The 53780-nt window shown below is 61.4% G+C and carries 62 protein-coding genes (1 of these 62 running past the window's edge); 15 read left to right on the top strand and 47 right to left on the bottom strand.

The features are described from left to right. The 9 genes from ACFRFQ_RS16335 to eccCa all read right to left on the bottom strand — a co-directional run. On the bottom strand, positions 1-935 hold the 5' portion of the coding sequence (locus tag ACFRFQ_RS16335; RefSeq protein ID WP_378659498.1) for a hypothetical protein. 334 nt of this gene lie to the left of the window's left edge; the window shows 935 of its 1269 coding nt (coding positions 1-935); the start codon lies at positions 933-935; its stop codon lies beyond the left edge, outside the window. Further along, positions 935-1252, bottom strand: a complete 318-nt coding sequence (locus ACFRFQ_RS16340; RefSeq protein ID WP_378659501.1) for a hypothetical protein — start codon at positions 1250-1252, stop codon at positions 935-937. The genes ACFRFQ_RS16335 and ACFRFQ_RS16340 overlap by 1 nt, the downstream gene beginning before the upstream one ends. 128 nt (positions 1253-1380) lie before the next feature. Next, on the bottom strand, positions 1381-2724 hold the full coding sequence (gene glmM / locus ACFRFQ_RS16345; RefSeq protein ID WP_378659504.1) for a phosphoglucosamine mutase: 1344 nt from the start codon (positions 2722-2724) through the stop codon (positions 1381-1383). 144 nt (positions 2725-2868) lie between these two features. Further along, positions 2869-3378 carry a 30S ribosomal protein S9 gene (rpsI, locus tag ACFRFQ_RS16350; protein WP_378659507.1) on the bottom strand — a complete coding sequence of 170 codons (510 nt, stop codon included), beginning with the start codon at positions 3376-3378 and terminating at the stop codon, positions 2869-2871. Continuing rightward, positions 3375-3818, bottom strand: coding sequence for a 50S ribosomal protein L13 (rplM, locus tag ACFRFQ_RS16355; protein ID WP_378659510.1), 444 nt, complete (start codon positions 3816-3818; stop codon positions 3375-3377). The genes rpsI and rplM overlap by 4 nt, the downstream gene beginning before the upstream one ends. A gap of 312 nt (positions 3819-4130) precedes the next feature. Beyond that, positions 4131-4427, bottom strand: coding sequence for a WXG100 family type VII secretion target (locus tag ACFRFQ_RS16360; protein WP_033231348.1), 297 nt, complete (start codon positions 4425-4427; stop codon positions 4131-4133). Between the two features lie 117 nt (positions 4428-4544). Next, positions 4545-4850: a WXG100 family type VII secretion target gene (locus ACFRFQ_RS16365; protein ID WP_378659514.1), complete on the bottom strand. Its 306-nt coding sequence runs from the start codon at positions 4848-4850 to the stop codon at positions 4545-4547. A gap of 159 nt (positions 4851-5009) precedes the next feature. Continuing rightward, entirely contained in the window at positions 5010-6491 is a 1482-nt protein-coding gene (locus ACFRFQ_RS16370) for a type VII secretion-associated protein (RefSeq protein ID WP_378659517.1), read from the bottom strand. After that, entirely contained in the window at positions 6473-10483 is a 4011-nt protein-coding gene (gene eccCa, locus ACFRFQ_RS16375; protein ID WP_378659520.1) for a type VII secretion protein EccCa, read from the bottom strand. Before eccCa ends, ACFRFQ_RS16370 begins: the two co-directional genes overlap by 19 nt. Before the next feature lie 241 nt (positions 10484-10724). On the opposite strand from eccCa, the gene eccD reads away from it, so the two are divergent. Then, positions 10725-12191, top strand: a complete 1467-nt coding sequence (gene eccD / locus ACFRFQ_RS16380) for a type VII secretion integral membrane protein EccD (protein ID WP_378659523.1) — start codon at positions 10725-10727, stop codon at positions 12189-12191. A gap of 17 nt (positions 12192-12208) precedes the next feature. Beyond that, entirely contained in the window at positions 12209-13627 is a 1419-nt protein-coding gene (gene mycP, locus ACFRFQ_RS16385) for a type VII secretion-associated serine protease mycosin (RefSeq protein WP_378659525.1), read from the top strand. Here mycP and ACFRFQ_RS16390 read toward each other — a convergent pair. After that, entirely contained in the window at positions 13606-15732 is a 2127-nt protein-coding gene (locus ACFRFQ_RS16390) for an ABC transporter permease (protein ID WP_378659528.1), read from the bottom strand. The genes mycP and ACFRFQ_RS16390 overlap by 22 nt on opposite strands. Positions 15733-15884: 152 nt before the next feature. Here ACFRFQ_RS16390 and ACFRFQ_RS16395 point away from each other — a divergent pair, with 152 nt between their 5' ends. Then, entirely contained in the window at positions 15885-16535 is a 651-nt protein-coding gene (locus ACFRFQ_RS16395; protein WP_378659530.1) for a TetR/AcrR family transcriptional regulator, read from the top strand. On the opposite strand, the gene eccB is transcribed toward ACFRFQ_RS16395, so the two are convergent. Next, positions 16528-17991: a type VII secretion protein EccB gene (gene eccB, locus ACFRFQ_RS16400; protein ID WP_378659532.1), complete on the bottom strand. Its 1464-nt coding sequence runs from the start codon at positions 17989-17991 to the stop codon at positions 16528-16530. The two genes, ACFRFQ_RS16395 and eccB, sit on opposite strands and share 8 nt — an antisense overlap. Before the next feature lie 62 nt (positions 17992-18053). Here eccB and eccE point away from each other — a divergent pair, with 62 nt between their 5' ends. After that, positions 18054-19697: a type VII secretion protein EccE gene (eccE, locus tag ACFRFQ_RS16405; RefSeq protein ID WP_378659534.1), complete on the top strand. Its 1644-nt coding sequence runs from the start codon at positions 18054-18056 to the stop codon at positions 19695-19697. Between the two features lie 7 nt (positions 19698-19704). Here the strand turns inward: eccE and ACFRFQ_RS16410 are convergent, their stop codons facing one another. Together ACFRFQ_RS16410 and ACFRFQ_RS16415 are read right to left on the bottom strand one after the other, a co-directional pair. Next, entirely contained in the window at positions 19705-20262 is a 558-nt protein-coding gene (locus tag ACFRFQ_RS16410) for an NADPH-dependent FMN reductase (protein ID WP_378659536.1), read from the bottom strand. After that, positions 20259-20852, bottom strand: a complete 594-nt coding sequence (locus ACFRFQ_RS16415; protein ID WP_378659539.1) for a TetR/AcrR family transcriptional regulator — start codon at positions 20850-20852, stop codon at positions 20259-20261. Before ACFRFQ_RS16415 ends, ACFRFQ_RS16410 begins: the two co-directional genes overlap by 4 nt. Positions 20853-20909: 57 nt before the next feature. Between ACFRFQ_RS16415 and ACFRFQ_RS16420 the strand changes: the two genes are divergently transcribed. Then, positions 20910-22052, top strand: coding sequence for an acyl-CoA dehydrogenase family protein (locus tag ACFRFQ_RS16420; RefSeq protein WP_378659541.1), 1143 nt, complete (start codon positions 20910-20912; stop codon positions 22050-22052). A gap of 59 nt (positions 22053-22111) precedes the next feature. Here ACFRFQ_RS16420 and truA read toward each other — a convergent pair whose 3' ends face one another. From truA to rpsJ, 32 genes are all read right to left on the bottom strand, one after another. Further along, the gene (truA, locus tag ACFRFQ_RS16425; protein WP_378659543.1) at positions 22112-22996 is read right to left on the bottom strand and encodes a tRNA pseudouridine(38-40) synthase TruA; all 885 of its coding nucleotides are present in this window, start codon (positions 22994-22996) and stop codon (positions 22112-22114) included. 5 nt (positions 22997-23001) lie between these two features. Continuing rightward, complete coding sequence (gene rplQ / locus ACFRFQ_RS16430; RefSeq protein ID WP_138869527.1) at positions 23002-23550, bottom strand: 50S ribosomal protein L17; 549 nt, start codon at positions 23548-23550, stop codon at positions 23002-23004. Positions 23551-23579: 29 nt separating this feature from the next. Continuing rightward, the gene (locus ACFRFQ_RS16435) at positions 23580-24641 is read right to left on the bottom strand and encodes a DNA-directed RNA polymerase subunit alpha (RefSeq protein ID WP_033231361.1); all 1062 of its coding nucleotides are present in this window, start codon (positions 24639-24641) and stop codon (positions 23580-23582) included. Between the two features lie 119 nt (positions 24642-24760). Further along, positions 24761-25366: a 30S ribosomal protein S4 gene (rpsD, locus tag ACFRFQ_RS16440; protein WP_033231362.1), complete on the bottom strand. Its 606-nt coding sequence runs from the start codon at positions 25364-25366 to the stop codon at positions 24761-24763. 24 nt (positions 25367-25390) lie between these two features. After that, entirely contained in the window at positions 25391-25804 is a 414-nt protein-coding gene (gene rpsK / locus ACFRFQ_RS16445) for a 30S ribosomal protein S11 (RefSeq protein ID WP_094271924.1), read from the bottom strand. Next, positions 25804-26178 (bottom strand): 30S ribosomal protein S13, encoded by a 375-nt coding sequence (gene rpsM / locus ACFRFQ_RS16450; RefSeq protein WP_003940834.1) that lies wholly within the window; start codon positions 26176-26178, stop codon positions 25804-25806. The genes rpsK and rpsM overlap by 1 nt, the downstream gene beginning before the upstream one ends. Positions 26179-26427: 249 nt before the next feature. Then, positions 26428-26541 (bottom strand): 50S ribosomal protein L36, encoded by a 114-nt coding sequence (rpmJ, locus tag ACFRFQ_RS16455; RefSeq protein WP_003938068.1) that lies wholly within the window; start codon positions 26539-26541, stop codon positions 26428-26430. 91 nt (positions 26542-26632) lie between these two features. Beyond that, entirely contained in the window at positions 26633-26854 is a 222-nt protein-coding gene (infA, locus tag ACFRFQ_RS16460; protein ID WP_003418601.1) for a translation initiation factor IF-1, read from the bottom strand. A gap of 355 nt (positions 26855-27209) precedes the next feature. After that, entirely contained in the window at positions 27210-28007 is a 798-nt protein-coding gene (gene map, locus ACFRFQ_RS16465; RefSeq protein WP_378659548.1) for a type I methionyl aminopeptidase, read from the bottom strand. Further along, positions 28007-28552 (bottom strand): adenylate kinase, encoded by a 546-nt coding sequence (locus ACFRFQ_RS16470; RefSeq protein ID WP_138869529.1) that lies wholly within the window; start codon positions 28550-28552, stop codon positions 28007-28009. Before ACFRFQ_RS16470 ends, map begins: the two co-directional genes overlap by 1 nt. Then, the gene (secY, locus tag ACFRFQ_RS16475) at positions 28549-29868 is read right to left on the bottom strand and encodes a preprotein translocase subunit SecY (RefSeq protein ID WP_378659552.1); all 1320 of its coding nucleotides are present in this window, start codon (positions 29866-29868) and stop codon (positions 28549-28551) included. The genes ACFRFQ_RS16470 and secY overlap by 4 nt, the downstream gene beginning before the upstream one ends. Positions 29869-30107: 239 nt before the next feature. Next, positions 30108-30551 carry a 50S ribosomal protein L15 gene (gene rplO / locus ACFRFQ_RS16480; RefSeq protein WP_378659555.1) on the bottom strand — a complete coding sequence of 148 codons (444 nt, stop codon included), beginning with the start codon at positions 30549-30551 and terminating at the stop codon, positions 30108-30110. Positions 30552-30553: 2 nt separating this feature from the next. Then, positions 30554-30733 carry a 50S ribosomal protein L30 gene (gene rpmD, locus ACFRFQ_RS16485; protein WP_003940751.1) on the bottom strand — a complete coding sequence of 60 codons (180 nt, stop codon included), beginning with the start codon at positions 30731-30733 and terminating at the stop codon, positions 30554-30556. Continuing rightward, positions 30733-31404, bottom strand: coding sequence for a 30S ribosomal protein S5 (gene rpsE, locus ACFRFQ_RS16490; protein WP_378659558.1), 672 nt, complete (start codon positions 31402-31404; stop codon positions 30733-30735). Before rpsE ends, rpmD begins: the two co-directional genes overlap by 1 nt. A 31-nt stretch (positions 31405-31435) precedes the next feature. After that, positions 31436-31843 (bottom strand): 50S ribosomal protein L18, encoded by a 408-nt coding sequence (gene rplR, locus ACFRFQ_RS16495; protein ID WP_033231369.1) that lies wholly within the window; start codon positions 31841-31843, stop codon positions 31436-31438. A 1-nt stretch (position 31844) separates the two neighbouring features. Further along, on the bottom strand, positions 31845-32384 hold the full coding sequence (gene rplF, locus ACFRFQ_RS16500) for a 50S ribosomal protein L6 (RefSeq protein WP_033231370.1): 540 nt from the start codon (positions 32382-32384) through the stop codon (positions 31845-31847). A gap of 15 nt (positions 32385-32399) precedes the next feature. Then, the gene (gene rpsH / locus ACFRFQ_RS16505) at positions 32400-32798 is read right to left on the bottom strand and encodes a 30S ribosomal protein S8 (RefSeq protein ID WP_033231371.1); all 399 of its coding nucleotides are present in this window, start codon (positions 32796-32798) and stop codon (positions 32400-32402) included. 303 nt (positions 32799-33101) lie between these two features. After that, complete coding sequence (locus ACFRFQ_RS16510; protein ID WP_033231372.1) at positions 33102-33287, bottom strand: type Z 30S ribosomal protein S14; 186 nt, start codon at positions 33285-33287, stop codon at positions 33102-33104. A gap of 4 nt (positions 33288-33291) precedes the next feature. Then, on the bottom strand, positions 33292-33858 hold the full coding sequence (gene rplE, locus ACFRFQ_RS16515) for a 50S ribosomal protein L5 (RefSeq protein WP_033231373.1): 567 nt from the start codon (positions 33856-33858) through the stop codon (positions 33292-33294). A 1-nt stretch (position 33859) separates the two neighbouring features. Further along, positions 33860-34177, bottom strand: a complete 318-nt coding sequence (rplX, locus tag ACFRFQ_RS16520) for a 50S ribosomal protein L24 (protein ID WP_033231374.1) — start codon at positions 34175-34177, stop codon at positions 33860-33862. Beyond that, complete coding sequence (gene rplN / locus ACFRFQ_RS16525) at positions 34177-34545, bottom strand: 50S ribosomal protein L14 (protein WP_003940951.1); 369 nt, start codon at positions 34543-34545, stop codon at positions 34177-34179. The genes rplX and rplN overlap by 1 nt, the downstream gene beginning before the upstream one ends. 327 nt (positions 34546-34872) lie before the next feature. After that, positions 34873-35154, bottom strand: coding sequence for a 30S ribosomal protein S17 (gene rpsQ, locus ACFRFQ_RS16530; protein ID WP_003941020.1), 282 nt, complete (start codon positions 35152-35154; stop codon positions 34873-34875). Next, positions 35151-35387, bottom strand: coding sequence for a 50S ribosomal protein L29 (gene rpmC, locus ACFRFQ_RS16535; protein WP_033231375.1), 237 nt, complete (start codon positions 35385-35387; stop codon positions 35151-35153). The genes rpsQ and rpmC overlap by 4 nt, the downstream gene beginning before the upstream one ends. Next, entirely contained in the window at positions 35387-35803 is a 417-nt protein-coding gene (rplP, locus tag ACFRFQ_RS16540) for a 50S ribosomal protein L16 (RefSeq protein ID WP_131576554.1), read from the bottom strand. Before rplP ends, rpmC begins: the two co-directional genes overlap by 1 nt. Before the next feature lie 3 nt (positions 35804-35806). Next, complete coding sequence (gene rpsC, locus ACFRFQ_RS16545) at positions 35807-36613, bottom strand: 30S ribosomal protein S3 (protein WP_378659568.1); 807 nt, start codon at positions 36611-36613, stop codon at positions 35807-35809. Continuing rightward, complete coding sequence (gene rplV, locus ACFRFQ_RS16550; RefSeq protein WP_033231377.1) at positions 36613-37017, bottom strand: 50S ribosomal protein L22; 405 nt, start codon at positions 37015-37017, stop codon at positions 36613-36615. Before rplV ends, rpsC begins: the two co-directional genes overlap by 1 nt. Next, complete coding sequence (gene rpsS / locus ACFRFQ_RS16555) at positions 37014-37295, bottom strand: 30S ribosomal protein S19 (protein WP_003940820.1); 282 nt, start codon at positions 37293-37295, stop codon at positions 37014-37016. Before rpsS ends, rplV begins: the two co-directional genes overlap by 4 nt. A 13-nt stretch (positions 37296-37308) precedes the next feature. Next, positions 37309-38145, bottom strand: coding sequence for a 50S ribosomal protein L2 (gene rplB, locus ACFRFQ_RS16560; protein WP_378659571.1), 837 nt, complete (start codon positions 38143-38145; stop codon positions 37309-37311). Between the two features lie 39 nt (positions 38146-38184). Continuing rightward, positions 38185-38490 carry a 50S ribosomal protein L23 gene (gene rplW, locus ACFRFQ_RS16565; RefSeq protein ID WP_033231379.1) on the bottom strand — a complete coding sequence of 102 codons (306 nt, stop codon included), beginning with the start codon at positions 38488-38490 and terminating at the stop codon, positions 38185-38187. Further along, positions 38487-39167, bottom strand: a complete 681-nt coding sequence (rplD, locus tag ACFRFQ_RS16570; RefSeq protein ID WP_378659575.1) for a 50S ribosomal protein L4 — start codon at positions 39165-39167, stop codon at positions 38487-38489. Before rplD ends, rplW begins: the two co-directional genes overlap by 4 nt. Continuing rightward, positions 39164-39820 (bottom strand): 50S ribosomal protein L3, encoded by a 657-nt coding sequence (gene rplC / locus ACFRFQ_RS16575; RefSeq protein ID WP_033231381.1) that lies wholly within the window; start codon positions 39818-39820, stop codon positions 39164-39166. Before rplC ends, rplD begins: the two co-directional genes overlap by 4 nt. A gap of 17 nt (positions 39821-39837) precedes the next feature. Further along, positions 39838-40143 carry a 30S ribosomal protein S10 gene (gene rpsJ, locus ACFRFQ_RS16580; RefSeq protein WP_003938093.1) on the bottom strand — a complete coding sequence of 102 codons (306 nt, stop codon included), beginning with the start codon at positions 40141-40143 and terminating at the stop codon, positions 39838-39840. A 502-nt stretch (positions 40144-40645) separates the two neighbouring features. Here rpsJ and ACFRFQ_RS16585 point away from each other — a divergent pair. From ACFRFQ_RS16585 to ACFRFQ_RS16605, 5 genes are all read left to right on the top strand, one after another. After that, on the top strand, positions 40646-41134 hold the full coding sequence (locus tag ACFRFQ_RS16585; protein WP_378659578.1) for a hotdog fold domain-containing protein: 489 nt from the start codon (positions 40646-40648) through the stop codon (positions 41132-41134). 230 nt (positions 41135-41364) lie between these two features. Then, positions 41365-41778, top strand: a complete 414-nt coding sequence (locus ACFRFQ_RS16590) for a chorismate mutase family protein (RefSeq protein ID WP_378659581.1) — start codon at positions 41365-41367, stop codon at positions 41776-41778. Continuing rightward, positions 41775-43874, top strand: coding sequence for an aminodeoxychorismate synthase component I (pabB, locus tag ACFRFQ_RS16595; protein ID WP_378659584.1), 2100 nt, complete (start codon positions 41775-41777; stop codon positions 43872-43874). Before ACFRFQ_RS16590 ends, pabB begins: the two co-directional genes overlap by 4 nt. Positions 43875-43880: 6 nt before the next feature. Continuing rightward, positions 43881-44762, top strand: a complete 882-nt coding sequence (locus ACFRFQ_RS16600) for a prephenate dehydrogenase/arogenate dehydrogenase family protein (protein ID WP_378659587.1) — start codon at positions 43881-43883, stop codon at positions 44760-44762. Positions 44763-44771: 9 nt separating this feature from the next. After that, positions 44772-45737, top strand: a complete 966-nt coding sequence (locus tag ACFRFQ_RS16605) for a diiron oxygenase (RefSeq protein WP_378659590.1) — start codon at positions 44772-44774, stop codon at positions 45735-45737. Here the strand turns inward: ACFRFQ_RS16605 and ACFRFQ_RS16610 are convergent. Further along, the gene (locus ACFRFQ_RS16610; protein ID WP_378659593.1) at positions 45726-46586 is read right to left on the bottom strand and encodes a glycosyltransferase; all 861 of its coding nucleotides are present in this window, start codon (positions 46584-46586) and stop codon (positions 45726-45728) included. The genes ACFRFQ_RS16605 and ACFRFQ_RS16610 overlap by 12 nt on opposite strands. Positions 46587-46921: 335 nt before the next feature. Between ACFRFQ_RS16610 and ACFRFQ_RS16615 the strand changes: the two genes are divergently transcribed. The 5 genes from ACFRFQ_RS16615 to ACFRFQ_RS16635 all read left to right on the top strand — a co-directional run bounded on the left by ACFRFQ_RS16615 (position 46922) and on the right by ACFRFQ_RS16635 (position 52632). Continuing rightward, on the top strand, positions 46922-47911 hold the full coding sequence (locus ACFRFQ_RS16615; protein ID WP_138869540.1) for an ATP-binding cassette domain-containing protein: 990 nt from the start codon (positions 46922-46924) through the stop codon (positions 47909-47911). Then, complete coding sequence (locus tag ACFRFQ_RS16620; RefSeq protein ID WP_378659598.1) at positions 47908-48771, top strand: ABC transporter permease; 864 nt, start codon at positions 47908-47910, stop codon at positions 48769-48771. The genes ACFRFQ_RS16615 and ACFRFQ_RS16620 overlap by 4 nt, the downstream gene beginning before the upstream one ends. Continuing rightward, entirely contained in the window at positions 48771-49634 is an 864-nt protein-coding gene (locus ACFRFQ_RS16625; RefSeq protein WP_185993272.1) for an ABC transporter permease, read from the top strand. Before ACFRFQ_RS16620 ends, ACFRFQ_RS16625 begins: the two co-directional genes overlap by 1 nt. Positions 49635-49768: 134 nt before the next feature. Further along, on the top strand, positions 49769-50821 hold the full coding sequence (locus ACFRFQ_RS16630; RefSeq protein WP_378659602.1) for an alpha/beta hydrolase: 1053 nt from the start codon (positions 49769-49771) through the stop codon (positions 50819-50821). A gap of 113 nt (positions 50822-50934) precedes the next feature. Then, positions 50935-52632 (top strand): amidase, encoded by a 1698-nt coding sequence (locus tag ACFRFQ_RS16635; protein WP_378659605.1) that lies wholly within the window; start codon positions 50935-50937, stop codon positions 52630-52632. Positions 52633-52640: 8 nt separating this feature from the next. On the opposite strand, the gene ACFRFQ_RS16640 is transcribed toward ACFRFQ_RS16635, so the two are convergent. Continuing rightward, positions 52641-53780: thioesterase domain-containing protein (locus ACFRFQ_RS16640; RefSeq protein ID WP_378659608.1), on the bottom strand; the 1140-nt coding region annotated here is incomplete at its 5' end.

A 53780-nucleotide genomic window follows, 5' to 3' on the forward strand; every position in this document is an offset into this window, starting at 1 on the left:
ACCGTCAACTCCAGGGAAGGTGAAACACCGTCCACCGCCGACACGGATGCCGGCAATGTGTCCGGCGGAACCGATGGATGTCCAGCGTCGGTCGATGCACTCTCGACCGGAAACAGTTCGGTGACAAGATCGGCGGCAATCTCGAACGCGTCGGTCAGAGCCAGTCTGGCCTGCTCGCAGGCGCCGTCGAACTCGTCACGGGTATCCACGTACACAGGCCTGAAGATCTGATCAATCCAGGTTCCGACGAGATCTGCTGCCAGTCTGCAGGTTTCGATCTGATCGAGTGCCGCGGCGTATCGCACCGCCCTGAATTTCGCATCCGACAACGGCGCAAACCACTGAGACGCCTTCTCGACTGCGTCGACGACCCCTCGCTGCGTGCTCACATCCACCAGCTGATCGATGTGCTGCGCATCGAGACCACCGATCATTTCTCGATCCAGCGACGCAACCTTGAAAGCCTTGTCCACCACAGCAGTTCGCACAGTGCGCGCCAACTCGTCGGCGACGGAAATCAGCAGCGGCACTGATTCGACCTCGACTTCCGCTCTCCGTCGCTCATCGTGTACACGTCCGATGACGTCGTCCACCCCTTCGACATTCCAGATCTCCGCGAAAGTATCGGACAGCACCACGAAGTCCCGCGAGTCGTGCGACGACGCTTCCACCGCCATGGACATCGTCGATACGTCAGCGTTCAGAGCCGGCAGATCGATTCCCGATTCGGCACGATACATCTCGTCGTAGCTATCCAACGGCCGCATTTCGATACCGAGACGACTGGCCGCGTCGTGGAAGCGCTCGAAAAAATCCAATCCGATACTACCGGCGTCGAGAATATCGTCCGGAATGGAAATCGAATTACGTTGCGCAATAATTGTTTCCGCAGCGTCGGCCACAGAGCTCGCGGTAGCGGCAGCGCGAAGCGACATCAGAAGCCCGATTTCGGATACTCGCGGCCGTGCATTCGTAATTGATCTGCCAACCCCAGATCAACATCCGCAATTGCTCTCGACGAACTACCGATACGCGCGCCGAGAGCCTCGACGAACTGGGCACGTTCCACCATCCGCATTCGGAGTACACCCAGTGCGGCAGCAAGCCTATTGCCACACTCGACATAATCCCGGCCGGCACACTCGCCCGAGAACGCGGGAAACTCCAACGTTCGTGCAGTGACGCCCATCTGTTGCGCAAGCGCCGCTGTCCGACGCTCGAGTTCGTCTGTAGCAGTGCGGTCGATATTCATGCGGAACTCCGTTTCGCCCAGCCGCACGAAAGATCCGGCGGTCCATGACTACTTGGACGCACGAACCCCGTCGGCCGTTCCCTCGAAAGTTCAGTTCCCGACAGGATCGATGAGCACGCTACGTGCCACTACACCGCTGCGACGGTTTCGGCCAACTCGTCGGCAAGCTTGCGAGCCACACCAAGATCCGCAGCTTCGACCATGACACGCACCAATTGTTCGGTACCCGATGGCCGAAGCAGAACTCGGCCACCATCACCGAGGACACGCTCTGCATCAGCGACAGCAGCCATCACCGACGTCGCTGCGGCAACTGCTGCCTTGTCGTCTACCCTCACATTCACCAAGACCTGCGGAAGCGACGTCATCGTTGCGGCGAGCTGCGACGACGACTTACCCGTCTGCGCCATCCTGGCCAGCAACCGAAGTCCGGTGAGCACGCCGTCTCCCGTTGTTCCGAATCCGGGGAAGACGACGTGTCCGGACTGTTCGCCGCCCAGGCTGTATCCACCGGTACGTAGTTCTTCCAGTACATAACGGTCACCGACCGCGGCTGTGACAACGTCGATGCCCGCTGCCCGCATCGCGAGGTGCAGTCCCAAGTTGCTCATGACTGTCGCCACGAGCGTGTTGTCGACCAATTCTCCGGATTCGTGCATCGCCACCGCCAGCACGGCCATGATCACGTCACCGTCGATCACTGCCCCGCTCTCGTCGACAGCAAGGCAACGGTCGGCGTCACCGTCGTGGGCAAGACCTAGATCTGCCCCGTGTTCGACCACTGCTTTCTGCAGATTCTCGAGGTGAGTGGATCCGCAACCGTCGTTGATGTTGAGGCCATCGGGTTCGGCGCTGATCGCGATGACGCTCGCGCCCGCAGCACGATAGGCTGCCGGACCGACCTGGGAGGCTGCCCCGTTTGCGCAGTCCACAACGACGGTCAATCCGTCGAGTGGCTGCGTCAGTGCGGTGCCGAGATGCTTCAAGTAGAGCGCGGCGGCATCACCGACTGGGCGCACTCGCCCGATTTCCGCGCCGGTCGGCAGCGTCGGCGTCACACCGCCGTCGATGGCGACCTCGATTGCGGCCTCGACATCGTCGTCGAGTTTGTGTCCACCGGCGGCAAAGATCTTGATGCCGTTGTCCGGCATCGGATTATGAGAGGCGGAGATCATCACGCCAAGACTCGAATCGAACACACCAGTCAGATAGGCAACTGCCGGGGTCGGCAGAACGCCGACATCCAAGACGTCGATGCCGGCCGAAGTCAGCCCCGCAGTGACAGCAGCCTGAAGCATTTCACCGCTCGCGCGAGGATCGCGTCCGACGACGGCAGTTGGGCGGGAACCGCCACCGGTTGTTTCAGCTGCCAGAACATGCGCTGCCGCGATCGACAATCGCAGCGCAAGATCCGCCGTCAGATCGCCATTGGCCAACCCGCGCACACCATCAGTTCCGAACAACCGCCCCATCGAACAACTCCCTGAATATCTTGTGCGAGTTCTGTGAAATATCTTTCCCGAAAAACACAAGAGCAGGCGTCCGGTAACGATGGACGCCTGCTCTCGAGTCGAACAGGTGCCGAAGCAGACCATTCGGTCAACCTCGGCGAAGCATCAACGCTTCGAGTACTGCGATGCCTTACGGGCCTTCTTCAGACCGTACTTCTTACGCTCGACTGCGCGGGCGTCACGGGTCAGGAAGCCGGCCTTCTTGAGTGCCGGACGATCATCGGGGGTGACCTCGATGAGCGCGCGAGCGATAGCCAGACGCAACGCGCCTGCCTGACCGGACGGTCCGCCACCGTGCAGCAGTGCAATGATGTCGAAGGACTCGGGACGCTCAACCGTAACCAGCGGAGCCTTGATCAGCTGCTGGTGCACCTTGTTCGGGAAGTAATCCTCGATGGTGCGACCGTTGAGCTTGAACTGGCCGGTGCCGGGGATCATGCGGACGCGAACGACCGCTTCCTTACGACGACCAACGGTCTGGATCGGGCGATCGATGACGATCGGTGCCAGCGTAGCCGCTGCAACCTCTTCTACGACCTCGACTGCTTCGGCGGCGAATTCTTCCACTGCCTCGATGTTTTCTTCGGTCACGTTCTGCTCTTCCGGCGATGTCACTGTGCGACCTGCTTGATCTCGAACGGCACCGGCTGCTGCGCGGTGTGGGGGTGATTCGGGCCCGCATAGACCTTCAGCTTGCTGCTCATCGCGCGACCAAGCTTGGTCTTCGGGAGCATGCCGACGATGGCCTTCTCCACGAGGCGATCGGGGGTCCGGTCGAGGACCTCTCCGACGGTGCGGGACTTCAGGCCACCCGGGAAACCGGAGTGGTGGTAAACCTTCTTGCCGACAAGCTTGTTGCCGCTGATGGCAACCTTGTCAGCGTTGATGACGACGACGAAGTCGCCACCATCGATGTGCGGAGCGTAGGTGGGCTTGTGCTTACCGCGCAGCAGGGTCGCTGCCTGAACGGCAAGACGGCCCAGCACCACGTCGGTGGCGTCGATGACGTGCCACGTGTGGGTCACATCTCCGGCCTTCGGGGTGTACGTAGACACAGAACTTCCTCGTCTTAATTCATTCCACTGCTGACCATGTGCGTATCGCATAGACAATTCTCGGCGGCCAGTTGAGACCCGAGAACCGCTGGACCCTGCGCATCGAGTTCCGGGAATCGAACGTGCAATCGAACACACGAACAAACATCCGGACATCAACATGCGGAGGCCTACGGCACGCCACCGATAGACGATACCGGTAGCACCTGTCTCCGGTCAAAGAGAGTCCGGACCACCCCACCCCACGAGCTTTCTGCCCCGACGACCGATTGCTCGTCGGGGCAGAAGCGGAACACGATATTCGGCGTGAGGTCAGCGTCCGAAGCCGTTCGCAGCCGCACGATCTGCGTCGCGCATGGAGTCGGAACCACTCGCAGTTGCGTTGGCAATCTGGGCCAGCACGATGTTCAACTCCTCCGACGCCTGCCCCCACCGACGCTGCGCGTCGTTCCACGCCTCCGAACCCGCGCCTTCCCATCCCGCCTGCAGATTGTCGACAACAACCTTGATCTCACCCTGTTTGTCGTTGATTGCCTGCGCCTGACGCTTCATTTCGTCGGACAGCATGGCAAGTCCGCCGAAGTCGTACCTGATCATGTTCTCGCTCATAACCACTCCCATTCCACTTTTGCGTCCATATCGAGCCTGATCTGTAAGGTCGTTCACATTCGGGTCGATCCGAGTTGTCTCACCGAATGTTCTTGCGCGGAGCCTGATTCAGAGCACTCAGGACATGTTGACGGTCGCGCCACGCAAGGAACTCACGTTGTCGGATTCTGCGCTGTCGAATGTTCCTGCCGACTGCTTGATCTGCTCACAGATATCGCTCAGCGCGGTGTCGAGCTTCATCGCAGCGTTGTTGTAGCGCACCATGATGTCTGCGTATTCGGTGTGTGCACTGCCCTTCCACGAACCGCTCGACGCCTCCGCTTCGGATCGAACAGCGTTTACCAGTCCTCTGATGTCACCCAAATGGCCGTTGATGACATTCGACGAACTGACCAATTCAGCGGTTGTTGCGGTAAAGCCCATGTCTTCCCCCTGGTTGTGATGTGCATGCGCGGTGTCGGCGGTGGCTCACATCCGGCGGACCTTCTCTGGCGACAAATACCTGATGTGCGCTACACATACTTGGACGCCGCTCACTCGTCGACGGTTCCGACGGTTCGAAACAAATTTCGCGTAAGCCAGTCAGTTCACGTAGGACAGGGATTCGACGATCTGAATGCACTCCGGCTCGAGCGCATCCCACTCACCGACGATGTACTGGCACCCGATGCTCACCTGCGTGCCCCGTTCGACAAATACCTGCCACCGAACTTCTGAATATCCATCCGGAAATTCGCTGTACAACAGAACCTTTCGTCCGTCCACCGCAACAGCGGACTCGAGCTTCCCGAAGCGGAGCGGATCCTCTATCGCGGCCAGTTGATCACGCAGATCGAGCTCGACTGCATCGAACTCGACGCCTGTGCGGAGTTCTTTCTCCATGATCACGATTTTGCGGTCGTTCCCCGACGGCGGAATCAAGTCCATCCGTCCTGCGGTCGATCGGTTCGGATCGGGCGCCCACCCCGCCGGCACTTCAACGCTCACGTTGCCACCACCGAGCGGGATTGTGGTCGTCGGCGCGGCCGACGTAGTGGAAGGCACCAGGGTGCTCTGCTGAGCACCGCCCAGTGTGGTCGGCAGCATGGTCACCGGCGCCACATCGGCGGACCGACCGTCAGTAGGTCGGGCGTGGACGGCAGTGCCTTCGACGCGCCCCGTCACGACCGCCGCGCCTATCCCGCACAGTCCGACAACAACGACTAACGCCGCCAGCGCCGCCCACCAGCGGCGCGGGTGGACACCCGAATCGTCTTGCGTCACTGGCGTTGACGACAGCACCCACCGATCTCCGAACGCCGAGTTGTCGACGGCCCGCCCCGCCGAGTTTTCTGCCGTGACCGATTCCAGACGCACCCGCGGATCCACGATCGCTCGGACGATCCGGCTCTCGTCGAGAACGCGCACGCTCGCATAGCCGTGAATGCTTCGCGACCCACGCTCCAAGGACGACGCAATCGGATGCGAATGCCGCCCGACAACCACCACGGAGTCTCGAACAGTCAGTTCCTCCAATTCACCGAACAGCTGCGGCAATTCCGACAGTGGTCTGCGCCGAGTACTCATGATCGTGACGTCTCCGTCGAAGTCGCGCGCACACGAAACGACTGCGTCACCACCACGAATCTCCACCACGACGCACCTCGCCCGCCAACTACTGCGGGTCGCACGGGCAATCGCAATCGCGGTCGGGACCAGGACGACGTCATAGCCGACCTGGCGCGCAGCGTCGAGCAAACGCCCCTTGCGGGTATTCCCCCACTCGGTCGGATAGCTCAGATACAACACATCCGCATCGGCCAGACCACAACCTTGCACAGCATGCTGAATCAAGTGCACCAGTTCGAGATCGGTCGGCGCGATTCGCCCACCGATCTCCATGTAGTTGTCATCGATGAAATCGAACGGATTGACAATAGGCAACGCGGCTGCCGGCGACGAATGCTGCTCGGTGTCGACCCTGCAACAGAATTCGCGTTGACCTGTTGCCGACCACGCGTGCAGCGAACCTACGTGCACGGAAACCGACAACGTGTGACCCGGTGTCACAGCGGTGGCATCCACGGTAGCTGCACCAGTTGGGTCCGCGACCGAGAAACGTAGGTGCCCCGCCCCTGCGGCATCGCCGCACCACGCACGGCGCCAACCAGATTTCCCTCGTCGCGGCTGCCGCTCATCACGACACCGGCCGGTGCCATGTCACGGATCCGGGCAATTACCGGCTCGAACAGCGCTCGCCCTGCCCCACCGGATCGTCGTGCGATCACCAGATGCAGCCCCACGTCTTTCGAGTGGGGAATGAACTCGAGCAGTGCCGCGACTGGATTTCCGGTGGATGTTGCCACCAGGTCGTAGTCATCGATGATCACGTAGATTTCCGGTCCCGACCACCACGAGCGTTCTCTCAGTTGTTGTTGCGTCGTATCCGAATTCGGCATTCTACCGCCGACAATCCTAGCCAGGTCCGCCATCAGTTCACCGAATGTCACCGCTGAGGCCGCGTATCCACCGAGGTGATTGCCGTCGACGACACCCAACATCGAATGCCGGTAGTCACCGATGATCAATTTTGCCTGCGCCGGCGTGTTCGATGCCATGATTCCTTCGGCGATGCCGCGGAGCAGCGACGTCTTCCCGCAGGCGGTATCGCCGAATATCAGGAGGTGCGGGTGCTCTACGAAGTCCATGTAGACGGGTTCGAGGTCGGTTTCGCCCAACCCGATAGGTACCTGCAAACACCGACCGTCTCCCGCGCTCGCCTGCGGCCACCTGCCTCCGACGGACGTGAGAAGTTCTGCACGCGTGTATGATTCAGGAAGCATCCGAACCGGCGGAGCAGGTCGGGACGTCGACATAGCCGCAATGCGCCTTACGGCATCGGATACCGCGGCACTGAGTTCCCCGCTACTGGAGATACCGTCCATTCGCGGAAGCCCGGTCAACAGGTGAAGTCCTTCACGCGTGATTCCCCGCCCCGCATGACGTTCCGGAACCAGATTTGCCTTCTGACGCCCCGCGTCGGAGTCTCCCGGGTCACCCAGACGAAGTTCGATTCGCGTGCCGAGTTGATCTTTCAACGCCGGCCGGATATCTGCCCACCTCGGCGCGGTGACCATGACGTGGACCCCGAACGACAATCCCTGCGCGGCAAGAATATTGATCGGGCCTTCCAGAGACTCGAAGTCGGAACGAACGCTTGGCCACCCGTCGATCACCAGGAAGACATCACCGAATCTGTCGCGTTCGAGGCCGGCAGCGGCACCTACTCCGCGAGGATCGGCAGCGCGCAACCGCCGGAATTCGACCATTGAATCGATGCCGAGATCACGGAAGAGTCGCTCCCGTTGTTGCACTACCGTCGCAACCTCCGCGACTGTTCGCCGAACCCTGTCCTCGTCGAGCCGATTTGCCACCGAACCGACGTGCGGAAGATCCCGCAGTCCCAGCAAAGTTCCGCCGCCGAAATCGAGGCAATAGAACTGCACCTGCTCCGAAGTATGTGTCAAAGCAAACGCCATGATCAGAGTCCGCAGTGCCGTCGACTTCCCCGACTGCGGGCCGCCGACGATCGCTACATTTCCGGTCGACCCGTTGAGGTCGACGACAAGTGGGTCGCGTCGCTGGTCGAACGGCCTGTCGACAATTCCGAACGCTGCACTCAGATTGCCGCGGGGCAGATTCGGATCACGTGACACGGCGCGCGGAAGAAGCTGGTCGAGCGTCGGGGACGCAGAGAGTGGAGGAAGCCACACTTCGTGCGCGCGCGGACCGTACTCCTTGATCCTGTCGACGAGAACTCCCATGAGCGTAAGTGATTCGTCACCGGCCTCCCCCATATCGACGAAGTCCGGCTCCACTACATCCGCCGGGACGTGAGCACTGATCACTGTCGCAGCAGTGAACAACACCGGAGCGAGAGCAACAGTTTGTTCCGTCGCAAGTCGCGTCGGCGCAATCCTCGCACCCTCGTAGGGTCCGGAGACGTACGCGCCTTGAAAGCGCACGATCTCAGCTGAATCAGCTTTCACATATCCGGCGCCTGGATTTCCGGGTAGATAGTACGCGTCGGGAACCCCCAATACCGTCCGAGACTCGTTGGCCGAAAACGTCTTCAATCCGATCCGATACGACAGATGGCTGTCGAGCCCACGCAACTTCCCTTCGTCCAGACGTTGACTGGCAAGCAGCAGGTGGATGTGCAGCGATCGACCGAGTCGCCCTATTGCCACGAACAGATCGGCGAATTCCGGTTGCTGACTGAGCAGTTCGGAGAACTCGTCCACTACGACGAACAGGGCAGGTAGCGGGTCCAGGGCGGCGCCCGCCACCCGCGCTTTCTCGTAGTCCGACACATTTGCGAAGTTTCCCGCGGCCCGGAGTAGTTCTTGACGACGGTTCATTTCACCGGCAAGTGCGTCGCGCATCCGGTCGACCATGGCTAGTTCTTCGGCAAGGTTGGTGATGACGGCCGCAACGTGCGGCGCATCTTCGAGACCGAGGAACGTGGCCCCACCTTTGAAATCCACCAGGACAAGATTCAGTGCATTCGGCGAGTGTGTCGCAATCAAACCCAGAACAAGCGTCCGAAGAAACTCCGATTTGCCCGAACCTGTTGCCCCGATGCATAAACCGTGCGGCCCCATTCCGTTCTCAGCGGATTCCTTGAGGTCGAGTTCGACAGGTTGACCGTCACCGCCGACTCCGATCGGTACCCGCAGTCGATCACGCCCCTGACGAGGTAACCATGCATGCTCCGGGTTGAAGCGCGCCGCGTTTCCGATGCCCAGCATCTGACTCCACGACCGCGACGCCGTGTCGTCGTCCCCCGAATCGACGGCATTCTGTGAAGCAGCACGGTACGGCGCCATCCGCCGGCCGAAGGTCTGCGCGGTGGTCGTGGAGACGGAATCCGGGCGCGCGAACTTCTCCACTCCGGCACTGCTGACCGCGCCCACCTGATCAGGAGCGACCACCAGGCGCAAACCACGACTGGCGGACAACGACGACGAGAAACCGCACAGGTCCAGGATTGTCACCGAATCCAGACCTGATCCGGTCAACAGACCCGAATCGCCTTCCAACAATCCGCCGTCGACGACCACGACAATATGCGGAACGCCCGCCGTAGCGGGCGCGTTGCGCGAGTACCGTCCGCGCATCGAAAGTTGCTCACCCAGAGCGCCTTCCAATTCGAGATAAGAGCCGTAGACCATCCGCGCCGCACCGGCACCGTCGTACGCCTCGGGATGCTGTGTGTGCGGCAACCATTTGACCCATTCCCAGTGGGACTGCGCATCGGGGCCGCACACCAGTGCGATCTGCAGTACGTCGGGACCGTGAAAAGTGCACAGTTGCATCAGCATCGCCCTGACCAACGAACGGGCGGCGTCACGTTGACCTTCGAGAGCTATCGCAGCGAACCCCCGCAACGACACCGCAGTCGGAAGATCCTCGACCACAGAATGGGAACGGACGAATCGCCGAAGTGACACGGATGCAACTGGTTCGAGGTCTTCGACCGGTCCGGTCTCCGGCGAGATCAGACGTGTCGCCAGTCTCTGACTACCGAGGCCCACGCGTACGTGACAATAGTCGGGATCGGTTATCTGACGCTCCCACATGCGTGACGTGCCCGCCAGCGTCCACAGCAAAGACGGCTGCGGACTACTCCATGCGAGTGCCCGGCGTTGCGCCTGTCCGGTCTCGTCGACGTCGCGACGCAACTGATCGAGATAGCGAAGGTAGTCTTTGCGATCTTCGTTGACCTCGGCGACGCGCGCGCCACCACTACGACCGCCACCGGCCAACATCCCGAGCATCGAAACCATCATCATGATCGGAAACAGCAATGACATGGGATTTCGCGCCATTCCCGACGTGAACATCAACGCGACCATTCCGATCATCGCCACCACCATCACCACCGGAAGCAATTTGGTGAGCAGATTTCCCGGCGTAGCACGAGGAATCTCGGGCGGCGCCTGCAACGTCACCTCGCCGCCTGGCGCCCGCGGCGCCTCCCGCCGAGCTCGACGCAAAAATCTGACTGTACTCACTTCGCCCCCTACAGCGCTGCGATGTGTCCGACATCAACCGGACCGCCCCCACGGCACAAAGTCCACGCAACGAGAAGACACTAACCCATCGAGCCGACAAGACCTTGGGGTGCAACCGTTCCACCGGGCAGTGACGGCAGCAATTCCCAGTCCGGTGTCGTATGGTTCCGATAAAGAAGGGGGACGCGAACGGGGAATCGCGTCGGAGGTGGGGTTCGATAGTGAACGGTGGGGTTGATTCATGAGCATATCGACAACTGACACGACGTCGGCAGCGCCGAGTGAGCGTCGAACAGCACCGTCCGCAGAGCTGTGTCGGCTGACAGTTCTCTCGGCACACTCGCAGGTCGATCTTGCAGTACCGCTGCGCATTCCGCTCACACTGGTCATTCCCGGCATAGTCGACACTATTCGAAGCCACAGCGGTTCCAATGATTTCGACACGGAATCCGAACAATTCGAACCGACGGACTGGACCCTCGCCAAGGTCTGCCGCGCGCCCCTCTCCGGCACACTCTCACTTCACGAGCATGGAATCCGTGACGGAGAATTGCTCGTTCTCGAAGCCGCAGACGCTGCCGCTCCGCCGCCACTGTTCGACGACATCATGTACACCGTCGCCGCCACCGGCGCTCAGACCTATCGGCGATGGACACCGCTGGCTGCACGGATCACCGGCTCCGTGATCGCTGTCCTCGCATCGTTACTCGGCTCGGCTGCGTTACTGGTCGGCGCAACCGGAATACCCGGTGCTACTTGCGCTTTCATTACATCCATTGTGCTGACCATTGCGTCCATCGTGTCGGCCCGCGTCTACCACGACAGTGGTAGCGCCCTTGTCCTCGGCTGCGCCGGCGTTCCACTCGCGTTCACCGCTGGTCTCCTTGTCGTTCCCGACGAGCTCCAGGCGCCACACCTTCTCATGGGTTCCGTGCTCGTCGCATCGGTGGCATTACTATGCCTGCGCCTCTGCGGCGTCGGATTAGCCACATTCACAGCACTTTTCGGCATCTCATCGGCAGCAACGGCAGCTACTGCCGCCGCAACGCTGCTTCCGCGCGTTTCGCTGGAAACAATCAGCGCAGCCGCCATCGCACTCGCACTCATCACGCTCGCCTACGCGGCGCGGCTTTCGATGATTCTTGCCAAGCTTCCGTTGCCACCAGTGCCGGTACCCGCAAATCCGCTGGACGAGGCTCGTGATCGTGTCACCGAGCCCGAAATGCCGAATTTCGACGAATTGACTGAGCGAACCGGACGCGCCCGCAGTTACCTGACGGGTTTGGTGGTTGCGACATCCGTGACAGCGATGACCGGGGCGCTGAGCGTGGCCGCGGTCCATACCGACAACGGAATCGCCTGGTCCGGCCTTGCCCTGGCCGGAGTTACCGCAGGCATTCTGATGCTCCGCGGCCGCACATTTGCCGGTACCGCCCAGGCTGTTCCCCTCATCGCGTGCGGGGCAGCCGTCGTGCTTGTTGTTCTGGGCGCACAGATCTGGTTGCGCAAAGACAATCACGTCATCGTTTTTGCGCTCGCCATGGCCGTTCTCATCCTGGCCCTGGTGCTGGGAATCCTCGCACCGAACCGGGTGTTCAGCCCGGTGATGCGACGGGTTGCAGAGTTGATCGACTTGGCTGCGATCGCGCTGATCGTGCCTCTGATTTGTTGGGTGACCGATCTGTTTTCGGTCATGCGCGGACTCTGAGCGTCGGACAGACACGCATGAATCGTGGAATATCCTGGACTGCAACACTCCTCTCCATGGCTGCACTCGCACTCTGTGCGGGGCAGGGCGTAGCCGTCGGCGCGATGCCGCCACCCATCGATCCGTTGATGCTTCCCGAGGACGGCCCCGCTGCGCCACCTCAGGCCACGCAACAACGCACACTGTGCGTCCCGGCAGTATCGGGCGGCGACGGTGCCGATATCCCACCTGCCCAGCTGGACTTGGCATTCGACGCAGTCTGGCCGATCACCACCGGTACCGGGCAGCGTGTCGCGGTTATCGATACCGGAGTGAACCGTCATCCCCGACTTCCCAATCTGGAACCCGGTGGCGACTACGTGGGGACCGCCGACGGAACCGAGGACTGCGACGCACACGGGACGGTTGTCGCCGGGTTGATCGGCGCCCAACCGGTGGATGGATCAGGCTTCTCCGGTGCCGCACCTGGCGCGACAATCATTACGATCCGACAGTCCAGTTCCGCGTACTCCCTTGCCGGTAGTCAGGACAATTCGAATATCCCGGAGAACTCGTCCGGGTACGGAAATGTCGACACGATGGCCATGGCTGTCCGTCACGCCGCCGAGATGGGAGCCACCGTCATCAACATCTCCGAAGTTGCGTGCAAGCCGGCAGCCGAGGGCATCAACGATCAAAGCCTGGGTGCCGCAATCCAGTACGCCGCCGTCGTCAAGGACATCGTCGTCGTAGCCGCCGCGGGAAATGTCGGATCCGGCGGCTGCAAAACCCAGAATCCCGCACCCAACCCGCTCAGACCTGTTGCAGACCTGTGGAATTCGGTCAACACGCTCGCCAGCCCTGCTTGGTATGACGACTTCGTGCTGACCGTCGGATCCGTCGATCCCACCGGGGCGGCAAGTTCGTTCAGCCTCGGTGGGCCCTGGGTCGACGTGGCGGCTCCCGGTACCGGAATCGTGTCACTCCATCCGACCGAAGCTGGGTTGACCAACGGAACGTACGGCCCGGACGGTGCCGTTCAAGCAATCAACGGAACAAGTTTTGCGGCCCCCTATGTCGCAGCAACCGCGGCGCTGGTTCGATCCCGATACCCGGATCTCACTGCTGCACAAGTAGTTCAGCGTATCGAGTCGACTGCGCATGCCCCGGCCGAGGGCTGGAACCCCTACGTCGGGCATGGGATAGTCGATCCGTTGGCAGCAGTCACAGCGCTGCCGAGCGACGCCGAAACCTATCCACTGGGCCACCACACCGCGACTTTGGCCGCGCTGCCCGTACCGCCGCCGCCGGACAACCGCGCACGCGACGCGGCACTGCTCGGAGTCGCGGCCGTCGGTTCGCTCGGAGTCCTCGCCCTGTTGTCATCGTTTCCGATACGTCGCGTGTTTGCAGAGCGAGGACACCGTTCACGTCGTCAGGAAACGGCAGAGAGCTGATCCTGAGGCAGATCCGTGTGCTCCGGAGGCAGATCCTTGGCCCGACCGGAACGAATCTTGTCGATCACCATGACGCACAGCAAGGAGGCAACGCCCCAGATCACAAACGTGATCAGATGCGAACCGACTGTGTCTGCGCCGAAGTACAGAATCGACCGAACCGACTCCACAGCAGCAGGCATCGGCAGGATTCCGTGCAGCACCCGGAATATCTCGGGTTCCATGTAGACCGACATCGCGCCACCCGACGCCGGAACCCCGAGGAACATCAAGATTGCAACCGCCGGGATGACTGCGAGGAGTCCGAGCAGCCGAACGAACACCGTCGTGAACAGTGCCGTACAGAAAATTGCGACGATTCCGGTTCCCAAGAGTTGCCAGAAGTACCCGTCGATCGCTCCGACTATCGGTCCGGCAATCGTCCAGATCACAGCGGACATGAAGACCGACCAGCCTGCGAGCACGGGGAGCAGGGTCCGCAGTTTCATCACAGTGGGCGCGGCACTGCTCGCGACGACGATGATCATGAAGCCGGACATGATCCAGCCCATCGCGATGTACATGCTGACCGTGCCACTGGAATCGGAACCCGCAAGCGGCGCAAGGTCCTGTGTGGTCAGCGGCACCTGCTGGCCCGCCGCAACCTGCGTGAATACAGCGGCAACTGCTTGTTGCTGGCTCACGCCGGCAGCCTGGCTGGTGATCAAGGTCGCGGTCGGCGAATCAGACGACGGCAATACGTACGCAGCGACCACCGTACGGTCCTGAACCAGGGCGCGAGCGTCGTCAACCGAATCGACTGCACGCAAATCGAACAAACCACCCAAATTCTGTTCAAGTCCGACAACGGCTTGCTCAGTTTGCTCACTCGTCGCGGCTACCACGGCAACCGGCATGTCGCGGGGCGCCGGCTGGTACATGGCACCGAGCATGACCGAGAGCATCAGCACAACCATGGCAAACGGGAAGAACGCGAGAGTGGCGTATCGAACCTTGTTGCTGGTGGGGCGTGCTCCGGCTGTCAACGACTCCATCGTCACCTCAGGAGTACCACCTTCAGGACTGCGACGACGTTTGAGCGCGTCGACACCCAAGGTCGCGAGAAGTGCCAACGCTGCGCCGAGAGCCAGGACGATCAGGTGCGAGCCGAGACCGTCGCCGCCGAAGTACAGCACCGATCGCAGAGCCTCACCCGTTGCCGCGGTGGGCAGGAAACCATGCAGCGTCGCGTAAATCGACGGCAGGGTGTAGACCGACATTCCCATGTTCGATGCCGGGACTCCGAGCACCATGATGAACAGCATGCCGACCAGAACCGCCATCGGCCCGAATATCCGCGTGAGGAACAACTGCACCGAACCCACAGCAAAGACGGCCAGCCAGGAGATTCCGAGAACAGCCGCCGCATGTCCCTCGACTGCACCGAGAATCGGGCCCGTGACCAACCACACGAGCGCTGCGATCAGCGCAGACCATCCCGCAAGGAGTGGCACGACTCGACGGAATCGCAACAGCTCCGGCGAGTTGGACAGTGTGATGCTCAGGGGCATGTAGCCCGCAAGCATGAGCGCCGTTGCCATGAACATCGCCGCCAGACCAGCGGTGTCGTGGGCGGGAAGTGGAGCCAGATCTTCGACCGTCACGTTGAGCCCCTGCTCCAGCACTTGTGGGGCAACGAGACCGGTGACGGTCGAGACCTGGGCAGCGCCCGCCGCGCTCGCGGTGTAGACCGTCGCGGTGGCACCGCCCGCCGCGGGAAATGACACGACTCCGGATACTTCACGGTCGAGAAGGAGTTGACGTGCCTCGTCCTCGCTGCCGACTACTCGAACATCGACTGCCGACGGATCAGATGCCTCGAGCGCAGCAGCGAACTGATCGGCCTGCTGCATCGGCCCGGCAATCGCGATCGGCATGTTGTTCGGGGACGGCGCGTGCATCGCGGCCAGATACCCCGTGATCATCATGCCGACCATCAGAAAGGGCAGCAGGATCATCGCGACGTATCGCCCGATCTGCTCTTTTCGAGCGCGAGCGGCCGCGGCCTCGGCTTCCGCGGCCTCGGCTGGCGGATCCTCGGTTTCCGGCGGTGGGGCGGTGGTCATAGTCGAACTCCTCAATCCAAAAATTACGCTGTGCGTCTTAAAAAAATTACGCCACATGACTTAGAATGACAATCGGTAGAGTCGTGACGTTGGTCCCACTTCCGCGGCTTCGCGCCGGAAAGCCAGTCAGGGGACAAGTAGACGGAGGAAATATGGGGCAACACGGAGATCGGGTTCGACAGGCATTGCTGGACTCAGCAGAGGAGCTCTTTGCCACCCACGGCATCGACGCAGTGTCGAACCGCCATATCGCCGAACACGCCGGCAACGCCAATCACTCCGCAGTGGCCTACCACTTCGGTGGACGCGACGAACTCATCCGAGCCCTCTTGGAGCGTCACGCGACCGAGACCAGAATGCGCCGCACAGAACTTGTCGCCGTGATGGGCGAGGATCCCGATCTCCGAGACTTGTTGAGCTGCCTCATTCTTCCGTGGACCGACCAGCTGGCGTCGTTGCCGCGGCCGAGTTGGCGCGCACGCCTACTGCAGCAATTGAGGTCCGTGCCATCGGGAATCGAGCTCATCTCCATGATGTCGGACCCGCTCGAAGACGACCTCATTCAGCAAACGAAGGCCTTCCTCGTGGACGTGCCACCACCCGTACTGGCCGGCCGGGCCTGGATCATGGGGCGCATGGTCACCGACGTCTGCGCCCGGTACGAGTTGCTGGTCGAGCAAGATTCAATCGACCCTCACTGGACCGACTTGGCCTACTTCATCGTCGACGCTGCCGTGGGCATTCTGTCGGCGCCCGTTACCAGCGTCGGTGACTTTCTCAGCGTACGTACACCGTCTAATTGACCGGCGCTGCCGGAAACGGATCGGGTGCCATTCCATCATGTGCAACAAGGGCATTCGATTTGTCGAGCGACGGCCCCGAGGCCAATAACTCCAATATTTGCCAGGGCGCACGATCGGGGGGCCTCGACAGTCCGAGCGCCTTGGCCGAATCTTCGTTCGGCACGCCGTATTTCACACCGGTATCGGCAACATAGAAGACACTGTCGCGCCGAGTGCTATCCGCCTCGATACCGGTCGCTTGAACAAATCCCCCCATGCCCGGGGCAACGTAGGCAAAATCCAGCCGATCCCCCGAACCGTCCGCCTGCGCCAGCGCAACCACCCTGGCGTCGGCAGTAATCGGCAAGTCACTGCCCACGACTACACTCATGCTCGCGGAGCTGCGCTGCGCCGCAACCGAAATCGGATCCGGTTTCCAGACAAGACAACTGACCGGAGCTACGTCTTCGTTCACCACGCTCGGGGCCACAGCCGGGAGGGCAGCAGTGGCAAGTTCGTTCACCGAGGGAATGCGATTGATAGCATCCGGAGTCACCGTGGCAATCCCCGACTCACCCTGAGAATCGGAGAAGTAGATCAGTTGCGCCACAGCTGAACTGACCTTCTGTATGCCGCTCCCGAGAACGACGTAGTACATCATCTCAGCGCCGGTGGACACTTGAACAACAGATCCGACTGTCTTGTCCGCCAATGGATACTGCGGCGCCGTACCAAGACCACGAATGGGCGGAGCCTGTATCCGCGGAACCTCCGGGATGGCATTGAGCATGCCGACACCAATCGGCCGCGGCTCGATTCCTTCCAGTCCCAATGCTCGCGTGATCGCCGGATCGCTGATGTCGATCGCCGCCCGTTTCCCGTCGTAGACGAGAAAATGATCACCACCGGAACGCACGAGAAGCGCCTGATCAGAAGGCAAGTACGACGCCACGTCACGCATCTCGGGTTCGCCGACCAGCACCGCCGAGGTTATGGATCGACTGCCGTCGGCGCCCACTGTGTCACACACCGTCCAGGGCGCATTTGTCGGATCTGCCGCCTCCGGCAATGCCGACGGCCCACCTGGTATCCCGACCAGCGCTCCCCGAGGCTTACCGTCGATTTCGGATTCCTTCACGATCGAAGGCTTGTCCGGCGAACCGATGATCAACCTCGCAGACGCAAGGTTCAGAACCGGGTGAAATGTCCCCTCCATTGCGACAAACATTGCACCCGAGTCTTTTCCGACCACGATGGCTGCATCGGCAATCTTGTCCTGAGGCCGAAAGAGCGCAAGCACGCCACACCCCGCAAGACCCAACGACGCCAGCACGATACCGACGACCAGAGCCCTCGATTGCGATCGCATCGGATCGTGCAACATCCGCACATCCCGCCTGACCAGTGCATGTTCCATGCGCCGCACCAGGAAGCGGTATCCGTTGACCTGCCATCGAGTTGTAGGTGTAGCAGCCATCTTTCCCCCCGTACCTGACATCCCCTGAGATGACACAGTACAGTTCCCCCGGGGGTGGAACCGTGGACAGATCACGTTTGAAGAACTGGCCGTCGTCGCACAGGATCTCGGCGCGCGAGCTCGTGGTTGCGCAGGTCGTTGGTATCAGCGCAGCGTGCCTCGCCCTGTTTGCCGGACTCGAACTGCGGTGGGCAATTGTGATCGCAGGCATTGTCACTGTGATCCTGCTGTTGCATATCGGCGGACGGTCGATCGCGACGTGGATTCAGACCGCCATTCGCTACCTTCGAGGGCGCCAGACCTCCAGCGGCACCATCGTGAGCTTCCAGACGCCGAGCGAGCAATCCATTGGCCTACGCGTCGACGGTTCGACGCTGGTGAGCGTCGTCGAGATCATGGCGCCGCACGACTACCTGACGCGAATCGGACGAACGTCATTCGACGCGTCGCATATCCTTCCCACTGCGGCACTCGCAGATTGCCTTCACCAACACGACATTTCGCTTACCGGGATCGACATCGTCAGCCACGGATTCCGGGTGGCATCTGGAACACCGGCAACCGAAGTGTACGACCGTCTCATCGGCCCACTACCCGCCACGGCCACCAGAATCGTCTGGCTCGCACTTCGATTCGACCGAATCGAAGGTTCCGATGCCGTTGACCGCCGCGGTGGTGGCAGCGACGGAGCGGCGCGCAGCATCTCTGTCGCGACAAGTCGCGTCGTCCGAGTTCTCGAAGCCGCCGGCGCGCGGGCACGCATATTGACAGCACCCGAGATCTCCTCGTCGATCGCACAGGTCAGTCGCGGTGTGGAAGCCGCAGACGTGGCCCAAACATGGTATTCCACACCACTTCCCGGTGTATCGAATCTCGGTTACGGAATCGAACCGAAGTCGATCACCAAAGACAGTCTTGCGCAGGTGTGGGCGGCTGCAACACTGGGTACCTCCGTCACGGTTCGACTCCGACCGCGTCCCGAAACCGGACTGACGACGGTGAGTGCAACATGTCGATTTACAACACGGCATCTCCCGAACGCTGCCCCGGTCGCCGGGCTGGTATCCATGCGTGGCCGTCAACACGATGCCCTACTGACCAACATGCCGACAGCGCTCACCTCGCTCGACGCCATCTCACCTACCCGAACGATGGATGCTGCCGAACTGACCGCACTCGAGCTCCCGCTAGCGGGATGCGGACAACTTCTCGGATCCGATGATCGAGGTCACGGCGTTGCTGCCCTCATTGCGGGAACCGGCGTGAATACCGTCTTCGTGGCCGGGGAACTCTATCTCGCCCAACAATTGATCTTCCGTGCCGTCGCCACCGGAACCCGGGTTCTGATCCATACGGATCGGCCCGAGACCTGGACACCCTTGATCGACTCGATGGGTGTGCCCGATCGCCTCCGAGTTTCCGGCCACGGACAAGGAGTTGAAGGAACCTTCAATGCCGTTGTCTTCGACGGTGTTCGAGCTCTTCCCCCGCGCGCCGGGGTCACCGCGGTCTACGTGTACGGCAACCCGGGGCAATGGCCCGAGATCGACCCCGATCTCACGATCGTCCAGCCGAATGCCCTCGGGGATCGGATTGTCGTTGCAACAAACAAGACGAGCGTCGAACTCACTTTGGTGACCATCGCCGCTGAAACATCGTTCATCGGACGGCCGCGGGCAGGGGCCGACTTCCCGGTGCCGTCGTAGCCGAGTGTCACCCGGGATAGGGCTGCCGCCCACGATGGCTGCGCAGTCCTCGCCCCCACCAGTCCAATTGGTCGATCATCCGGTCGGCGGCATCGGTTGCGATCGGGTCGAGAGTAGGATTCGGCGCACGAAATTGCTTGCGGGCCTGGTGGATACTCACACTTTGCCGAACAGAGACCATATGCAATTCGGCTACTACCTGACGCAGTTGTTCCGTCGCCCGTAAACCGCCCGACACTCCCCCGTACGACACGAAACCGATCGGCTTTGCCCGCCACTCGTGTTTCACCGAGTCGAATGCCGTCTTCAGAGCAGCAGAATATCCATGGTTGTACTCGGGCGTGACCGCAACAACGGCGTCGGCGCACTCGATGCGTCGACGCAATTCCTCGGTGGCGTCCGACGGCGAGAAATCCGTTGGAAGCACCAATTCGGCGAGGTCGACGACCGAGACAGACCAATCCGGTTGCTGCGCAGCACGCGCAACAAACCAATCGGCCACAGCCATACCGATTCGTCCCTCGCGCACGGAACCGACAATTACCTCGACAAACAGATCGGTCATGCCGTTGATGGTAACGGCGCGCCTGTCGCAGCAATCCCGGTGGTGATGAGGGCGGCAAGTTCGCGGTACGCCTGCGCGTCGTCCAATCCGGTCGCCTTATAGACGTCACGTTGCTGTATGCGGACCATCGTGGTCGAGGCCGCGTCAGCCACAAACGATGCATGTACTTCGCGAAACGCGCCGGTCTCCACACCCCGAACAATCAGTTCGCGTACTCGACTCGCCGCGATCGAGGTGTTCTTCTCGTACACCTGACGCGCCGACGCGGACGCGGCGAGGTCTTCCATGAACTGGTGCGATGCGGCGGAAAGTTGATCGCCGACGGCTTCGAGGTATGCGCTCACCTGTTGCAATGGATCCGTGTGCGCAGCAACCGCGTCTTCGACGGCACCCGTCGCTGTCCGAAAGAAGTGGACCGTGACGGCGCGCACGAGATCGTCTTTGCCTGCTGCAACCGTGTACAGAGTGCTCTTGGAGCAATGCAGACGCGCGGCGATCTCGTCGAGAGTGAGATGAGCAAATCCTTCACGGAGGAAAAGCTCGACCAACTGATCGAATAGCTGCGCTCTGCGTGCCGTCACTCTTGCCATACTCCGAACAGTACTGCAGTATCGTTTCCAGTACTACTACAGAAACAGGAGTCGACAGTGCCGGTCGAACGTCTGATGCCCAGCCAGGAAGCTCGCGATCTCATCGAACTGACCCGAGACGTGGCAGACAAAGTTCTCGCCCCCAAGGTCAACGAATACGAGAAGGCCGAGAAGTACCCGGACGGAGTCTTCCCCGCACTCGGTCAAGCCGGGCTGCTGAGCCTGCCGTACCCCGAGGAATTCGGCGGCGGCGATCAGCCGTACGAGGTCTACTTGCAGGTTCTCGAAGAGATTGCATCACGTTGGGCTGCAGTTGCCGTCGCAGTCAGCGTTCACAGCCTCTCCTGCTTCCCCCTCTTCACCTTCGGCACCGACGAACAGAAGAACACGTGGTTGCCGGACATGTTGGGCGGCAACACCATCGGCGCCTACAGCCTCTCCGAAGCTCAGGCAGGATCCGACGCAGCAGCACTGTCCTGCAAGGCTGCACCCGTCGACGGTGGATACCGCATCAACGGCAGCAAGGCCTGGATCACGAACGGCGGCAAGGCAGACTTCTACAACCTCTTCGCCCGCACCAGCGACGACGGCTCACGCGGCATCTCCTGCCTCCTGGTGGACAAGGACACCGAAGGTCTGAGTTTCGGCAAACCCGAGGAAAAAATGGGACTGCGCGCAGTTCCCACCGCCTCCGCGAACTACGACGACGCCTTCATCCCCGACGAGCGTCTCATCGGCCAACGCGGTCAGGGACTCCCCATTGCGTTCAGCGCCCTCGACTCCGGCCGGTTGGGTATCGCAGCAGTTGCAGTCGGCATCGCCCAGGGCGCACTCGACGACGCAGTTGCCTACGCCAAGGAACGTAAGGCTTTCGGCAAGCGGATCATCGACCATCAGGGGCTCGGCTTCGTTCTCGCGGACATGGCCGCTGCTGTCGATTCGGCCCGCGCGACATACCTCGATGCCGCCCGCCGCCGCGACGCCGGGGTGCCGTATTCCCGCAACGCCAGCGTCGCCAAGCTGATTGCCACGGACGCCGCGATGAAGGTCACGACCGACGCCGTGCAGGTATTCGGTGGCTACGGATACACCCAGGACTTCCCCGTCGAGCGATACATGCGTGAAGCCAAGATCACGCAGATCTTCGAGGGCACCAACCAGATTCAGCGTCTGGTCATCGCCCGCCAATTGGCGGGATAGCGAACTACGACAATTGCCCTCCCACGAACGTGGGAGGGCAATTCTCCGTATGGGCGCACTCAGTCGCCGCAGCAACCGCCGACCGACGGCAATTCGCGGGTCTCACGAGTAATCGCGTTGCGGGCCGCCAACTCCGAGTAATCCGGGTAATCGACTCGCACCAACGACAATCCATGAGCCGGTGCTACCAGGATGGAACTCGACCGAGAGGTTTCGTCGAGCAACCCGGCCAGCCAATCCGGCGTACGACGCCCCTCACCGACGGACAAGACGGCTCCGACGAGACTTCGAACCATCGACCAACAGAACGCGTCGGCATTCACGTAGGCAGTGAACACCGTGCCCTCTTGTGCCCAGTCGAACCGCTGAAGCTCGCGTACCGTCGTTGCGCCTTCGCGGCGCTTACAGAATGCGGCAAAGTCGTGGAGTCCCAAAAGCCGCTGCGACGCTTCCTGCATCGCAGACAGATCAAGAGGCTTCGGGTATGAAACCATGTCGCGCACACGAAGTGGTTCGACACCGAACATCGCGTTGGATACCCGGTACTCGTAATAGCGTCGCATCGCGGAGAACCGCGCGTCGAAATCGGCCGGGACAACGGAAATATTCTTGACCCGGACATCTTTCGGCAGGAACCGAGCGAGTCGCCGAACCAACCGCGACGGATCGTCCGGCAGGAGACCAGCGGGCACGTCGACGTGCGCCACCTGGCCACTCGCGTGGACGCCGGCATCCGTCCGACCGGCGACTGTCAACTGAACAGGTTGCCGTAGAACAGTTCCCAGTTTGTCTTCGATCTCACCGCACACCGTGCGTAGATCGGTCTGCCGGGCCCACCCGGAGAAATCGGTGCCGTCGTAGGAAATGTCGAGCCGCAATCGAACGAGCCCGCCGTCCCCGAGGGGGGCGGCGGGCTCGTTCGATTCAGCGTGTGCTGAAACCAAGGGAACTAGTCCTTCTTGGCCTCGGGGGCGTCGGCCGCAGTTGCGGTCTCGTCCTCGATAGCTTCGACAACTGCATCGGCGTTCTCGACCTCAGCTTCGGTTGCCTCGGCCTCGACGGCCTCGACGACGTTCTCTGCGGCGGGAGCATCCTGCGAAGCCTTGACGCGACGTGCGCGGTCAGCCTCGGAGGTGACGGTCTTTTCCTTGACGAGCTCGATGATTGCCATCGGAGCGTTGTCGCCCTTGCGGGGGATCGTCTTGATGATGCGGGTGTATCCACCGTTACGGTCCGCGTAGAACGGGCCGATCTCGGCGAACAGGGTGTGAACGACATCCTTGTTGCGGATGACCTTCAGCACCTCACGACGGTGAGCCAGCGTGCCGGCCTTGGCGTGCGTGACGAGCTTCTCGGCATAGGGGCGCAGTGCCTTGGCCTTGGACTCGGTGGTGGTGATGCGACCGTGCTCGAAGAGCGCGGTAGCCAGATTGGCGAAAATCGCCTTCTGGTGGGAAGCCGACCCGCCGAAGCGGGCACCCTTCTTGGGCTTGGGCATGATGATCTCCTAGTAAAGGACCTGAGCTGCTACAGCTGTTCGGTCTCGGCGTAGTCCTCGGTACCGTCGGCATCGCCGAAGGAACCGGCATCGGTGTCACTCCACGTTCCGGTGGCGGCGTCGTAGCCTGCAACGGTCGTGGGATCGAAGGATGCGGGGCTGTCCTTGAGGGACAGGCCGAGCGAATGCAGCTTGACCTTGACCTCGTCGATGGACTTCTGTCCGAAGTTGCGGATGTCGAGCAGATCGGACTCGGTACGGCCGACAAGCTCACCGACGGTGTGAACACCTTCGCGCTTGAGGCAGTTGTAGGAACGGACCGTGAGGTCCAGATCCTCGATGGGGAGTCCGAAGGATGCGATGTGATCGGCCTCGGCGGGCGAGGGTCCGATCTCGATACCTTCTGCTTCGACGTTCAGCTCACGGGCCAGGCCGAAGAGCTCAACCAGGGTCTTGCCCGCAGAAGCGAGCGCGTCCCGTGCGGTGATGGAGTTCTTCGTTTCCACATCGAGAACGAGCCGATCGAAGTCGGTGCGCTGTTCGACGCGAGTGGCCTCCACCTTGTAGGTGACCTTGAGCACCGGCGAGTAGATCGAGTCGACCGGAATGCGGCCGATCTCTGCGCCGGACGCCTTGTTCTGGACGGCGGGGACATAGCCGCGACCGCGCTCGACTACGAGCTCGATCTCCAGCTTGCCCTTGTCGTTCAGGGTGGCGATGTGCAGATCAGGGTTGTTCACGATGACGCCGGCCGGGGGCACGATGTCGCCTGCAGTAACAGCGCCGGGGCCCTGCTTACGGACGTACATGGTGACCGGCTCGTCCTCTTCGGAGCTCACGACGAGGCCCTTGAGGTTCAGGATGATGTCGGTGACGTCTTCCTTGACTCCGGGGACCGTGGTGAACTCGTGGAGAACGCCGTCGATGCGGATGCTGGTGACAGCAGCGCCGGGGATCGACGAGAGCAGCGTGCGGCGCAGCGAATTGCCGAGCGTGTACCCGAAACCTGGCTCCAGGGGCTCGATGACGAACTTCGAGCGGTTATCAGCGATGACCTCTTCGGTCAGCGTGGGTCGCTGAGAAATGAGCATGGTATTTCCTCCTGTACGGACGTCCACTATTTGACGCCCACGATGGGAAAGGGCTTGCGGCCCCGTGCGCCTTTCCAGCAGTCGGAACTACCGAAAAGGCGCACAGGGCGCGGAGCACCTTACTTCGAGTAGTACTCGACGATGAGCTGTTCCTGCAGAGCGATGTCGATCTGCGCACGCTCGGGAAGCTGGTGAACCAGGATCCGCAGACGCGAGCCGACAACCTGCAGCCACGCGGGAACCGGGCGATCGCCAACGGTCTCACGAGCAACCTGGAACGGAAGCGTTGCGAGCGACTTCTCCTTGACATCGATGATGTCGTACTGCGAGACGCGGTAGCTCGGGATGTCGACCTTCTTGTTGTTCACGAGAAGGTGACCGTGCGTGACCAGCTGACGTGCCTGACGGCGCGTGCGAGCGAGGCCTGCGCGGTACACGACGTTGTCGAGACGCGACTCCAGGATGGTGAGCAGGTTCTCGCCGGTCTTACCGGGGCGGTTGTTCGCCTCCTTGTAGTACAGACGGAACTGCTTCTCCATGACGCCGTAGGTGAAGCGAGCCTTCTGCTTCTCCTGCAGCTGGAGCAGGTACTCGCTCTCCTTGATACGCGCGCGCCCGTGCTGTCCGGGCGGGTACGGGCGACGCTCGAATGCCTGGTCGCCTCCAACGAGGTCGACGCGCAGACGACGCGACTTGCGGGTGATGGGTCCGGTATAACGTGCCATGATTTTCTACCTATTCCTTCCCGCTTATACCCGACGCCGCTTGGGCGGACGGCAGCCGTTGTGCGGCTGGGGAGTTACATCGGAAATGGTGCCGACCTCGAGGCCTGCGGCCTGGAGCGAACGAATCGCGGTCTCGCGACCCGAACCCGGTCCCTTGACGAAGACGTCAACCTTCTTGACACCGTGCTCCTGCGCCTTGCGGGCAGCGCTCTCAGCAGCAAGCTGAGCGGCGAAGGGAGTCGACTTACGCGAACCCTTGAAGCCGACGTGTCCCGAGGATGCCCAGGAAATGACATTTCCGGCGGGATCCGTGATGGACACGATGGTGTTGTTGAAGGTGCTCTTGATGTGAGCGGCACCGTGCGGGATGTTCTTCTTATCCCTGCGACGCGCCTTCTGGGTCTTCTTCGGACCGGTGCTACGTGACTTCGGGGGCATTACTTCGCCTTCTTCTTGCCGGCAATGGTGCGCTTCGGACCCTTACGGGTACGGGCGTTGGTCTTGGTGCGCTGACCACGCACGGGCAGACCACGACGGTGGCGCAGGCCCTGGTAGCAGCCGATCTCGATCTTGCGACGGATGTCGGCCTGAACCTCGCGGCGAAGGTCACCCTCAACCTTGAGCGACTCCTCGATGTACTCGCGGAGCTTTGCCAGGTCCTCGTCCGAGAGGTCCTTGCTCCGGAGATCCGGGCTGACGCCGGTGGCGTCAAGGATTTCCTTGGAGCGGGTACGGCCGATGCCGTAGATGTATGTCAGTGCGATCTCCATGCGCTTTTCGCGAGGAAGATCAACACCAGAGAGACGTGCCATGTTGGCATTTCCTATCGGTGTGCGGAGGTCTGCTCCCAGCCCATCCCCTGTGCCTCTTGCCGAGTAACCACGTCCGGGAACGTGGCTGGTCTCATCAACTAACTCAGTGGGGCCCCGGCCTCCGTGCCGGGGGTGAACCAATGTCCGACCTTGTCGATCGGTAAACGATCGCGTGGGGTCTCGTCAACAATGGCTGGTACTGGAAGGTCTTCTTTGCTTGTTGCCAAGCAGATCTTCGAAAAGCTAGATCTAGCCCTGACGCTGCTTGTGACGCAGGTTCTCGCAGATCACCATGACCCGGCCGTTACGGCGGATCACTTTGCACTTTTCGCAGATCTTCTTGACGCTCGGCTGAACCTTCACGTCTTCTGATCTCCTGTTTTGTCGCAGTCCGCCAAAGTGAAACCCTGGCAGACGTACTTCTCCCTGACCCAGGTCAGATCCGGGAAGTTCGTTACTTGTAGCGGTAAACGATGCGTCCGCGCGACAAATCGTAGGGCGAGAGCTCTACGACAACGCGATCTTCCGGGAGGATGCGAATGTAGTGCTGACGCATCTTTCCGCTGATGTGGGCGAGGACCTTGTGGCCATTCTCGAGCTCAATGCGGAACATCGCATTGGGCAGCGGCTCGACTACTCGTCCTTCGACCTCGATGGCCCCGTCTTTCTTAGCCATATCCTCCGCGATCCGTTTGGTTTGGCATGCTTCGTGCATCGGCTTCCGTTACATTGGCACGCAATGGTTTCTTCATCGACATGATTTTTACATCGACTCGGTGCGTTGTTCCCCGTAGCGGCAGTCCTTCACACACAAGCTGTCGACACGCATGGCGCACCGCCTAGCTATGCTACGCGAAGAGAACGACCAGGCCAAATGCACCTCCCCCCGGACACCGCATCTGGGCGGCAATCCATGCCTCCGCGACCACACAACTGGCGAACGAAAAAGTCCCGACCCCAGTTGGGATCGGGACTTCTCGACTAGCGAATCACTTTCGCCGTCAACACTTGTCGAGCACTGAAGCCGAAAACTACTCCGGCCGCAGCGTCAGAATTCGTGGGCCGTCCGCCGTGACGGCAACCGTGTGCTCCCAATGAGCAGCACGCGAACCGTCTGTAGTCACGACAGTCCAGTCGTCTTCGAGAATCACGGTATCCGTGGTCCCGAGGGTCAGCATCGGTTCGATCGCCAAGCACGACCCGATCACCAACTCGGGCCCCTTGCCCGGGGCACCTTCGTTGGCCAAGAACGGATCCATGTGCATCTCGCGACCGATACCGTGACCGCCGTAGCCGTCGACGATTCCGTATGAACGGCCGTGCAACTTCTCGGCGGCGTGGGTGCCGACCTCGATGGCATGCGATACGTCCGTCAGACGGTTGCCCGCGATCATCGCCGCAATACCAGCTTCCATCGACAACCGAGTCGCTTCACTCAGATCCCGATCGGCTGCACTGATCTCACCGACGCCGAACGTCCACGCGGAGTCTCCGTGCCAACCGTCGAGGATCGCACCGCAGTCGATGGACACCAGATCCCCCTCGGCGAGGACGTCCTGCGCCGACGGGATCCCGTGAACGACCCGGTCGTTGACCGAAGAACAGATCGAACCGGTGAAACCGTTGTATCCGAGGAATGACGGCACCGCGCCGGCATCGCGGATGACAGACTCGGCAACCGCATCCAATTCCAGGGTGCTGACACCGGGCTTTGCCGCAGCGCGTACCGCCACCAACGCCGATCCCACGATTGCGCCGGCCGCAGCCATTGCGTCGAGTTCACCCGCGGAGCGGAACGGAACAACCTTGCGTTTACGCCCGAAAACCATTACTTACCCAGCGCTGCCAGGGCGCGAGCGTTGACTTCTTCGACCTCGCCGATCGCATCGACGGAGACGATGCTGTCCTTGTAGTAATCGAACAGCGGCGACGTCTCGTCGCGGTAGACCCGGAGGCGGTTGCGGATAACGTCCTCGGTGTCGTCTGCGCGGCCACGGGCAAGCATCCGCTCCACCACGATGTCTTCGTCGACGACGAACGAGAGCACGCCGTCGAGCTTCGTATCGAGGTCCTTCAGGATGCCTTCGAGGGCCTCTGCCTGATCGACCGAACGCGGGAATCCGTCGAGCAGGAATCCGTTGGCGGCATCCGGCTCGGCAATGCGTGCCTTCACCATGTCGTTGGTGATCGAGCTGGGAACTAGCTCACCGGCGTCGATGAACTTCTTCGCTTCCACACCGAGCGGGGTGGACTGGCCGATATTGGCTCGGAAGAGGTCACCCGTCGAGATGTGGGGAACGCCGAACTTCTCGGACAGGATCGCGGCCTGGGTGCCCTTGCCGGCACCGGGAGGACCAAGGAGGACAAGTCTCACTTGAGGAACCCTTCATAGTTGCGCTGCATTAGCTGACTCTCGATCTGCTTCACGGTGTCCAGGCCGACGCTGACCATGATCAGCACCGCGGTGCCACCGAACGGCAGGTTCTGCGCGCCGCCGCCGTTCCCGATGTCGAGGAACAGATTGGGCAGAACAGCAATGGTGCCAAGGTAGATCGCACCCGGAAGGGTGATGCGACTCAGCACGTAGTTGAGATAGTCCGCGGTCGGCTGACCGGGACGGATACCTGGAATGAATCCACCGAACTTCTTCATCTCGTCGGCGCGCTCTTCTGGATTGAAGGTGATCGCGACGTAGAAGTACGTGAAGAACACGATAAGACCGAAGTAGATCAGGATGTACACCGGGTTGGCGGGATTGACCAAGTAGGTGTTGATGATGCGCTGCCACCAACTGGGGTCGACCGCAGTGCTGGCCGACGTGAGCTGCGCAATCAGGTTGGGGAGGTACAGAAGCGACGACGCGAAGATCACCGGGATGACACCGGCCTGGTTGACCTTGAGCGGAAGGTACGTCGACGAACCGCCGTACATCTTGCGTCCCACCATGCGCTTGGCGTACTGCACGGGGATTCGACGCTGGCCCTGCTCGACGAAAACGACGCCGGCAATGATCAGGAGTGCCGCAACGCAGACCAGAGCGAAGACCAGTGGACCGCGGCTGTCGAGAATCGACTTGCCCTCACTCGGGATACGCGAGGCGATACCGGCGAAGATGAGGAGCGACATACCGTTACCGACACCGCGCTCGGTGATGAGCTCACCGAACCACATGACGAGTGCAGCACCGGCAGTCATGACCAACACCAGAATGATCAAGCCGAAGATCGACTTGTCAGCGATGATGTCGTCGCAGCCCTGCAGTAGCTGTCCCCTAGCTGCGAGCGCAACGATGCCCGTCGACTGAAGCACAGCCAAAGCGATGGAGAGATAGCGCGTGTACTGCGTCATCTTGGCTTGACCGGACTGGCCTTCCTTGCGAAGTTCCTCGAACTTCGGGATGACCACGGTCAGCAACTGAACGATGATGCTGGCGGTGATGTACGGCATGATGCCGATCGCGAACACCGACAGCTGCAGGAGCGCTCCGCCGGAGAACAGGTTGATCAGCGAGTAGATACCTGCGGAGTCGCCGGAGTTGGCGATATCGATGCACTCACGCACCCGGGCGTAGTCCATACCAGGTGACGGAAGCACTGCGCCGACCCGGTAAAGGGCTACCAGGCCGAGAGTGAAAAGGATCTTCCGCCTCAGGTCGGGTGTCCTGAGGGCCGAAACGAAGGCGGAAAGCAAAGATCCTCCTGGCACGACGGTTGGGGGCAGATCTTTTGACCTGCCGAACTTCAGAACTCTAACAGTCAACTTATGGGAGCTATACGAGCCGACCACGAAATTCGGGTAAGCCGAAGATACAACCAGTGTGCCTTACCCCGTCGACGGGGCCACACTTTCGGGACGAACTGCACAGACGCCGATGGCCGCAGCACAGCAAATGCTGCGCTGCGGCCATCGGACTAGCTACGCGTGATTACTCACAGCTCGGTGGCGGAACCACCGGCAGCAGCAATCTTTTCCTTGGCGGAACCGGTGAACTTGTCGACGGTCACCTGAACGGCAACAGTCAGTTCGCCGTCGCCCAGAACCTTGACGAGCTGGTTCTTGCGGACTGCGCCCTTGGCAACGAGATCCTCGACCGTGATTGCTCCACCTTCGGGGAACAGACGGGCGATGTCGCCGACATTGACGACCTGGTACTCGACGCGGAACGGGTTCTTGAAGCCCTTGAGCTTGGGCAGACGCATATGAAGCGGCATCTGTCCACCCTCGAAGCCCACGCGCACGGTGTTACGTGCCTTGGTGCCCTTGGTACCGCGACCTGCGGTCTTACCACGCTTGCCGCCCTCGCCGCGTCCAACACGAATCTTGTTGGACTTGGATCCGGGAGCGGGGCGCAGGTGGTGCAGTTTGATGGTCATGGTTAGACCTCCTCAACTGTTACGAGGTGGCGCACCACGTTGATCAGACCGCGGTTCTGTGCGTTGTCCTCACGAACAACGGTCTGACGGATGCCCTTGAGACCGAGCGTGCGCAGAGAATCCTTCTGGTTCTGCTTGGTCCCGATGATGCTCTTGATCTGAGTGACCTTGAGATCTGCCATTACTTCACACTCCCAGCAGCCTGTGCGCGAGCGCGCAGCATGCCGGCGGGTGCAACCTCTTCGAGGGTGAGGCCGCGGCGAGCCGCAACTTCCTCGGGACGCTGCAGATCCTTGAGCGCGGCAACGGTCGCGTGCACGACGTTGATGGCGTTGTCGCTACCGAGCGACTTCGACAGGATGTCCGCGATTCCAGCGCACTCCAGCACGGCACGCACCGCGCCACCGGCGATAACACCGGTACCGGGGCTTGCCGGGCGAAGCATGACGATGCCGGCAGCAGCCTCACCCTGAACGGGGTGAGTGATGGTGTTGCCGATCATCGGGACGCGGAAGAAGCTCTTGCGAGCCTCCTCGACACCCTTCTGGATGGCCGCGGGAACTTCCTTGGCCTTTCCGTAGCCGACGCCGACCAGTCCGTTGCCGTCTCCGACGATCACGAGGGCGGTGAAGCTGAAGCGACGACCACCCTTGACGACCTTGGAGACGCGGTTGATCGTGACAACGCGCTCGATGAACTGTGACTTCTCCGCGGCGTTTCCGCCACGGCCACCGTCGCGACGGTCACGGCCGCCACCACGGTTGTCCCCACGAGCGTTGCTGTTGTCGCCGCTGTTGGGGCCATTCTGTCCGGCGGGTCCGCTTCCGCCGTCACGCCTTTGACGTCCCGGCATCAGGCTGTCCTTCCGTTGAAAATGTTGGTCATCAGAACTTCAACCCGCCTTCGCGAGCTGCGTCTGCCAAGGCCGCGATGCGACCGTGGTAGCCGTGTCCGCCGTGGTCGAAGACCACTGCTTCCACGCCGGCAGCCTTCGCGCGCTCGGCGATCAGCTGACCGACCTTCGCGCTCGCAGCCTTCTTGTCGCCTTCGGCCACGCGCACGTCGGCTTCGATGGTCGACGCAGCAGCCAGAGTGTGGCCTGCCAGGTCGTCCACGAGCTGGACGTGGATGTGGCGTGAAGACCGGTTGACGACCAAGCGGGGACGCTCGGGCGTGCCGGAGACCTTCTTGCGGAGACGGAAGTGACGACGTGTCTTCGAGAGACGACGCTTCGTGGACGCATCCTTGCCCAGCGGAATCCGCTTGGCTTTCTGGTTTGCAGTCTGGCTCATATCACTTACCCGTCTTTCCGACCTTGCGGCGGATCTGCTCACCCTCGTAACGCACGCCCTTACCCTTGTACGGGTCCGGACGACGGAGACGACGGATGTTGGCCGAGATCTGCCCGACCTTCTGCTTGTCGATGCCGGACACCGAGAACCGGGTGGGCGACTCGACGACGAAGGTGATGCCTTCGGGAGCCTCGATCGGCACCGGGTGGCTGAAGCCGAGCGCGAACTCCAGGTCCTTGCCCTTCAGTGCCACACGGTAACCGACACCGTGGATTTCCATCTTCTTGGTGTAACCCTCGGTGACACCGGTGATGATGTTCGCAACCAAGGTCCGCGACAGACCGTGCAGCGCACGGCTGCGACGCTCGTCGTCGGGGCGAGTGACGCTCAGGGAGCCGTCCTCAGCCTTGGCGATCTCGATGGGCTCGGCGATCGTCAGTGCCAGGGTGCCCTTGGGCCCCTTGACCGTGACGTCCTGGCCGGCGATCGTAACGTCGACGCCCGCGGGGACGTTGACCGGAATCTTTCCAATACGCGACATTGTGGTGGCCTCCCTCTACCAGACGTAGGCGAGGACTTCCCCGCCTACTCCTTGATTGGCCGCCTGGCGATCGGTGAGCAGACCGGACGACGTGGAGATGATCGCCACGCCGAGGCCTCCGAGGACCTTGGGCAGGTTGGTGGACTTCGCGTAAACCCGGAGACCGGGCTTGGAAACGCGACGCACGCCGGCGAGGCTACGCTCGCGGCTGGGGCCGTACTTCAGATCGACGACGAGGGTCTTGCCCACCTCTGCGTCTTCGGTACGGAAGTCGGAGATGTAGCCCTCGCGCTTGAGGATCTCGGCAATGTTCGCCTTGATCTTCGAGTGGGGAAGCTTCACCTCATCGTGGTACGCCGTGTTGGCGTTGCGCAGACGCGTCAAGAAGTCTGCGATGGGGTCAGTCATGGTCATAGGTCGACCTCGACACCTTTCTCGCTGTGGTTCCCATGCAACACCGGACAGAGTCCGGTCGTGGGCCTCCAGCAATTCGGCTGGGCCGTCCGACTTATGTCAGACGGCGTAAGTTACCGCACCGAGCTGAACGCATGCGTCAGCCACGGCAACCGGTCTAGTGTAGGGAACATTGCTCGCCCTGTCCAACCAGGGCTTCCCCAACGTCCGGAAAATACGCGACAAATGCCGAATGGGCGTGGATTCCCGAAGGAACCCACGCCCATTCACAAGCGTGTAGTGACAAGACCCGAAGGTCTCAGATCACCAGGAGCTCTTGCGAACTCCGGGAAGCTCGCCGGCGTGTGCCATCTCGCGCAAGCAGATTCGGCACAGGCCGAACTTGCGGAACACAGCGTGCGGGCGACCGCAGCGCTGGCAGCGGGTGTAGGCGCGAACCGCGAACTTGGGCTTCTTGTTGGCCTTGTTGACCAATGCCTTCTTAGCCATGCGCTCAGTTCTCCTTGAACGGGAAGCCGAGGTGCTTGAGCAGTGCACGGCCTTCTTCGTTGTTGGTTGCGGTGGTCACGACGGTGATGTCCATACCGCGGGGGCGATCGATCTTGTCCACGTCGATCTCATGGAACATCGACTGCTCGTTGAGGCCGAACGTGTAGTTGCCGTTGCCATCGAACTGGTTGCCCGAGAGGCCGCGGAAGTCGCGGATACGGGGCAGTGCGACAGACACGAGGCGGTCCAGGAACTCCCACATACGGTCGCCACGGAGGGTGACGCGTGCGCCGATGGGCATGCCTTCGCGAAGCTTGAACTGCGCGATGGACTTACGTGCCTTACGGATCTCGGGCTTCTGGCCCGTGATGAGAGACAAGTCGTGGACAGCGCCGTTGATCAGCTTGGCGTCACGGGCAGCGTCGCCGACGCCCATGTTGACGACAACCTTGACAACACCGGGGATCTGCATGACGTTGGCGTAGTCGAACTCGCTGTTGAGCGCGTCCTTGATCTCAGCGCGGTAGCGTGCCTTGAGGCGCGGCTGGACCTTGTTTTCGGTGGAGGTCATGTCAGATGTCCTTCCCGTTCTTCCGGGAAACCCGTACGCGCTTGCCGGTTTCTTCATCGGTGCGGTAGCCCACGCGAGTGGGGTTTCCGTCCGAGTCGACGACTGCAACGTTGGATACGTGGATCGGAGCTTCCTGCGTGACGATGCCGCCGGAGGATGCTCCGCGCTCGTTCGCGGAAACCGCGGTGTGCTTCTTGATTCGGTTCACGCCTTCGACGAGGACCTTGTCGGTCGCGGGGAAAGCCTGAATGACCTTGCCCTTCGCGCCCTTGTCCTTGCCGGCGATGACCAGAACGGTGTCACCCTTGTGCACCTTCATCACAGCACCTCCGGGGCGAGCGAAACGATCTTCATGAACTTCTTCTCGCGCAGCTCACGGCCGACGGGTCCGAAGATGCGGGTTCCACGGGGATCGCTGTCAGCCTTGATGAGCACTGCTGCGTTCTCGTCGAACTTGATGTAGGAACCGTCCGGACGACGGCGCTCCTTGGTCGTGCGAACGATGACGGCCTTGACGACCTCACCCTTCTTGATGTTTCCACCGGGGATTGCGTCCTTGACGGTGGCGACGATGACGTCACCGATCCCGGCGTAGCGACGTGACGAACCGCCGAGAACGCGGATGCAAAGGATTTCCTTGGCACCCGTGTTATCAGCGACGCGAACTCGCGACTCCTGCTGAATCACTTGATCTCCCTAGACCTGGAATTTCGTGCGCAACGGATTACCGACCCGGTGCGCGCGGTCATTGTTGCCGCCTGCGTCGTGTCTGAGCTGTTGCCTCACCGAAATTCATCGGCAAGACGATCACTGCAAGCACCGGTCGAGCTGCGCACGTGAAGACACACCTCTGCCACAGGCAACCGTTCTATTGTAGGGAACGCCTCTCCGATTACCAAATCAGCGGCCACCTTGCCCATTGCAGGGCATTCGCACCAAAGCCGAATGGCCCACTCCCCCAAGGGGAAGCGGGCCATTCGGTAGTACTCGATCAGCTCGAGATTTCGATCAGGCTTACTTGGCCTTTTCGAGGACCTCGACCAGACGCCAGTGCTTCGTCGCGGACAGCGGACGGGTTTCCATCAGCTGAACGCGGTCGCCGACGCCGGCAACGCCGTTCTCGTCATGCGCCTTCACCTTGGTCGTACGGCGGATGATCTTGCCGTAGAGCTTGTGCTTGACGCGGTCTTCGAGCTCGACCACGATCGTCTTTTCCATCTTGTCGGAAACTACGTATCCGACACGGACCTTACGGCTCGCGCGCTCTTCTGTGCTCACTGCTTTTTCCTCACTCATGCCGCGTCACCTGCATCCGGACCCACAGCGAGTCCGAGCTCACGCTCACGCAGGACGGTGTAGATGCGCGCGATCTCGTGACGAACGGTGCGCAGTCGTCGGTTGTTGTCCATCTGGCCTGTGGCCATCTGGAAACGAAGGTTGAAAAGTTCTTCCTTCGCTTCGCGGAGCCGGGTGACCAGCTCGTCTTCACTGAGCTCGCGGAGCTCTGCTGCTGGGGTTCCAGTAGCCATCAGAACTGCTCCTCTCTGGTCACGATCCGGCACTTGCACGGGAGCTTGTGCATCGCGCGGCGCAGTGCCTCACGAGCGATCTCCTCGTTGGGGTAGGACATTTCGAACAGAACACGTCCGGGCTTGACGTTGGCAATCCACCACTCGGGCGAACCCTTACCGGAACCCATTCGGGTTTCGGCCGGCTTCTTCGTGAGGGGGCGATCCGGGAAGATGTTGATCCAGATCTTGCCGCCACGCTTGATGTGCCGAGTCATGGCGATACGAGCGGACTCGATCTGCCGGTTGGTGATGTAGGCAGGCTCGAGAGCCTGGATGCCGTAGTCACCGAATGTCACCTGGGTACCGCCCTTGGCGGCACCCGAACGGCTCGGGTGGTGCTGCTTGCGGTGCTTGACCCGCCTAGGGATCAACATGCGTCAGCCCTCCTGATTCTGATCAGTAGCGGGAGCATCGGCGGTTGCGGTCGCTGCGCGGCCGGCCTCGGTGCTAGTCGCGGTGGTGCCGGTTGCGCCGGAACGACGGGGACGGCTCGGACGCTCGCGGCGCGGGCGATCCCCGGCCGGAGCGGCGGCGCTGGCTGCGAGCTCACGCTTGCCACCAACGATGTCGCCCTTGTAGATCCAGACCTTGACGCCGATGCGACCGAAGGTGGTCTTGGCCTCGTAGAGGCCGTAGTCGATGTCCGCACGAAGCGTGTGCAGCGGCACACGGCCTTCGCGGTAGAACTCCGACCGGGACATCTCGGCGCCGCCGAGACGACCGGAGCACTGAACGCGAATTCCCTTGACGTTCGGCTGACGCATGGCCGACTGAATGGCCTTACGCATTGCGCGACGGAAAGCAACGCGGTTCGAGAGCTGCTCGGCCACACCCTGTGCGACGAGCTGTGCTTCAGCTTCTGCGTTCTTGACCTCGAGGATGTTCAGCTGAACCTGCTTGCCGGTCAGCTTCTCGAGCTCGGAACGGATGCGATCGGCTTCGGCGCCGCGGCGGCCGATGACGATGCCCGGACGCGCCGTGTGGATGTCCACGCGAACACGGTCACGGGTGCGCTCGATCTCGACCTTCGCGATTCCCGCGCGCTCCATGCCGGTGGCGAGGAGCTTACGGATCGCGACGTCTTCCTTGACGTACTCCGCGTACTGCTTGTCTGCGTACCAGCGAGACTTCCAGTCGGTGGTGATGCCGAGACGGAAGCCGTGCGGGTTGATTTTCTGGCCCACTACTGAGCACTTCCCTTCCGGCGATTACGGGTCGATGTTCCGGACTTCGGCAGGCTCTCCACGATCACGGTGATGTGACTGGTGCGCTTGCGAATACGGAACGCACGTCCCTGTGCACGCGGCTGGAACCGCTTGAGGGTCGCGCCCTCGTCCACGAACGCCGTCGCGACGACAAGCGTGCTCGGGTCGAGGTCGAGGTTGTTCTCGGCGTTGGCTGCTGCGGAGGCGATCACCTTGGCGACCGGCTCGCTCGCTGCCTGCGGCGCGAACTTCAGAATGTTCAGGGCGTCTTCAACCGAGCGCCCGCGGACCAGGTCCACAACACGACGTGCCTTCATCGGCGTAACGCGCACGTGGCGCGCTACTGCCTTGGCAGTCGGGTTGGCGGTTTCGGTGTTGCTCATCGCCTCTTCGCCTTCCGATCATCCTTGATGTGACCCTTGAACGTACGGGTCGGTGCAAACTCTCCGAGCTTGTGTCCGACCATGGAGTCGGAAACGAACACGGGGACATGCTTACGGCCGTCGTGAACCGCAAACGTGTGGCCGATGAAGTCCGGGATGATGGTCGAACGACGGGACCAGGTCTTGATGACCTGCTTGGTTCCCTTTTCGTTCTGTACATCCACCTTCGCGAGGAGGTGGTCATCGACGAACGGGCCCTTCTTAAGGCTGCGTGGCATCCTTCACTCCCTCCTAGCGCTTGTTCTTGCCGGTACGGCGGCGACGAACGATCATCTTGTCGCTTGCCTTGTTCTTGCGGGTACGGCCTTCCGGCTTACCCCACGGGCTGACCGGGTGGCGACCACCGGAGGTCTTGCCCTCGCCGCCACCATGCGGGTGGTCGACCGGGTTCATCACGACACCACGAACGGTCGGGCGCTTGCCCTTCCAACGCATACGGCCGGCCTTGCCCCAGTTGATGTTCGACTGCTCGGCGTTGCCGACCTCGCCGATGGATGCGCGGCAGCGCACGTCGACGCGACGGATTTCACCGGACGGCATACGCAGCGTGGCGTAGGTGCCTTCCTTACCGAGGAGCTGGATGCTGGCACCTGCGGAACGGGCCATCTTGGCTCCGCCGCCGGGACGCAGTTCCACACCGTGGATGGTGGTACCAGTCGGGATGTTGCGCAGCGGCAGGTTGTTGCCCGGCTTGATGTCGGCGCCTGCACCGGACTCGATCGGTGAACCCTGCACCAGGCCCTTGGGGGCGATGATGTAGCGCTTCTCACCGTCTGCGTAATGCAGGAGTGCGATGTTTGCTGTGCGGTTGGGGTCGTACTCGATGTGAGCGACCTTGGCCGGGATTCCGTCCTTGTCGTTGCGACGGAAATCGATCAGGCGGTAGGCGCGCTTGTGTCCGCCGCCCTTGTGACGGGTGGTGATACGACCGTGTGCGTTACGGCCACCACGGCCGTGCAGCGGGCGAACCAGCGACTTCTCGGGGGTCGACCGAGTGATCTCGGCGAAGTCCGAGACGCTCGAGCCACGACGGCCCGGTGTTGTCGGCTTGTACTTACGGATTGCCATGAGTCTTCTCGTCCTCTATGTCTCGTCAAGTCCCGGCGCTTACGCGACCGGTCCTCCGAAGATCTCGATGGGCTTGCTGTCGGCGGCGAGAGTCACGAGAGCGCGCTTGGTGTTCTTGCGCTTTCCGTAACCGAACTTCGTCCGCTTACGCTTGCCCTGACGGTTGGCGGTGTTGACGCTGGTCACAGTGACACCGAAGACCTTCTCGACGGCAATCTTGATCTGCGTCTTGTTCGAGTCCGGGTGCACCAGGAAGGTGTAGGTGCCTTCCTCGATCAGTCCGTAGGACTTCTCGGAGATGACCGGTGCCAGCAGGATGTCGCGGGGGTCAGCGATGGTCGTCACTTGGCCTCCTCCTTGTTCTCTTCCTGGGCGGTCTCGGCGGGCCCGTGGATGAACGCGTTGAGCGCCTCGACGCTGAACACGACGTCATCCGCATTGAGCACGTCGTAGGTGTTGAGCTGGTCGGGTGCAATGGGATGCACGCCTTCCAGGTTCTGCACGCTCTTCCAAGCGGCTACGTCCTGGCGACCCACGACGAGCAGCAGCTTCTTGCGATCCGAGATCTCGCCGAGGAACGCGATTGCGTTCTTGGTCGAAGGCGTCTGCCCTGCAACCAGTTCGGTGATGACGTGGATGCGCTCGTTGCGTGCGCGGTCAGAGAGGGCTCCGCGGAGAGCGGCTGCCTTCATCTTCTTGGGGGTGCGCTGGCTGTAGTCACGCGGCTGCGGGCCGTGAACGGTTCCGCCACCGACGAACTGGGGTGCGCGAGTCGAGCCCTGGCGTGCGCGGCCGGTGCCCTTCTGGCGGTACGGCTTCTTGCCACCGCCGCGGACGTCGCCGCGGGTCTTGGTGGAGTGGGTTCCCTGACGAGCAGCGGCGAGCTGCGCGACGACAACCTGATGCAGAAGCGCGATGTTGGCCGGAGCGTCGAAGATCTCAGCGGGGAGATCGACGGTGCCGTTGGTCTTGCCGCCGGCGACCTTGACGTCCAGGGTCAACTTGGTCTCGGTGCTGGTCATGCTCGTGCACCACCCTTCACTGCACTCTTGACGATCACGAGGCCGCCCTTGCGGCCGGGGATCGCACCCTTGATCAGCAGCAGGCCGTTCTCGGCGTCCACCTTGTGGACCGAGAGGTTCTGCGTCGTGATGCGGTCGCTACCCATGCGTCCGGACATGCGCATGCCCTTGAACACGCGGCCGGGAGTTGCACAGCCGCCGATGGAGCCCGGGCGACGGTGAACGGCCTGGGTACCGTGCGATGCACCCTGTCCCTTGAAGCCGTGACGCTTCATGGTTCCGGCGAATCCCTTACCCTTGCTGGTTCCGGTGACGTCGACGAATGCGCCGTCCTCGAAGACCTCAGCGGTGAGTTCCTGGCCGACCTCGTAGTCGGAGGCATCCGCAACGCGGAACTCGACGACGTGGCGACGCGGGGTCACACCAGCCTTGGCGAACTGGCCGGAGACCGGCTTGTTCACCTTGCGCGGGTCGATTGCGCCGAACGCGAGCTGAACAGCCGTGTAGCCGTCACGCTCTTCGGTACGAATCTGGGTTACGACGTTGGGCCCAGCCTTGACGACGGTGACCGGGACAACCCGGTTGTTCTCGTCGAAGACCTGGGTCATGCCGAGCTTGGTGCCCAGGATTCCCTTGATCTTGGTATCAGTCATTGTTTTTGTCTCCGCCGTCACTGAATGTTCACGTCGACACTGGCCGGAAGGTCGATGCGCATGAGCGCGTCAACCGTCTTCGGCGTCGGGTCGAGAATGTCGATCAGCCGCTTGTGAGTACGCATCTCGAAGTGCTCGCGCGAGTCCTTGTACTTGTGCGGCGAGCGGATGACGCAATATACGTTCTTCTCGGTCGGCAACGGCACAGGTCCAACGACGCGGGCACCCGTACGGGTTACCGTCTCGACGATCTTGCGCGCTGACGCGTCGATCGCCTCGTGGTCGTAGGCCTTGAGCCTGATGCGGATCTTTTGTCCCGCCACGCTTAGTGTCCTTTTCTTGCCGCGTTTCGTAGCCCGCCTGGTCAGGCTCGAGCTACCTCGTCTGCACAGTCCTTGCCTGGACGATGACACGACGAACACTTAAGCGATCGGGACGTATCCAGATCCGCTGCCGCTGTTCGTTTGTCATTGTTCTCCGGTACACGCGGTCGGGCGTGTCGCTCTCTCACTCATCCTGCGCCGATGATCTTTCGACCATCTGGCGCGTGATGCGTACCGGACGTGTTCGAAGTCGAACACAAAGTAGGTACTGCTTCCGTCTTGCTTTACATCTCGTCTTACTTGGCCACGATCATTGCCGGGTTACCCCAACTTACTGTTCGTGACGTCTTCACCCTTGACTGCTCTTGGCCGCAAACGACCCAGTCCCAGACAAGGCAACCCGACTAGTATGCCGTAGGCGCCCGAATTACTCAACTCCGGGCTCTCACGTTCTGATCGTGATGTGGGCGACAACGATCTTACTCCCAAGTAAGGTTGGATCATGACTTCGAGCACGAGTACAACGACTCCCACCTATCGCGCCTGGCAGAAGCTTCCGGACAACACCTTCGGGCAGGCCGTCTTCTCATTGGCCATGTCGATTCGCGTTCCCTACTTCGCGTCCGTTCTCCCCCGCGTCACAACTTTGGAACCGGGTCAGTGCGAGGTGCGCGCCCCGAAGTGGTGGGGAGTGCACAACCATCTCGGCACGTTCCACGCGATTGCGGCATGCAACCTGGCCGAGGTCGCAATGGGCATGCTGTGTGAAGCCACCGTCCCCAGCACCCACCGATGGATTCCGAAATCGATGAACGTGGAGTACGTGGCCAAGGCAGAAACCGGACTCCGCGCCGTGGCCACACTCTCGCCCGTGCCCGATTTCGACGCCATCTCCACCGGCTCCGAATTGGTCGTGCCGATCACGATCGTCGACCGCGCCGGCAAGGAAGTGGTCCGCGCCGAGATCACCACCTGGGTGACAAAAAAGTAACAACTGGACCTAATACCTGTGGGTAACAGGATGATTCACGAACGTCGACATCATCCATCACATCCAGAAGCTGCCTTGCACGGCAAAGGATATCCGGGTTTCGAGTCGCAGAATTGGTGGAACACCTTCCCGAACGGCGATGATCGGTCGGGGTACCGGTAGCCGGCGCCTTCTGAAGGCGTCGGCGACGGGTGGGCGTCGCCTCCGAGAGCGCAGCAGCAGGAGGCACCGTGGCAGACTTCCAGCACTCGACCGGCACCGACGCGCACAGGGAGATCGCGCATACGGACACCCACGATCGCAGCCCCGGTGACGATCTCGAGAGGTTCAGACGCCAACTCGACGCCATCGACGCCACCCTGCTCGAGACCGTGCGTGAGCGACTCCTGTTGTGCCTGCAAATCGGCGAGTGGAAGCGGTCGAGTCATGTTCCGATGATGCAGCCGTCTCGTGTGCACGTCGTCCAGGAGCGGGCGCGCCAATTTGCTCGCCAGCACAACCTGTCACCTGAGTTCTTCAGCTCGCTCTACGAGCTGCTGATCGCGGAAACATGCCGGCTCGAGGACCTGGTGATCGACGGGCCCGACGCGAACATGGAAAATGTGCGGGAATCAGTCGGCTGGAGATCAGGATTAACGAGATGAGTTCCCGCACGCTCCTCGTGGACAATTACGACTCGTTCACGTACAACCTTTTCACCCTGTTGACCAAGGTCAACGGCATCGTGCCCACCGTCGTAACCAACGACGCCGAGTGGGAATCCCTCGATCTTGCCGAGTTCGACAATGTCGTGATCTCGCCTGGGCCGGGACGGCCGGATCGGGAACGCGATTTCGGGATCAGTCGCAGGTTCATCGAGGAAGGACCACTCCCCTTACTCGGTGTATGCCTCGGGCACCAAGGTTTGTGTCAACTGTTCGGCGCAGATGTCGTACTGGCGCCGGAGCCGATGCACGGCCGTATTTCCCTTGTCGATCATGACGGGTCCGGAGTCTTCGCCGGCCTGCCCTCCCCGTTCCGTGCGGTCCGCTACCACTCGCTGACCGTCGAGAATCTTCCCGACACGTTTGTGCGCACCGCCTGGACGTCGGACGGTGTGATCATGGGAGTCCGGCATCGGACGAAGCCGATGTGGGGCGTTCAATTCCATCCCGAATCGATCAGCACCGAATTCGGGGTGGAACTGCTGACGAACTTCCGCGATCTGTCGGTCGGCCGAACTCTCGAGTCCGTGATGCGCCGCGATCCGACGCCACAGGCGCCGATCTTGCGACCGGCGTCGTCGTACCAGGTCGACAAGGTTCGACTCGATTTTGCCGTGGATCCATCCGCCGCGTACGCCGCGCTGTTTGCGGAAGGACCCAACGCGTACTGGCTCGATCGGGCCGCCACGTCGGAACCGGACGCGCGGTTCTCGATCATGGGTGATTCTTCCGGCCCGTCGGCAGAGTTCATCACGTACGACGTCGACGCCGGAACTCTCACGGTGACCCGAGATGGCTTGCCTGACGAGCACATCCACGTCCCGTTCTTCGACTATCTCGAGGGACAACTCGCGACGCGGTACATTCCCCCGGATCCGGAACTGGATTTCAATCTCGGATATGTCGGCTACCTCGGATATGAATTGAAGGCGCAAACCGGTGGCCACCGCGCGCACTCGTCCGACGCACCCGACGCGGCAATGGTTTTCGCGGATCGTGCGATTGTCATCGATCACACTGCCGGCCGAACCCATGTCTTGCGACTACGTGAAACCCAAGTGCGCGACACACAGCAGGCAAACGATCCTGACGATTGGCTCGCGCATGCCGTCAACGTTCTTGCCGCCGTCGGCGCTGCTGACGAGGAGCGAATCCCGGTTCCGCTGATCAGCGAAACCGTATGGGCACAAGCACGTTTGCGTCACGATCGCGCCCGGTACCTGTCGTTGATCGAGGACGCACTCGAACAGATCCACGTCGGCGAATCGTACGAGGTGTGCCTGACCAATATGGCCGCTGTCGACGGGGCAATCGACTCCCTGCGCACGTTCGAGTACCTGCGCGCAATCAACCCCACTCCCTACAGCGCTCTGCTCGACTTCACCGGAATTGCCGTCATCTCAGCCTCGCCGGAACGATTCCTACGGGTCGATTCCGACGGCAAGGTGGAGAGCAAACCGATCAAGGGCACTCGCCCCCGTGGCGTCACTCGGGCGCGGGACGCGGCACTGCGGCAAGACCTCCTCGACAGCGAGAAGGACCGCGCGGAAAATCTGATGATCGTCGATCTCACCCGAAACGACCTGGCGAAGGTCTGCGTCCCGGGAAGTGTCCACGTGCCACGTTTGTTCGGGATCGAATCGTATTCGTCCGTTCACCAGATGGTCTCGACAGTGCGCGGAAAACTGCGCGGCGATTCGTCAGCGGTCGACTGCGTTCGAGCGGCGTTCCCCGGCGGATCGATGACAGGTGCACCGAAAGTCCGCACGATGGAAATTATCGACCGACTCGAATCAGGCCCTCGTGGAGTGTATTCCGGTTCGATCGGATACTTTGCACTCGGTGGCGCTGCCGATCTGTCGATTGTTATCCGCTCGCTTGTCTCGACGTCGTCCGGAGTGAGCTTCGGGATCGGCGGCGCCATCACCGCATTGTCGGACGCGGAGGAGGAATTCGACGAGACAACGGTCAAGGCGTCGACGATGCTCCGTGCCCTCGACGTAGCGCCGAGCCACCGGAACGGACCGGGAAGGTAACCTACGATGCCGGCGCGGGGTGAGGTGATCGTGGTGGGTGGCGCCGGCGCAGTGGGATCCATGTTCGCCGGCCTCCTGCGCGACGACGGCAGATCCGTGACGGTTCTGGACCGCACGCGCGGCAGCGATCTCATCGGCGACGTCTCCTGCCCCGACGGGCCGATACTCGACGCACTCGCCCAGGCTGAACTGATAGTCCTGGCCGTCGCCGAGCAGACCGCACTCGCAGCATTGCCGACACTGACGCGTGCCGCCCGCGCTGACACGCTGATCGTCGACACCTTGTCGGTCAAGTCCCGCATAGCCGTTGCCGTCGAGGAATCCGGCCGCACGGGTGAATTCCTCGGACTCAACCCGATGTTCCGGCCTTCCCTCGGCCCACGTGGTCGTGCGGTTATTGCGGTTCCTTACGTCGACGGCCCGCTGTGCCGCGAATTCCTCGACGAGGTCCGATCATGGGGTGCGTCGACGCCCGTCATGGATTCGGACTGCCACGACCGTCTGGCCGCTGCCACCCAGGCCCTGACTCATGCTGCGGTGTTGGCGTTCGGTCTCGCGTTGGCGGAACTCGATGTGGCACCGGATCTGATCGCCGACGTCGGCCCGCCGCCGCATCGAACACTCTCGGCGTTGCTCGCCCGAATCGTGGCGGGCGAGCCCGAGGTGTACTGGGATGTTCAGTCGGGCAATCCCTATGCCGCGGCTGCCCGCAAAGCGTTGACTTCTGCCGCTGCTTCGGTGGAGGCGGCAACAGGAAATTTCGACGACTTTTCGAATCTCGTGGCGTCGGCGGGCGGCGCTCTGGGTAATCGGTCGGAGGACCTTGACGAATTGTGCAGAACACTCTTCGAGGCCATCAGCTCGCGAGAAGCCAACGCCCCGGATTAGGAGGGATCAATGCGCAATCGAGTGGCACCGCCCGCGCTTCCCGGCTTCGACGCCGAGGATCCCGTCGAGAGCGCCATCGTGCGCCGACTTGCCGAGAATTGGCCGCGCCGCGCCGCCGTCAAGCGGCCCGAACCCGACTTGGACGATCTCTTCGACGAGACAAAACTCGACTATCCGGACTCGTTGCTGCCGTTCGCCGCGCACCCCGTGTACGTGGCATTGACGCCGGAGCAACAAGGACGACTCCGCGCGTGGGCCTGGATTGCGTTCAACAAGAACGTCATGGATATCGAGCGGTCCGTGGTGAATCCGGGGTTCGAACTTCTGGCTGTGGACGCGTTCGATGTGGGATTCGGTGATTCAGTTGCGGTCGCGGTCAATCAGGCCATGGTCGACGAGCAGTACCACACGCTGATGCATCTCAACGCAAGTTCGTCGACCCGCCGCGGACGCAAGTGGTCGCTGCCGACGAAGTCTCTCCCGGACGTTCTGACGGTGCGTGCTCGCGCCCGAACACTGTCGCGGTGCCCGGACGAGCGTTCGCGGGCAGTGGTCGCACTTGCATACATGACCGTCGCCGAGATCTCGATCAGCTCGTACCTCGACGTGATCATCGAGGGCGAGGACATTCAGCCGGTCAATCGTGCGACAGTCAGGCTTCACAATCGCGACGAGCTCTGTCACGCGTCCATCGCGGACGCTCTGGCTGTGTCCGTGTTCGAGAATCTCGATTCGGATGCGCGTCGACGGTTCGTCGACGGAGCGGCCGATGCGATGGCAGCATTTGCCGGCAACGATTTCGGCGCGTGGCGGGCGATCTTGGATGCCGAGCGCATTGTCGGCGGTGACCGGATGATCGACGAGGTCGAGCACTCCCCCGAATCCGGCCTACTCGTGCAGGACTTCAGTGGGATCAAAAAGTTGTACGACGCGCTTGGTGTCGATCGCCCCTTGCCGGGAGGATCAGCTTCCTGAGGCCTCGACCGGCATCTGGCGGGCGGCGGGCCTGAAGAACAGTCGCTTCACCGACATCGTGTCGGTGCTCTTGTCGTACATGCGATATGCGGGCCACAGCACAGCGTGAAGTATCGAACTGCGGAAAATCATGAAACGCAGTCGACGGTTCATCGCACCATGTTGTTTCAGTGTTGCGATCGACGCTTTGTTGTAGGAAAGAAATTCGATCGGACCGGTTTCTCCGCGGCGTCCGGACACTTCTGCTCGCATCGCAAGGTTCTGAACGATCTTCATTCCGTGTCCGAGAAGGCAATACGACAGATCGACGTCTTCGTGGAAATCCTTACGGTCACTGACGAAGCTCTGCACGGCCAGCCACGCAGATTTCCGGATCGCCATATTCGACCCGGTCAGGGAAGGTGCGTCTTTCAATCCGCTGAGATTTCCGAGACTGTCTTGCTTTGCAACTGCGTTGCGTTGCGCGGTTGCAAACGGTGATTCGTAAAACAGCGAGAACCCGGTGACCGCATCGAATTCCGTATCCGTGAAAAGATCATGTATTGCGCGAGCCCAGCCGGACGATACTCGCGTATCGGCGTCTACTCTGCCGATCAATTCTCCTTGCACAGAGTTGAATCCCAGGTTTCTGGCAAAAACAACACCTTGCCGAGTTTCCACCAAATAACGAATCTTCGACGACCGTCGTTCGAATTCTTCGATTATCGCAACGGTTCCGTCGGTCGAGTTATTGTCTACGACCACTATCTCGAAAATATCGTCACCTTGCAGCAACAAGGATTCCAGGCAGTCCGAAAGATATTCGTTTTCGTTGTAAACAGGAACAACAACCGACAACTGGGCACCCATGGACGGCACGCTATCACCAAGCGTGAGTGTCGATCGATGCAGTTAGGCATCGGACACGGAGTGCGGAGTGTGCGATGCCACACAAGTTCGCCTCGGCCCAACTGCATGCTTACTCGTCCAGTCAGGCAAAAGCGCCGAATCACCCCCGCTGAGGCCAAAGTTGCACGTGTCACCTCCGGTAACATGCTCAGTGCGTTCGGAGATAGACAACCAAGGTTCCCGCAATCCGTGTGGGTTATCCGAGGCTGCGCCCTCCGGCCTCACTACTAGCCGGATCGGCACAACCAGGCCACCTAAGGTAGCCCCACCTTGTTCACGTAGACAGCGGAGAATTGATGCCCTTTCCCACGGACGCGGCCGTAGTCGTGGAGGACGTTCACAAGTCCTTCAAAGATGTCCACGCCCTGCGCGGCATCAACTTCCAGGCCCCCAAAGGATCGGTCCTCGGCATTCTCGGACCCAACGGTGCAGGCAAGACCACCACCGTCAAGGTGCTCTCGACGCTCATTCGTCCCGACAGCGGACGCGCGATGATCGCCGGATACGACGCGGTGCGCAATGCCCCGGAAGTTCGTCGTTCGATCATGATGACGGGGCAGTTCGCAGCACTCGACAATGCGCTGACCGGCCGCGAGAACATCGAACTGTTTGCACAGTTGATGGGCTTGGACCGGGCGTCGGCAAAACAGCGGGCCGCTGATCTGCTGGAAGAGTTCGACTTGGTCGAAGCCGGCGCTCGGACGGTGGCCAACTATTCGGGCGGTATGCGTCGTCGCATCGACATTGCGTGTGGGCTTGTCGTTCGCCCCGAGGTCGTGTTCCTGGACGAACCGACCACCGGATTGGACCCGCGCAGCCGTCAGAGCGTGTGGAATCTTGTTCAAACACTGAAGGAACAAGGCATCACGGTTCTGCTGACCACGCAGTACCTCGAAGAAGCCGACCTTCTGAGCGACAACATCATCGTGATCGACAAGGGCTCGGTCATCGCCGAAGGAACCGCAGATCAGCTCAAGGCCCGAACCGGAGCGAGCTTCTGCGAGATCGTTCCCCTGTCGGCCGAGTTGCTCGGCCCCGCAGCCAACGCGTTGGGCAACCTACTTCCACCGGACTTCCGTTTCGATCTAGCCAAGGACAACGGAAAAATCGCGATCCCGGCTCCGCGCGGTTCCGCAACCCTTGCCGAGGCCTTGCGCCGCCTCGATCACGCAAGAATTCCGCTTGCCGACATCGCGTTGCGCCGCCCGTCGCTCGACGATGTTTTCCTCTCGCTGACCGGACGCCCCCAGGCCGCAGAACCCGGTAAGGCCGGTGAGCCTGCATGACCACGACTACCAAGTACCAAACCCCGAACCTGACGCTGCAGAAGACCGGTCGCCGCGAAATCTCGGTTCCGGCAGCCACGAGAGTAGGACGTCACCGTCGTCCGAATCCGTCGGCACTCATGCAGTGGTGGGTTCTCACGGGTCGCACGTTGCGGGCGATGGTTCGACGCTACGAACTGGTCATCGCCGTCATCGCACCGTTGATCTTCACAGTGGGCTTCTACTTGCCGTTGAAGTTCGTGATGCAGCTCCAAGGCATCGACTACGCACAGTTCCTGATGCCGATCATCGTGCTGCAGGCCATGGCCTTCACGTCGATCTCGGCCGCTCAGATGTCGGCAAAGGAGAAGATCACCGGATTCAGCTCGCGTATGCAGACCATGCCGGTGTACGGGCCTGTGCCCTTGCTGTCCCGGATGAGCAGCGGATTCGTCCGTTCGGTGGTGTCGTTGACGGCCGCACTCGTCTACGGACACGCGATCGGTTTTCGATTCACCGAGGGTCTGGGTCAGGCAGCGCTCTTCTGCGGCTTGGCCTTGGTATTCAGTACGTGTTTGTCGCTCGGCGCCGACGCGATCGGCTCGCTCTCGAAGAGTCCGCAGGCAACCAGCCAGGCACTGACACTTCCCCAGCTGATCCTGGGCATGCTCTCGTGTGGGTTTGCTCCCGAGACCGGTTTTCCCGAGTGGATCCGCCCCTTCGTGCGTAACCAACCCGTCTCACAGTTTTCCTTCGCGATGCGCGACCTCGCGCACGGTGGCGTCACCTGGAACACGATGTTCCCGGTTGTCATGTGGTCGTTGGGACTGCTGGTCGTCTGCGCTCCCCTTGCCTACTGGGCAAGCACAAGGCGGGCGTGATGACCAGTATCGACAGAAGCGAACTCGACCACAGCGAGCCACGACGCGGGCGCACGCTCAACTTCCCCGAACCCAATGCCGCGTTTCCGGAAAACTCCGCGAAAGCTCTGTGGACTCACAGCCTGATTCAGGCTCGGCGTCTACTCGTCAGTTGGGCGCGTGATCCGTCCACTGCGATCCAAGCGTTGCTGTACCCGGCCTTGACGCTCATCATGTTCCGAGTTGTCCTCGGGAACTCGATCAGCGCCGCGACCGGTCAGCCGAGTATCTACGGAACTGTTCCGCTGATCATTCTGGTCGGTGCGATGTTCGGTTCCATTGCGAGTGCTGTCGGGCTGCGGACGGAGAAGACCAGCGGACTGCTCAGCCGTTTCTGGACGCTTCCGGCCCACCGCGCGTCCGGGTTGGTCGGGCGAATGATCGCCGAGGCCATCCGTGTCCTCGTGACGACGATCGTGATCATCGGCGTCGGATTCATCGCCGGTTTCCGATTCAATCAAGGGCCGGTTGCCGCGATCGGAATGCTTCTTCTACCCATCGTGTTCGGAATCGGATTTGCCGTGATGGTGACGGCTCTCGCTACGGTGTCCGACAATCTTCCACTCGTCGAAATCGTTTCCATCGGATGCACGCTACTGATGTTCTTCAACAGTGGTTTTGTCCCCACGATGGCATATCCGGTCTGGTTGCAACCGGTGATCGCGGCACAACCGATGTCGGTAGCGGTCGAAGCGATGCGAGGAATGTCCCTTGGTGGGCCCGTTCTCGAACCCGTCCTCAAGACATTTGCGTGGTCCTTCGGAATGATCGCAATATTCATATATCCGGCAATTCAGGGATACCGTCGGGCTGCATCGGATTAACGCCTGAACCAATTTTCGATCTACCGTGTCGGCAGCGTCGCGTAACGTATCCGACGGTCGGGTCGACATATCCAATCGGGAAGCAAGGACTGTCGCTTTTTCCGAGAACCGTTTCAACCGAGAGGTAAGAAGTCTTGACGCGAAACACGAAACCAGCCTGGCGTCGCGCCACACAAGCCGGAGTTCTGGCGATCGCCTGCTCATTGTTCACCGCCGGTATTGCGCAAGCCGCACCCGACAATTCGGGCAATTCTGCATCCGACGTGGCCGCGAGCGGTTCGTACGTCAAGTCCGTGCAGAAGATCAATGATCGGCAACTCGTCGTCAATGTTTATGCTGCGTCGATGGACAAGGTGGTGCCCATTCAGGTCATCACGCCGGCCGACAACTCCGAACCGCGGCCCATTCTGTACCTCTTGAACGGTGCCGGCGGTGGCGAAGATTCCGCGACCTGGCAGCGTCAGACGGACGTCGTCGACTTCTTCAGCGACAAGAACGTCAATGTCGCGACCCCCGTGGGCGGACGCCTCTCCTACTACACGGATTGGGAGCAGGACGACCCGAAGGCCGGACGCAACAAGTGGTCGACCTTCCTCGGTGAGGAACTGCCGCCACTCCTGAACAAAGAACTGGGCAGCAACGGCGAACAGGCACTGTCCGCGATCTCGATGTCCGGTACGTCAGTTCTGAACCTGGCTATCGAGCACCCCGGTCTGTACAACTCTGTTGCCGCGTACAGTGGCTGCGCTCAGACCAGTGACCCGCTCGGCCAGCAGTTCGTCAGAATCACCACCGAATGGATCGGTGGAGTCGACGACGTCACCAACATGTGGGGCCCGCTCGACGGTCAGGGCTGGCGCGATCACGATCCGCTGGTCAACGCCGAAAAGCTCCGCGGAACCCCGATCTACATGAGCACCGGCAACGGTCTTCCCGGCTTCCCGAACGACACGAGCCTCAACCCTCGCATGAATGACGGACGCGCAAATCTGGAGAACCAGATCATCGTCGGCGGTGTCATCGAAGCTGCAACCAACCTGTGCACCTCCAACATGGCCAAGCGTCTGTACGAGTTGAACATTCCGGCTGTGGTGGACTTCCGCCCGACGGGCACCCACTCGTGGGGTTACTGGCAGGACGATCTCCACAAGTCGTGGCCGTTCATCGCCGATTCGTTGAACATCTGAGGCACAACCGCTTTACAGCTGGATAGGCCGCTATCCCTCGGACTCTGAGTTCGAGGGATAGCGGCCCTTTCATTTGTCGACCAGCCGGCTCAACAAACCAGAAAGCAGCACTCGTGACCGCACGCATCTCCCGACGAGGTTTCCTCGGTACCGCAACAACACTCGGTATCGCCGGTGCGGCAGTCGGTATTTCTGCCCAACCCGCAGCTGCACGACCTGCGGCCGCAACACCGGTTCGGGCCCACTCCCAGCGATCCCAGTTGCCGCTGCCGAACGCGATCGATGCGACCGACCCGGCACTGCTCAGCGCTACCGAAGCCGCCAGTCTGCTCCAGGATGGCAGCCTGCATCCACGCGAACTGCTCGACGCATGTCTGACACGCAGTCACGAGTACGACGGCGGGATCGGTTCATGGATCCGGATCTATCCGGAGGTCGCGTACGATGCTGCCGAGAAAGCGGCGCAACGACTCTCGAGTGCAGGGCGTGCAAGTGCGGGTGAAACGCCACCACTCGTCTGCGGACTCCCGATCGCATTGAAGGACATGTTCGCGGTATCGGGGTTGCCGGTCACCGCGTCGAGTCGTGTCCTCGAAGGGAACATCGCTGCGGGAGACTCGACCGTCTGGCGCCGCCTGAGTGAAGCGGGCATGGTGTTGATGGGTCACGCACACTGCGACGAGTTCGCCATCGGTGTGGCGACAGCTCAAGTGGGCAACCCGTGGAACCCGGAGTACTCACCCGGTGGGTCGTCCGGTGGCAGTGCTGCAGTCCTCGCGGCCCGCTTCAGTCCTCTTGCAACTGGAACCGATACCGGCGGGTCACTCCGCCTGCCCGCAAGCGCAACTGGCATCACCTCTGTCAAACCGACTTTCGGGCGTTGCAGCACGTACGGAACGATCCCCCTCAATTGGACCCGCGACCATACCGGTCCGATGGCCCGGAGTGCTGCCGATGCGTCTTTGCTGCTCAGCTACATGGCCGGCGTCGACGTCAACGATCCCACCACGTCGGTCGGCCCGCCGGTTCCGGACGACGGTTATCCCTTGGCTGCTCAGGGCGGAAAGTCACCGCTCGCCGGCCGCCGATTCGGTATCCCACGTAAAGGCGTCGACAAGTTGCCGGGATCCTTGGGGACACTGTTCTCCGAGTTCACAGACACTGTCGTCGCACTCGGAGGCACGCTGGTCGATGTGACGATGCCGACCTACCCGACGGGACTACTGACCGGCGACATGGCCGAAGCCGGCAATTACCACCAACAGTTCTCCGACCGCATCGGGCTGTACAAACCGGAGCGGGCACTCTTCGTCGGGCAGGCACTTGCGTCGATGGCTGTTCCGGTCGCCGACTACATGACGTTGGCTCACAACAGGCTTCGCTACCAACACGAATACAACCACATGCTCTCCGAACACAATCTCGATGCCATTCTCGTACCCGGCGCCAGCGTAGATGGCAGTAAGCGCTCTGAGGTCGCGGGCATCGCACTGTTCGACGGTGTCACTGCCGATGTCGCGTGGGCCAACTACACCGGCGCTCCGGTTGTCACGACGCCCGCCGGAAGGTCGAAGGAGACCGAACTTCCCTTCGGCGTCCAACTCGGTGGCCGCATGTGGGACGAAGCCGGCCTGATCCAAATTGCGTTGGAACTCCAAGCTGCCCAACCTTTTTGGCAGGAAGCTCCACCCTTGATCCGAAATGCGAGGCAGATACCGACATCGGTGACTGCCCAGCCCGGAATTGGACCGGACCCGACAAATACGCAAAACGTCGGCTTCTCGTTCAGATTTGTGCCGACGTCCTCTTAACGCTCCGATCAATTCCTGAAGAACGCCGCTACGCGAGGACCGATCAGCGCGAGCTGATCGGTTTCCATCATCGCGTGATGCGAACTCTGCACCGTTGTCTCGGTCAATGTTCCGTTCACATGAGGCTTCCAGGCTGCGGCCAGTTCCGTTGTCGAACCGACGCCGACTGTGGCGCTGAGAAGTACAGCGTCACCGTCGAAGACGCTCGGCTTGTACTCGTCGATCATCGAGGCGGAAGAAGTCGCAAAATCGTACAGCGATCCAAGTTGGTCGTCGGTCAGGAACGACAGTGAATCGAGTGACCGACCGAGCGCAAGAATCTCGTCCCGGCCCAGTGCACCGAGATCAAGGGTATCCCCGACATCGACTCCCCAGCCTGCTGCCAATTCGGCGACATTGTCCTGCGCCTGGGTTTCTCCGACTTCGGTTGTCCCGCGCGGATCGATCATCGCGAGCTTCACTTCGAAACCCTTCGAGCGCAACAGAACTGCACACGCATGTCCGATGAAGCCACCGAGCGAATAGCCGACGATGTGGAAGGGGCCGCTCGGATTCACGCTCACCATCTCGCGAATGTAACGCTCGGCTAGAGCGTCGACCGAGGTGGGTAGCGCCCACGATTCCGCCATCACCGGCGCCTGCAGACCGTAGAGCGGTGTCTGCCCGTCGAGGTGTGGAATCAAGCCGGATGCCTTCCATGCCAGCCCGCTCATCGGGTGGATGAAGAATACCGGTACGGCCGATCCGGCTTCCCGGATCGGCAAGAGAACATCGAGTGCGTGATTCGACTCCTGCGCGCCGCCACTGCGTACGTCTTCGATTCGGGCGGAAAGAGATTCAACCGTCGATGCACCGAACAGCATACGCACCGGTACGTCGGCACCGACAGAATTACTCAGTTCAGACGCCAGCTTCATCGCGATGAGGGAGTTGCCACCCAACTCGAAGAAATCATCATCCAACCCCACCCGATCAACACCCAACACACCCACAAACGCCGACGCCACCACCAACTCCACCGAAGACACCGGAGCCCGAAACACCCGAGCCTCAAACACCGGCTCCGGCAACAACACCCGATCCAACTTCCCCGACGAATTCAACGGAAACGCATCCAACACCACCACAGCAGCCGGAACCATATACCC

Origin of the sequence: Rhodococcus sp. NPDC056743 (assembly GCF_042790355.1) — a bacterium.
GTDB lineage: Bacteria > Actinomycetota > Actinomycetes > Mycobacteriales > Mycobacteriaceae > Rhodococcus_F.

Excerpts from the sequence above, each read along its gene's own strand:
- rplX (WP_033231374.1), bottom strand. The coding sequence starts at position 34,177 with ATGAAGGTGCACAAGGGTGACACCGTTCTGGTCATCGCCGGCAAGGAC.
- mycP (WP_378659525.1), top strand. The coding sequence starts at position 12,209 with ATGAATCGTGGAATATCCTGGACTGCAACACTCCTCTCCATGGCTGCA.
- rplR (WP_033231369.1), bottom strand. The coding sequence starts at position 31,843 with ATGAGCCAGACTGCAAACCAGAAAGCCAAGCGGATTCCGCTGGGCAAG.
- rpsQ (WP_003941020.1), bottom strand. The coding sequence starts at position 35,154 with ATGAGTGAGGAAAAAGCAGTGAGCACAGAAGAGCGCGCGAGCCGTAAG.
- rpmD (WP_003940751.1), bottom strand. The coding sequence starts at position 30,733 with ATGGCAGATCTCAAGGTCACTCAGATCAAGAGCATCATCGGGACCAAG.
- rpsD (WP_033231362.1), bottom strand. The coding sequence starts at position 25,366 with ATGGCACGTTATACCGGACCCATCACCCGCAAGTCGCGTCGTCTGCGC.
- rplQ (WP_138869527.1), bottom strand. The coding sequence starts at position 23,550 with ATGCCCAAGCCCAAGAAGGGTGCCCGCTTCGGCGGGTCGGCTTCCCAC.
- rplO (WP_378659555.1), bottom strand. The coding sequence starts at position 30,551 with ATGACCATCAAACTGCACCACCTGCGCCCCGCTCCCGGATCCAAGTCC.
- rplC (WP_033231381.1), bottom strand. The coding sequence starts at position 39,820 with ATGACTGATACCAAGATCAAGGGAATCCTGGGCACCAAGCTCGGCATG.
- glmM (WP_378659504.1), bottom strand. The coding sequence starts at position 2,724 with ATGGGGCGGTTGTTCGGAACTGATGGTGTGCGCGGGTTGGCCAATGGC.
- ACFRFQ_RS16600 (WP_378659587.1), top strand. The coding sequence starts at position 43,881 with ATGCCGGCGCGGGGTGAGGTGATCGTGGTGGGTGGCGCCGGCGCAGTG.
- rplE (WP_033231373.1), bottom strand. The coding sequence starts at position 33,858 with ATGACCTCCACCGAAAACAAGGTCCAGCCGCGCCTCAAGGCACGCTAC.
- ACFRFQ_RS16510 (WP_033231372.1), bottom strand. The coding sequence starts at position 33,287 with ATGGCTAAGAAGGCATTGGTCAACAAGGCCAACAAGAAGCCCAAGTTC.
- rpsM (WP_003940834.1), bottom strand. The coding sequence starts at position 26,178 with ATGGCACGTCTCTCTGGTGTTGATCTTCCTCGCGAAAAGCGCATGGAG.
- ACFRFQ_RS16395 (WP_378659530.1), top strand. The coding sequence starts at position 15,885 with ATGGGGCAACACGGAGATCGGGTTCGACAGGCATTGCTGGACTCAGCA.
- map (WP_378659548.1), bottom strand. The coding sequence starts at position 28,007 with ATGGTTTTCGGGCGTAAACGCAAGGTTGTTCCGTTCCGCTCCGCGGGT.
- ACFRFQ_RS16435 (WP_033231361.1), bottom strand. The coding sequence starts at position 24,641 with ATGCTCATTTCTCAGCGACCCACGCTGACCGAAGAGGTCATCGCTGAT.
- rpsK (WP_094271924.1), bottom strand. The coding sequence starts at position 25,804 with ATGCCCCCGAAGTCACGTAGCACCGGTCCGAAGAAGACCCAGAAGGCG.
- ACFRFQ_RS16415 (WP_378659539.1), bottom strand. The coding sequence starts at position 20,852 with ATGGCAAGAGTGACGGCACGCAGAGCGCAGCTATTCGATCAGTTGGTC.
- rplB (WP_378659571.1), bottom strand. The coding sequence starts at position 38,145 with ATGGCAATCCGTAAGTACAAGCCGACAACACCGGGCCGTCGTGGCTCG.
- rpsH (WP_033231371.1), bottom strand. The coding sequence starts at position 32,798 with ATGACCATGACTGACCCCATCGCAGACTTCTTGACGCGTCTGCGCAAC.
- eccB (WP_378659532.1), bottom strand. The coding sequence starts at position 17,991 with ATGGCTGCTACACCTACAACTCGATGGCAGGTCAACGGATACCGCTTC.
- ACFRFQ_RS16605 (WP_378659590.1), top strand. The coding sequence starts at position 44,772 with ATGCGCAATCGAGTGGCACCGCCCGCGCTTCCCGGCTTCGACGCCGAG.
- pabB (WP_378659584.1), top strand. The coding sequence starts at position 41,775 with ATGAGTTCCCGCACGCTCCTCGTGGACAATTACGACTCGTTCACGTAC.
- rplF (WP_033231370.1), bottom strand. The coding sequence starts at position 32,384 with ATGTCGCGTATTGGAAAGATTCCGGTCAACGTCCCCGCGGGCGTCGAC.
- ACFRFQ_RS16410 (WP_378659536.1), bottom strand. The coding sequence starts at position 20,262 with ATGACCGATCTGTTTGTCGAGGTAATTGTCGGTTCCGTGCGCGAGGGA.
- ACFRFQ_RS16360 (WP_033231348.1), bottom strand. The coding sequence starts at position 4,427 with ATGAGCGAGAACATGATCAGGTACGACTTCGGCGGACTTGCCATGCTG.
- rplP (WP_131576554.1), bottom strand. The coding sequence starts at position 35,803 with ATGTTGATCCCTAGGCGGGTCAAGCACCGCAAGCAGCACCACCCGAGC.
- rpmC (WP_033231375.1), bottom strand. The coding sequence starts at position 35,387 with ATGGCTACTGGAACCCCAGCAGCAGAGCTCCGCGAGCTCAGTGAAGAC.
- eccD (WP_378659523.1), top strand. The coding sequence starts at position 10,725 with ATGAGCATATCGACAACTGACACGACGTCGGCAGCGCCGAGTGAGCGT.
- ACFRFQ_RS16610 (WP_378659593.1), bottom strand. The coding sequence starts at position 46,586 with ATGGGTGCCCAGTTGTCGGTTGTTGTTCCTGTTTACAACGAAAACGAA.
- ACFRFQ_RS16615 (WP_138869540.1), top strand. The coding sequence starts at position 46,922 with ATGCCCTTTCCCACGGACGCGGCCGTAGTCGTGGAGGACGTTCACAAG.
- rplV (WP_033231377.1), bottom strand. The coding sequence starts at position 37,017 with ATGAGCAACACCGAAACCGCCAACCCGACTGCCAAGGCAGTAGCGCGC.
- ACFRFQ_RS16620 (WP_378659598.1), top strand. The coding sequence starts at position 47,908 with ATGACCACGACTACCAAGTACCAAACCCCGAACCTGACGCTGCAGAAG.
- ACFRFQ_RS16625 (WP_185993272.1), top strand. The coding sequence starts at position 48,771 with ATGACCAGTATCGACAGAAGCGAACTCGACCACAGCGAGCCACGACGC.
- rpsE (WP_378659558.1), bottom strand. The coding sequence starts at position 31,404 with ATGCCGGGACGTCAAAGGCGTGACGGCGGAAGCGGACCCGCCGGACAG.
- ACFRFQ_RS16585 (WP_378659578.1), top strand. The coding sequence starts at position 40,646 with ATGACTTCGAGCACGAGTACAACGACTCCCACCTATCGCGCCTGGCAG.
- ACFRFQ_RS16390 (WP_378659528.1), bottom strand. The coding sequence starts at position 15,732 with ATGACCACCGCCCCACCGCCGGAAACCGAGGATCCGCCAGCCGAGGCC.
- infA (WP_003418601.1), bottom strand. The coding sequence starts at position 26,854 with ATGGCTAAGAAAGACGGGGCCATCGAGGTCGAAGGACGAGTAGTCGAG.
- rplD (WP_378659575.1), bottom strand. The coding sequence starts at position 39,167 with ATGACCAGCACCGAGACCAAGTTGACCCTGGACGTCAAGGTCGCCGGC.
- ACFRFQ_RS16340 (WP_378659501.1), bottom strand. The coding sequence starts at position 1,252 with ATGAATATCGACCGCACTGCTACAGACGAACTCGAGCGTCGGACAGCG.
- ACFRFQ_RS16365 (WP_378659514.1), bottom strand. The coding sequence starts at position 4,850 with ATGGGCTTTACCGCAACAACCGCTGAATTGGTCAGTTCGTCGAATGTC.
- rpsS (WP_003940820.1), bottom strand. The coding sequence starts at position 37,295 with ATGCCACGCAGCCTTAAGAAGGGCCCGTTCGTCGATGACCACCTCCTC.